44 protein-coding genes and 5 pseudogenes (2 of these 49 cut by a window edge) are annotated in these 57,671 nt (G+C 44.2%); 12 read left to right on the top strand and 37 right to left on the bottom strand.

The genetic code is table 11. The annotated features are described in order from the left end of the window. From LFX25_RS03215 to LFX25_RS03205, 3 genes are all read right to left on the bottom strand, one after another. Positions 1–33 carry the beginning of a TIGR04388 family protein gene (locus tag LFX25_RS03215; protein ID WP_238728889.1) on the bottom strand. It extends 882 nt beyond the left edge of the window, so only the first 33 of its 915 coding nucleotides appear in the window; its start codon is at positions 31–33; its stop codon lies beyond the left edge, outside the window. Positions 34–359: 326 nt separating this feature from the next. Beyond that, a complete protein-coding gene (locus tag LFX25_RS03210; RefSeq protein ID WP_238728888.1) occupies positions 360–1,367 on the bottom strand; it encodes a DUF1016 N-terminal domain-containing protein in 1,008 nt (335 codons plus the stop codon). Between the two features lie 21 nt (positions 1,368–1,388). Then, on the bottom strand, positions 1,389–2,207 hold the full coding sequence (locus LFX25_RS03205; RefSeq protein ID WP_238728887.1) for a hypothetical protein: 819 nt from the start codon (positions 2,205–2,207) through the stop codon (positions 1,389–1,391). Positions 2,208–2,476: 269 nt separating this feature from the next. Here LFX25_RS03205 and LFX25_RS03200 point away from each other — a divergent pair, with 269 nt between their 5' ends. After that, a complete protein-coding gene (locus tag LFX25_RS03200) occupies positions 2,477–3,739 on the top strand; it encodes a DDE-type integrase/transposase/recombinase (protein WP_238728886.1) in 1,263 nt (420 codons plus the stop codon). Between the two features lie 60 nt (positions 3,740–3,799). On the opposite strand, the pseudogene LFX25_RS21025 reads toward LFX25_RS03200, so the two are convergent. The 15 genes and pseudogenes from LFX25_RS21025 to LFX25_RS03130 form a co-directional block, all read right to left on the bottom strand. Then, a pseudogene (locus LFX25_RS21025) lies at positions 3,800–3,964 on the bottom strand (TIGR04388 family protein); the annotation flags it as partial. 416 nt (positions 3,965–4,380) lie between these two features. Then, positions 4,381–4,590 carry a hypothetical protein gene (locus LFX25_RS03195; protein ID WP_238728885.1) on the bottom strand — a complete coding sequence of 70 codons (210 nt, stop codon included), beginning with the start codon at positions 4,588–4,590 and terminating at the stop codon, positions 4,381–4,383. 32 nt (positions 4,591–4,622) lie between these two features. Next, positions 4,623–5,048, bottom strand: a complete 426-nt coding sequence (locus tag LFX25_RS03190; protein ID WP_238728884.1) for a hypothetical protein — start codon at positions 5,046–5,048, stop codon at positions 4,623–4,625. Between the two features lie 6 nt (positions 5,049–5,054). Continuing rightward, positions 5,055–5,903, bottom strand: coding sequence for an NADase-type glycan-binding domain-containing protein (locus LFX25_RS03185; protein ID WP_238728883.1), 849 nt, complete (start codon positions 5,901–5,903; stop codon positions 5,055–5,057). A gap of 6 nt (positions 5,904–5,909) precedes the next feature. Continuing rightward, positions 5,910–8,729, bottom strand: a pseudogene (locus LFX25_RS03180) (TIGR04388 family protein); the annotation flags it as partial. 417 nt (positions 8,730–9,146) lie between these two features. Beyond that, positions 9,147–9,356 carry a hypothetical protein gene (locus LFX25_RS03175; protein WP_238728882.1) on the bottom strand — a complete coding sequence of 70 codons (210 nt, stop codon included), beginning with the start codon at positions 9,354–9,356 and terminating at the stop codon, positions 9,147–9,149. Between the two features lie 48 nt (positions 9,357–9,404). Next, on the bottom strand, positions 9,405–10,082 hold the full coding sequence (gene lsa27, locus LFX25_RS03170; protein ID WP_238728881.1) for a laminin-binding protein Lsa27: 678 nt from the start codon (positions 10,080–10,082) through the stop codon (positions 9,405–9,407). 17 nt (positions 10,083–10,099) lie between these two features. Next, positions 10,100–19,588 (bottom strand): TIGR04388 family protein, encoded by a 9,489-nt coding sequence (locus LFX25_RS03165; protein ID WP_238728880.1) that lies wholly within the window; start codon positions 19,586–19,588, stop codon positions 10,100–10,102. A gap of 320 nt (positions 19,589–19,908) precedes the next feature. Continuing rightward, entirely contained in the window at positions 19,909–20,154 is a 246-nt protein-coding gene (locus LFX25_RS03160) for a hypothetical protein (RefSeq protein WP_238728879.1), read from the bottom strand. A 583-nt stretch (positions 20,155–20,737) separates the two neighbouring features. After that, on the bottom strand, positions 20,738–22,330 hold the full coding sequence (locus tag LFX25_RS03155; protein WP_238728878.1) for a hypothetical protein: 1,593 nt from the start codon (positions 22,328–22,330) through the stop codon (positions 20,738–20,740). Beyond that, positions 22,320–24,647, bottom strand: a pseudogene (locus LFX25_RS03150) (transglycosylase domain-containing protein); the annotation flags it as partial. The pseudogene LFX25_RS03150 and the gene LFX25_RS03155, both read right to left, overlap by 11 nt. Positions 24,648–25,216: 569 nt before the next feature. Further along, a complete protein-coding gene (locus LFX25_RS03145; protein WP_319936819.1) occupies positions 25,217–26,113 on the bottom strand; it encodes a ChaN family lipoprotein in 897 nt (298 codons plus the stop codon). Positions 26,114–26,320: 207 nt separating this feature from the next. Beyond that, entirely contained in the window at positions 26,321–26,869 is a 549-nt protein-coding gene (locus LFX25_RS03140; protein ID WP_238728876.1) for a glutathione peroxidase, read from the bottom strand. 133 nt (positions 26,870–27,002) lie between these two features. After that, positions 27,003–27,620, bottom strand: a complete 618-nt coding sequence (locus LFX25_RS03135) for a hypothetical protein (RefSeq protein ID WP_238728875.1) — start codon at positions 27,618–27,620, stop codon at positions 27,003–27,005. A gap of 178 nt (positions 27,621–27,798) precedes the next feature. Beyond that, a complete protein-coding gene (locus tag LFX25_RS03130) occupies positions 27,799–28,410 on the bottom strand; it encodes a hypothetical protein (RefSeq protein ID WP_238731489.1) in 612 nt (203 codons plus the stop codon). A 205-nt stretch (positions 28,411–28,615) separates the two neighbouring features. Here LFX25_RS03130 and LFX25_RS03125 point away from each other — a divergent pair, with 205 nt between their 5' ends. Further along, positions 28,616–28,837: a hypothetical protein gene (locus tag LFX25_RS03125; protein ID WP_238728874.1), complete on the top strand. Its 222-nt coding sequence runs from the start codon at positions 28,616–28,618 to the stop codon at positions 28,835–28,837. A gap of 198 nt (positions 28,838–29,035) precedes the next feature. Here LFX25_RS03125 and LFX25_RS03120 read toward each other — a convergent pair whose 3' ends face one another. From LFX25_RS03120 to leuC, 4 genes are all read right to left on the bottom strand, one after another. Further along, the gene (locus LFX25_RS03120) at positions 29,036–29,944 is read right to left on the bottom strand and encodes a DMT family transporter (protein WP_238728873.1); all 909 of its coding nucleotides are present in this window, start codon (positions 29,942–29,944) and stop codon (positions 29,036–29,038) included. A gap of 84 nt (positions 29,945–30,028) precedes the next feature. Continuing rightward, complete coding sequence (gene lpxD / locus LFX25_RS03115; RefSeq protein WP_238728872.1) at positions 30,029–31,042, bottom strand: UDP-3-O-(3-hydroxymyristoyl)glucosamine N-acyltransferase; 1,014 nt, start codon at positions 31,040–31,042, stop codon at positions 30,029–30,031. Between the two features lie 246 nt (positions 31,043–31,288). Then, entirely contained in the window at positions 31,289–31,882 is a 594-nt protein-coding gene (gene leuD / locus LFX25_RS03110; protein WP_238728871.1) for a 3-isopropylmalate dehydratase small subunit, read from the bottom strand. Beyond that, positions 31,879–33,291 (bottom strand): 3-isopropylmalate dehydratase large subunit, encoded by a 1,413-nt coding sequence (gene leuC / locus LFX25_RS03105; RefSeq protein WP_238728870.1) that lies wholly within the window; start codon positions 33,289–33,291, stop codon positions 31,879–31,881. The genes leuD and leuC overlap by 4 nt, the downstream gene beginning before the upstream one ends. Before the next feature lie 97 nt (positions 33,292–33,388). Here leuC and LFX25_RS03100 point away from each other — a divergent pair, with 97 nt between their 5' ends. Next, positions 33,389–34,279, top strand: a complete 891-nt coding sequence (locus LFX25_RS03100; protein ID WP_238728869.1) for a LysR family transcriptional regulator — start codon at positions 33,389–33,391, stop codon at positions 34,277–34,279. A gap of 108 nt (positions 34,280–34,387) precedes the next feature. Here LFX25_RS03100 and LFX25_RS03095 read toward each other — a convergent pair whose 3' ends face one another. Both LFX25_RS03095 and LFX25_RS03090 read right to left on the bottom strand, forming a co-directional pair. Then, a complete protein-coding gene (locus tag LFX25_RS03095) occupies positions 34,388–35,239 on the bottom strand; it encodes an LIC13305 family lipoprotein (RefSeq protein ID WP_238728862.1) in 852 nt (283 codons plus the stop codon). 32 nt (positions 35,240–35,271) lie between these two features. Then, on the bottom strand, positions 35,272–36,099 hold the full coding sequence (locus LFX25_RS03090; protein ID WP_238728860.1) for an LIC13305 family lipoprotein: 828 nt from the start codon (positions 36,097–36,099) through the stop codon (positions 35,272–35,274). A gap of 205 nt (positions 36,100–36,304) precedes the next feature. Here LFX25_RS03090 and LFX25_RS03085 point away from each other — a divergent pair, with 205 nt between their 5' ends. After that, entirely contained in the window at positions 36,305–36,931 is a 627-nt protein-coding gene (locus LFX25_RS03085) for a zinc finger Ran-binding domain-containing protein (RefSeq protein WP_238728858.1), read from the top strand. Here the strand turns inward: LFX25_RS03085 and LFX25_RS03080 are convergent. Together LFX25_RS03080 and LFX25_RS03075 are read right to left on the bottom strand one after the other, a co-directional pair. Next, positions 36,892–37,443, bottom strand: a complete 552-nt coding sequence (locus LFX25_RS03080) for a GNAT family N-acetyltransferase (RefSeq protein WP_238728856.1) — start codon at positions 37,441–37,443, stop codon at positions 36,892–36,894. The two genes, LFX25_RS03085 and LFX25_RS03080, sit on opposite strands and share 40 nt — an antisense overlap. Before the next feature lie 82 nt (positions 37,444–37,525). After that, positions 37,526–37,963, bottom strand: a complete 438-nt coding sequence (locus tag LFX25_RS03075) for an acyl-CoA thioesterase (RefSeq protein WP_238728854.1) — start codon at positions 37,961–37,963, stop codon at positions 37,526–37,528. A 161-nt stretch (positions 37,964–38,124) separates the two neighbouring features. Here LFX25_RS03075 and LFX25_RS03070 point away from each other — a divergent pair, with 161 nt between their 5' ends. Then, entirely contained in the window at positions 38,125–38,718 is a 594-nt protein-coding gene (locus LFX25_RS03070; RefSeq protein ID WP_238728852.1) for a TetR/AcrR family transcriptional regulator, read from the top strand. A 181-nt stretch (positions 38,719–38,899) separates the two neighbouring features. After that, a complete protein-coding gene (locus LFX25_RS03065; protein WP_238728851.1) occupies positions 38,900–39,364 on the top strand; it encodes a DUF1801 domain-containing protein in 465 nt (154 codons plus the stop codon). 29 nt (positions 39,365–39,393) lie between these two features. On the opposite strand, the gene LFX25_RS03060 is transcribed toward LFX25_RS03065, so the two are convergent. Further along, positions 39,394–40,503 (bottom strand): fatty acid desaturase, encoded by a 1,110-nt coding sequence (locus LFX25_RS03060; protein WP_238728849.1) that lies wholly within the window; start codon positions 40,501–40,503, stop codon positions 39,394–39,396. A 188-nt stretch (positions 40,504–40,691) separates the two neighbouring features. After that, the gene (locus LFX25_RS03055) at positions 40,692–41,243 is read right to left on the bottom strand and encodes a GNAT family N-acetyltransferase (protein ID WP_238728847.1); all 552 of its coding nucleotides are present in this window, start codon (positions 41,241–41,243) and stop codon (positions 40,692–40,694) included. On the opposite strand from LFX25_RS03055, the pseudogene LFX25_RS03050 reads away from it, so the two are divergent. The 4 genes and pseudogenes from LFX25_RS03050 to LFX25_RS03035 form a co-directional block, all read left to right on the top strand. Continuing rightward, positions 41,244–41,443, top strand: a pseudogene (locus LFX25_RS03050) (hypothetical protein); the annotation flags it as partial. 32 nt (positions 41,444–41,475) lie between these two features. Further along, positions 41,476–41,736, top strand: a complete 261-nt coding sequence (locus LFX25_RS03045) for an RNA recognition motif domain-containing protein (RefSeq protein WP_238728845.1) — start codon at positions 41,476–41,478, stop codon at positions 41,734–41,736. A 745-nt stretch (positions 41,737–42,481) separates the two neighbouring features. Beyond that, on the top strand, positions 42,482–43,240 hold the full coding sequence (locus LFX25_RS03040) for a hypothetical protein (RefSeq protein WP_238728843.1): 759 nt from the start codon (positions 42,482–42,484) through the stop codon (positions 43,238–43,240). Further along, positions 43,225–44,220, top strand: a complete 996-nt coding sequence (locus LFX25_RS03035) for a hypothetical protein (protein WP_238731488.1) — start codon at positions 43,225–43,227, stop codon at positions 44,218–44,220. The genes LFX25_RS03040 and LFX25_RS03035 overlap by 16 nt, the downstream gene beginning before the upstream one ends. A 118-nt stretch (positions 44,221–44,338) precedes the next feature. Here the strand turns inward: LFX25_RS03035 and LFX25_RS03030 are convergent, their stop codons facing one another. Together LFX25_RS03030 and LFX25_RS03025 are read right to left on the bottom strand one after the other, a co-directional pair. Further along, positions 44,339–45,127, bottom strand: a complete 789-nt coding sequence (locus tag LFX25_RS03030) for a hypothetical protein (RefSeq protein ID WP_238728841.1) — start codon at positions 45,125–45,127, stop codon at positions 44,339–44,341. Then, entirely contained in the window at positions 45,120–45,623 is a 504-nt protein-coding gene (locus LFX25_RS03025) for a hypothetical protein (protein WP_238728839.1), read from the bottom strand. The genes LFX25_RS03030 and LFX25_RS03025 overlap by 8 nt, the downstream gene beginning before the upstream one ends. Here LFX25_RS03025 and LFX25_RS03020 point away from each other — a divergent pair. Beyond that, a pseudogene (locus LFX25_RS03020) lies at positions 45,613–46,146 on the top strand (integrase core domain-containing protein); the annotation flags it as partial. The gene LFX25_RS03025 and the pseudogene LFX25_RS03020 sit on opposite strands and share 11 nt — an antisense overlap. A gap of 236 nt (positions 46,147–46,382) precedes the next feature. Here the strand turns inward: LFX25_RS03020 and LFX25_RS03015 are convergent. The 7 genes from LFX25_RS03015 to LFX25_RS02985 all read right to left on the bottom strand — a co-directional run bounded on the left by LFX25_RS03015 (position 46,383) and on the right by LFX25_RS02985 (position 57,001). Next, a complete protein-coding gene (locus tag LFX25_RS03015) occupies positions 46,383–46,832 on the bottom strand; it encodes a hypothetical protein (protein WP_238728837.1) in 450 nt (149 codons plus the stop codon). Positions 46,833–46,848: 16 nt separating this feature from the next. After that, entirely contained in the window at positions 46,849–48,705 is a 1,857-nt protein-coding gene (locus LFX25_RS03010) for a hypothetical protein (RefSeq protein ID WP_238728836.1), read from the bottom strand. A 44-nt stretch (positions 48,706–48,749) separates the two neighbouring features. After that, complete coding sequence (locus LFX25_RS03005) at positions 48,750–49,277, bottom strand: leucine-rich repeat domain-containing protein (protein WP_238728834.1); 528 nt, start codon at positions 49,275–49,277, stop codon at positions 48,750–48,752. Then, a complete protein-coding gene (locus LFX25_RS03000; RefSeq protein WP_406600514.1) occupies positions 49,274–54,163 on the bottom strand; it encodes a peptidase M23 in 4,890 nt (1,629 codons plus the stop codon). Before LFX25_RS03000 ends, LFX25_RS03005 begins: the two co-directional genes overlap by 4 nt. A 170-nt stretch (positions 54,164–54,333) precedes the next feature. Beyond that, complete coding sequence (locus LFX25_RS02995) at positions 54,334–55,920, bottom strand: TIGR04388 family protein (protein ID WP_238728833.1); 1,587 nt, start codon at positions 55,918–55,920, stop codon at positions 54,334–54,336. Beyond that, positions 55,917–56,549 (bottom strand): hypothetical protein, encoded by a 633-nt coding sequence (locus tag LFX25_RS02990; RefSeq protein WP_238728831.1) that lies wholly within the window; start codon positions 56,547–56,549, stop codon positions 55,917–55,919. The genes LFX25_RS02995 and LFX25_RS02990 overlap by 4 nt, the downstream gene beginning before the upstream one ends. Before the next feature lie 89 nt (positions 56,550–56,638). Next, positions 56,639–57,001: an LIC_10907 family protein gene (locus LFX25_RS02985; RefSeq protein ID WP_238728829.1), complete on the bottom strand. Its 363-nt coding sequence runs from the start codon at positions 56,999–57,001 to the stop codon at positions 56,639–56,641. Between the two features lie 244 nt (positions 57,002–57,245). Here LFX25_RS02985 and LFX25_RS02980 point away from each other — a divergent pair, with 244 nt between their 5' ends. Next, positions 57,246–57,671 carry the 5' portion of an XRE family transcriptional regulator gene (locus LFX25_RS02980; RefSeq protein WP_238728823.1) on the top strand. Its footprint extends 27 nt past the window's final position, so only the first 426 of its 453 coding nucleotides appear in the window; it begins with the start codon at positions 57,246–57,248; its stop codon lies beyond the right edge, outside the window.

Below are 57,671 nucleotides of genomic sequence, written 5' to 3'. Positions count from 1 at the left end.
TACGCGAAACGCGCTCTCCGCTTCAATCAGCACTGCACCATTCGGTTTTGATAAAAACAAAGAACAACGTAGTGCACGATGGTGCAATGCCGGATTTCCGCTGCGATCGCTCTCGCGGGATAGCTTGTTCTTCTTTCAGCAGTTGATTGCTTCGCACAGCCTGTGCAGTCGGAATGTCTTTAGCGTTAGCCGTTGAAAGTTTGAAGAAAAAATGAAAGGAAAGTTACTGAGTCAGGAACCGACTCTTTGATACATCAAAGAGTCGCCTACAGAGTGCTTTTGTCAATGGGAAAGGAGAAATTGAAGGATATTTTTGTTCGCCTGATTCACATGTAAAATAATATATCGTTTCACTAAGATCATTCTTTTGTGCCAACGACGGACAATTCTTCGTTCAAATAAATTCCATCCGTTAAGATTTCTTCAGGACTCACTACCTTTTTATTCGAATATAAAACATCCCCCACATAGCGTCCGTAGATATCTTTCGATCTACTCCTTACAATAATCTTCGTTTTAGAGGGTAATTTCTTTTTCAGAAGTTCAAAGTCATTTTCTCCTTCATTTGTATCCAACTCAGCCGCCCAAACGTTGTGCAATCGGATTCTCTGCCTTGTAATTAAATTAAAACCTAACTGTAGCTTTACGAGAATTGTATCACCGTCAATGACTCGCTCGATTTCTCCGGAGTAGAAATAAAGATCCGAGGATTGGGAAAGTTTTGTTTTTTCAAGAGACCAGGATTTACCTTGCTTTTGAAATCTTAAAACATCACCGGCTTTATATTTGTTATTAGCCCTACTCTTCGGTGTTTCATAGTAACAGTAGAACCCTAAATCAAGCAGGTAGACTGTATTGTTTTTTAAAGTTTCTTTGATTTTGTAATGCCAAAGCAAACCTTCAGGACGTCTCCATTTTAAGATCGGAGATTTTCTTTGTTGTCCTACCTCTTTGATTTTAAAGGAAAGCGTTTCTTCACTCCAACCTTCTTTAATAGCTATCTTTGTCAGCTTGTCTCTCAACTTTTCATCGGATACGGATGCTAATTTACGATAATGGCTCCAACTCAGCCTGTGATCTAACTCCGATTTACCATAGACTTCGTAAAATTTTTGAGCATAAAAGAGGTTCCTTTCAAAAAAACCTTTCTTTAAATACCTTTGCAACTGCATCGAAATCGTTTTCATCCAACTGCCACTCGTTTGTTCCTCCGCAGTCGCATTCTTTTCTGCGTTCTTTAGAATCTTACCGATTTCTCGATTTGCTTCTAATGTAACGGTGTTTTTATTCAAATTACTCTGATTACGTATTTCGACGTATATTTTTAAAATGCCTTTCAAAGCTTTATCAATATCGTCCTGGTTCATGGAAAATGATAAGCTCTTTGGCTATTTCCTACGTTTGCGTTTTTTAGAATTTCTTTGAGTATTAAGATGAACGATGCTGTTGCCTATTTGGTTAGGAGTATTTTTCGCTAACTGTCCGATTTCTTTGAGAACAGGCTGCATCGATTTTACTAAGTAACGAAGATAAAGACGATAAAACCATCCCATATCTTTGTAATGAGCATATTCGGATCGATTCTCGTACAGCTGTGATAAAAGGTTTGCTATCGTGAATGAATCAAATAGAAGACTCTCTTCCAGCCTTTCAATCAATTCATTCGCTTCCTTTGGAGCAAAACTCATGAAAGTCTCGCGAAAAAAGTCAATTTCTTTGGTCTGCCCTCCCAAAAGAAACAATGATCTTGCAACGCTCAATCGGAATAGCTTTTTATAATCTTTGCGTAATTGTTTTTCTTCGATCTTTTCTTTAATTTTAAGATGATAGGAAAGAATTTGAATCATTAAATCATAGTCAGGGAGAGATTCAATCGACCAATCCAGACGATCGATCAAAAAGTATAAAACGGACGCATCTTGATAGCCCGCTTCTTTAATGAACGGCTCGGCACCGCTTTCCGTCTCTAAATAAGAATACGTAATTTCAATATACTTGGAAATAGGAGAATTTTTGTATTTAGAACGCAACTGCTTTAAATCAGGTTCCAACCCCCCAACTTGATAGTAAAGAATCTCTCCTAAATATTGCACGACTTCATCTTCGCGAAGATTAAGGCTTCTCAATTTCTCCTTATATCCATTACTTAGCGATTTCAATTCTTCGATAATAACCTTATTTTCTTCCGCAATCCGACTTTCTAACACAGAACACCTCGTTCATATTATACATCAATCATACATTCAACAAAACAATCCGACTTGCTTAATAAAAATACTCTCCGCTGGATTATAAAAGTAATTTATATATTTATAATATTCTTCGCAACTGCGGTGCGCCAATTTTAAAAAAATAAAAACAAGTCCCTTCTAAAACGAAGTCTTCGTTTTTAAAAAATTAAATATCCTCTCTTTTACGGTCTCTTTCTTGTTTTTTAATTCAGATTTCGTTCCTCCGAGACGATTTCATCTTACAAATGAAATCCATTCAACTCAAAACCAAAAACTCATATCACACTGCTCTTCTTTTCAAAGCTCAGTTGAATCTTCTTTCTCCGTCAGAAAAAGATGTTATTCCAAAATCCACTCGATGCGATTGGAAAAATCGAAATCTTTCTACCTTAGTGGGATATGATTCCCAAGATCCGATTTTTAAAGATTTGGATTTGTACAAAAAAGCTCTCGATAGCAAAACGTTTATGAAAACTCTCAAATCACTTTTCTCCATTTATTCTTTTTATTATTCCCTGTCTGAATCCATTCGAGGAAAAAGAAGAATCTGGAACGATCGTAAGAAAGAAATCGTTTCTATCATTCAACGAATAGCTCCTAACCTCGGCCTAAAACGTTCTTGTCGTTTCATGAAAGTGTCCGTTCAAAGATATTACAAATGGAAAAACGAAATCCTTTGTAACTCTTCCGTATTTGGCCTTTGCAGAAAGATCCATCCAAAACAACTCACAATCCAAGAACAAAAAATCATTGCGCGGTATCTCAAAAAGCCTGAATTTTTCAATTGGCCTCTTCGTTCCATCTTCTACAAAATCATAAAAGACGGCGTTGCTTTCTTGAGTTTGGCCACATTCTACAAATACGCAAGAGTTCTTGCTCCCAAAAGAGAAATCATTCGAAAGGCGAGAAGAAAGATCGGAATTCGTTCCACAGCTCCCTTACTTCTTCTTCACATGGATACAACCATATTACGAGTACAAGATGGTTCTAAAGTATATATCCATTTCATTATGGACAATTTTTCCAGGACAATTTTAGGTTGGAAAGCTTCTTTAGAATGGAATTCCAAAAATACGATGTTAAATTTAAAAGAGGTCTGTGAGAAATTCGATTTATTCCACAAACAAATACAGCTTCTTTGTGATGACGGTTCGGAAAATGCGGGAGAAGTAAATAAATTCCTTTGCTCACCGCGCTTATTCATTGAAAAATTAATCGCTCAAGTTGACATCACATTTTCAAACAGCATGATCGAAGCCGTGAACAAAAAAATAAAATATGAATTTCTATTTCCGAAAAAGCTTTACTCGTTTCAAGATGTGATCAAAACATTAAAGCTTGCAGTTACGGAATACAATGATCGTCCAAGCGGAGTTCTATTTGGCTATTCTCCGAACGAAGTTTTAGAAGGTGCAATACCAGATCCACTTCGTTTTGCCAAGCCGATTAAAGAGGCTGCTTCAAAAAGACCAAGCATCAACAAAAACGATCCCTGCGGCTCTTGTTGACAGTTTTTTGGAAGGTCCGGATATCCGGACCCTCCAATTTAGCTTTCACAGAGAAGGTGCACCTCTCAGTCTCTGAGGAATCGCCGTGTTTCCGTCGTGGTTGTAAGACAACGCTAAACTCGAGTGACCTTCTCTACTCGCCGATACGTTAACACTTCCGTTCGCCCAAGATTTGCCACCTGCCTTGTTCACGTCATAGCTTGCGTTCGCGGTATAGCTGCCGCTTGGGGCGAGTTCGCTTCGCGAAACGCGCTCTCCACTTCAATCAGCATCGCACCATCAAGTCCAAAGAAAGAAAAAGAACAGCGTAGTACTCGATGGTGCAATGCCGGATTTACGCTGCGATCGCTCTCGCGGGGAAATGCTTTCTCTTTCAGCAGTTGATTGTTTCGCACCGCCGGTGCAGTCGGAATGTTTTTAACGTTAGCCGTTGAAAGTTTGAAGAAAAAATGAAAGGAAAGTTGCTGAGTCAGGAACCGACTCTTTGATATATCAAAGAGTCGTCTACAGAGTGCTATTGTCAATGGGAAAGGAGAAATTGAAGGAAATTTTTGTTCGCCTGATTCACATGTAAAACTGTATGTCCTTTCAATAGAGAACCTTTCTTGTTGTTCCTTACCATTCGCGGATTTGAAAGTTCTTCACTTCGGTAAATACGGCAACATCTCCTTGATCCTCTCTAGATCCTCAGGCAACAGATCCACCTTCACAAGACTTTCCGTCTTCGGATCAAAGTAAATGCAAGGTACAGTCGGACTCCAAGCCTTCTCCACATACATCGTTTGCCCCGTCGTTTTGTCGCGAACCGCTTCGCCGAGGACGAAGCCCTTTGGTGTTCCGTTAGATTTCATACTTTGTATCTTCTCTCAACTCGGTTTTACCCTCACCCGCGACCTCTTTTGCAAGACTTCAAGGATTTCTCATCTACTTCCTTCGATTCCAGATCAAAGATCGTAAACTTTTTGTAGTTCAAAGTCTCTCCGGTTCTTAATGTGATCACATATGTATCGTTTCCACATTCCGTAAAGTCTTCGATCTTCTCAAATTTGTCATTCGCCGAATCCAGGATCGGTGAATATTTTCTCACAAACGGAGCTTCTCCCTTCGGAAGTTTCGCTCCAAAATAATACCGAAAACCCCCAAACACGTGCTTCGGTTGTTTGAAAATCAAGAGCGTTAAACTCTTACTTGGATTTAACTTCTCGTATTCAACGCTTTCAGTCAGCTTCGTGCTCTGGAAAAGAAAATAACCGAATACACAAGCAATTGCTAATACGACTATATTTAAGATTAAAAGAAATAGTTTCATATTGATTTACCTAGGAATATATTGGTATTCCTTCTCCTCCCCGCCACCGCTCCGAATATCTGTAATACAAGTAATATCTTTCTCCTTGCTTCCGTCCCAGACACTGTTTATCTCAATGGCAACCATCACGATTTTATCAATTCCGCCAGACACATCAGTATCCTCAAAAATATTATCAAAATTTGGGATTTGAATTTTTTGATATCCAACTGTATCTTTGAGAGTCACTTTTTGTTTTTGATACAACCAAGGATTGGAAAAAGACAATTCCCCGGCCTGAATCGGACTTGGAGGATATTCTGTGACCAGATAATAGATCGTAATGTCCTTGGGTCGGTTGCGTTCCAAAAATCCTTTCTTGTTGTTTTGTTTGCCGGGGAGGATATAAAAGGAATTCACTTTTTTTTCATCTAACATTATATATATGTAACTTAGTAAGATTTCTCCAACACCGCGATTCGTATCTGTACAATACGCCTTTCCTTCTTTCAAGCCATAACGATGCACATAATAAGGAATGTTGTCACAAGACTTCTTGGTCCAATCCCGAAATGCCTTTTTGTCTTTTTCCTTCGGTTTGGATTTCAAGAAATCGGAAAGCTCCTTTCCTTTGGGGCGTAAATGAGAAGTCGCCCAAGAAAGCCCCCAAGACCAACGACCATCATCAAAAAACGCGGTTCCGTAAAAAGTCTGCTTTAACACATCATCGTCTTTCATCGTCTTCAATGCCTTCAAAGACGGATTGTCTTTTGAAGTTATACAATCCGGACCGGGAAGAATTTCTTCCTGGCTCCAAAGATTCATAGAGAAGAAAAGAAAGAGCAAAAGTAGAATTTGCAATTTGATATTTTTCATTTTGGTTTAGTCCTTTTTAAAGAAGTCAAATTTGAAAATATTAGAGAACTTGTTCCAAAAGCCACCCGAAGAACTCCGTCTTCTTGATCCCGATGAGGAACTACCAGAAGGAGTATTCGCTCCCGTATCTTCGACAATTGTATATGCGTAGTTAAATTGTGCCACATTCAATTTGTCAATTGGATAAAAGACGGCACGTCCATCTTGTCCACCGGCTCCACTTGTGTATCCCTTGTTTGCATCACCATATGAGTCATTGATCATGAATCCACGTTCTCCATGTGGTCCTTCCACATATCCAACAATTCGAGTTACGTGACCAATGCTATTCGCGTATTTCCCTCCGACGTTCACAGCCATTCCTTGATCGAGTTGTCGTTTCGCAAATTCAAAGAATTTATCATTAAATTGGGCTCTAGTTTGACTCTCCTTCATGTAAATATCTGCCCCAACTTTCAGACCGTCTTTCTTCAAAGCTTGAGATATTTCCGAAACTTCCAACTGAGAAGGTCTCTTTCCAAGAGCAACGGCAAAGTCTCCCATGTGTTTTGCGACTTCACCCACAGTTTTTCCGTTGTTGTGACGATCTTCTGCAATCACGGTCGATTGGCAAACCGCGCTGTCACGCAGATCGCCACCCTTACCATCTCCATATTTGTCGTTCTGCCAATCCCAAGCCTTGTATTCATTCGGGTTGCTCCTGTCATATGCTCGAACAAGACCACGCTCTCCAGGATAACTACTCTGAGCTTCTCTCTGCGTTCTTCCTACTTCTTCCACAACCATTTTTCCCTTGTGGCCGTTTCTCTCGATCTCAACCGTATGCGTGCCATTCTTTGTCTCGTGCAATATCGGCTGACCAGTCACGTCCTTACGCAAACTCACCTTCGGAGTTCCGTCATCGTATTTCGTTCCGCTTCCTCCGCGCTCTCCCAATACATTGGTCAGATGGTTTAAATATTCGTTTGTGCTTTTAAAATTCACTCCGATTACGGTTTGTTTTAATACATCCAAACTGCTGCTTTTAGTCAAATAGTCCTTACCGTTTAAATGCTGAATTTGCTCGATTTCAACTTTGCCGTTCTTGTTTTTAAAGAACAAATCTTCCTTTAGCCCGTATTTATTGCTTTCAGACTGAAAGTGAACTACGCCGTTTTCATCAGATCCAACATTCTTCCATTTCGATCCAGCATAATCAAATTCTTTGATTTCGCCTAATGCACGGATTTTGTCTTTTGAATTCGCTGATTTTACAATTTTCGTATTGTCTTCAGACAATATTCCATTTCCGTCTAAAACACGTTGAACTTGTTCAGTGTAGTTGTGCACAACGTAGCCCGCGCCGGAATTGGATTCTCTTCCGCCCACAACGTAAGTATGATTCTCCTCTACTTCTAAGTTGTAAACCTTAGTCGGTTCCGTGTTGTAGTAGTAAATCCCCGTTACAGTTCCCCAACTTCCGTCTGCTTTGAGAACTTGGTCTCGCAAGCGGAGGTCTTCCACCTTCACCCATTCCGAGGTTTGGGTTGTGGTGTTAGAAGAGAACCTTTCCGTCTTACTCAACGTTACATCCGAGGCTGAATGGTTAGAATCTGTAGAATGGGGAAGCTCCTCTATTACACTCGCTGTCTTTGTTTCGCTCTCGCTTCCCGAGCCCAAAAGGCTCGTCACGATTCTTGCTTCTCGCGGATGAAGCAGATGTTCATGAGTTTTGAAATCTCTTTGGATTCCCTTTAGATCAAACGGTGATACTCTGTTTTGGTTTGTGTTCTGACTTCCGTTTGCACTCACCCTCCGTCTAAACGGGTGGTTCCAAGTCGTATGAATCTCGTCTTCCCCGTCTAACTCAAGAAAGAAAAGCTGCGGAACTTCGTGGACAAAAGTTTCCGTGACTCTCTTGTTCTCGAGTTTTCCGGTTCTTTCGTTCCAGGACTGGACTACGTCCCCGATCTTTACTTCTTCGATCGCTACATATTCGTAGTCCTCGGAACTAAACTCGGTTGATTTAACATTCCCGTATATTCCGTTTTCTTTGTGTTTCAAACGCAATACCGGGACGTCTCCGCGAAAACACGTGTCTAAGTGGAACACGCCCGCCTTGTCCACCATCTTGCTTCCGTCGTTCGCAATACCGAAGCTCTGGGCAATATCTCCGAACATTCCCGTTACAAACTTACCGAAAGTGCTCGTTGCACTCTTACCGTCGTTGAAGCGGATCTCAATCCCCGATCTTTCTCCGGCTCTCGTTACATCGTCCTTCCATTTCTGCAAGCCCTCAGGCGTTTGGGACATCGCTTCCTTGTGCGCATTCCATTTCTCTAACAACTTCTCAGGCTGTGCATTCTCTACGTCGATGCTGCCGTCCTTGTTTTTAGGTAAATACTTGTCCACATCTGCTTGCGTAAACAACGGTTTCTCCATCTTCGTCGCAATACTCAGCTCCGTACGCAAGATCTCCATCTGAGACTTCTCGTGATTGTAAGAGCTGTTCTCAGCTGTCACACCTTGAAGATATTCGTTCTGGAAATTCTGGTTCAAAGTCGCCTGTTCCCAACCGTGACTGTTCGTGTTGTAGCTCACAGTACCGATCGTAGCCCCTTTCAGTCCCTGGATGCTAAAACCCAATACCCCGTCATTCCCTAAGTCAAGCGTCGCTCCCCCTCCTCTCAGTCTCTGAGGAATCGCCGTGTTTCCGTCGTGGTTGTAAGACAACGCTAAACTCGAGTGACCTTCTCTACTCGCAGATACGTTAACACTTCCGTTCGCCCAAGACTTTCCACCTGCCTTGTTCACGTCATAGCTCGCGTTCGCGGTATAGCTGCCGCTTGGGGCGAGTTCGCTTCGCGAAACGCGCTCTCCGCTTCAATCAGCATCGCACCATCAAGTGCAAAGAAAGAAAAAGAACAGCGTATTACTCGATGGTGCAATGCCGGATTTACGCTGCGATCGCTCTCGCGGGGAAATACTTTCTCTTTCAGCAGTTGATTGCTTCGCACAGCCTGTGCAGTCGGAATGTTTTTAACGTTAGCCGTTGAAAGTTTGGAGAAAAAAATGAAAGGAAAATTACTGAGTCAGGAACCGACTCTTTGATACATCAAAGAGTCGCCTACAGAGTGCTTTTGTCAATGGGAAAGGAGAAGTTGAAGGAAATTTTTGTTCGCCTGATTCACATGTAAAACTGTATGTCCTTTCAATAGAGAACCTTTCTTGTTGTTCCTTGCCATTCGCGGGCTTGCAAGTTCATCACTTCGGTAAATACGGCAATATCTCCTTGATCCTCTCCAAGTTTTCAGGCAACAGATCCACCTTCACAAGACTTTCCGTCTTCGGATCAAAGTAAATGCAAGGTACTGTCGGACTCCAAGCCTTCTCCACATACATCGTTTGGCCCGTCGTTGTGTCGCGAACCGCTTCGCCAAGCACGAAGCCTTTTGGTGTTCCGTTTGTTGTCATATCTGCGTCTTCTCTCTAAAAAATCAAAACTCTCTGACCTTAATCCCTTTAGCGGCTCTCTTCCGGGTGGCTACTTTCAAAATCCTTCAGTCGTTCTTCTTCCTCGGGACTCAAGATCGGGCAGTGGTTTGCAAACGTACTAATTGAAAAACGAGTCCAGGCATCATTTCTGAGATGATGACCTTCAAATACCAACACATGACTGTTTTCAAATGTTAACTTTCCGGTCTGGCCTTCTTTGCGAAGATATACTCGGTAAGCCATTTGTTTAGCGGACTTACCATCAAATGAATTGTATTCACTTGCTTGTGAAGGCTCAATTTCATACGATACGATCTTGTCTTTAAACAAAAGATCGTATTCGCACCAAGCCTTGCCGGTTTTGAAACTTTTTCTCCAACCATCCAGAGCTTCTGTAAAACTCATGTTAAACGTTCTTTGTATGTTGTGTACAAGCTCAGGGGAAGACAAACCGACAGCCGCACCAAAATCTTTTTCTTCAAGCCCTGTTTTTAATTCCAACAGTTCCTTCACCAATCTTTCCTTCGCAATGTCTCTTGCATTCAAACCGATCTTCTTGAACTCTTCTTCTCCTTTCGGATTGGAACCGCCTAGATACTTGATCCCTTCCGCGAATTGTTCTTCCTTCGGAGAACAAGAAAAAACAAAGCCAAATGTAAGGGCCAAAACGAACATTAGAAATGGATGTTTGAATTTACTTTTCATCTTCATAGATTACCAACCTACTTCTTCACTCCCGAAGGAGCCATCACTTTAATGAAATACTGTGGGTTGACAAGGTAATGGGTAATATCCCCTTTCTTGTTCCTCACCTCTTGATAAAAGGCTGGGCTGACGCCTTTGGGTTCCGAATACGAGATCACGGAAATATGCAAGTGCGCTCCCGTCGATCTTCCGGTCGTTCCCAAATCTCCGATCTTTTGTCCCGCTTTGATGGAATCTCCAGCTTTCAATGGACTTCCATCTGCATTTCTTGGAATCGAATCAAAGTGTTTGTATTGAACCTCATACTTTCCCGCAAAAGGTCCCGTTAGTGTCGTCTCGATCGCCACGCTGTTTCCGGAAGAACTCACCGATCCCGGATTCCTGCGGATGTCTTCCGGAACCAATGCGAGCTGTTCCGGCGTCAATTCCACAGGGGTCTTTGCATCCGCCATCGTGTAGAATTTGCCATTCTCTGTGATCACTCCCACAGATCTCGTTGCCTCAAACGGTTTCGTAGTCTTGGCAAGTTCAGGATTTGCCTTTCTGTATTTTGTATCCATCACACTCAGTTGATCCGCAGAATACGAGTTTCCAGAAGAATCGTAATATCCCGCAACCCGCAGCTTGTTTCCGTTCCCGTCATACAACGGTTCCGAATACGAAATTCCCTTTTCCTTCAAGTGATTCGGAATCTCGCCTGGGATCGTAATCGACAATCCTTTCGTTGGCGGGGACTTTACCTTCCCTTCCAGGATCGAATTGATCTTCTCTCCTCTCGCCCCGCCCACATCCAAGCCGATATGATCGTTCGAATGCAAATACGTTCCCGCCACTTCTTTGTTGCTGTATCCCCCACGACCAAAGTGAGAATTCACAGAGATCGTCTTCCCTTCCGGATCGCCTGCCGGATTCTTCAGATATGCAGAAATCGGGATCTCTCTTTCTCTTTGTTTACTGTCTCTGTTGTCAGCGTGTGTCAGATATTCTTCGATATCGCGCAGCGCTTGTTTTCGCTTTTCTCCTCCGGCGCGAAGAGCAGCGGTGAGGACGTCGTCTTCTGAGCGTTTGACTGATTCTTCAGAGCGAGTCTTAAAGTCTCTAATCTTGTCATTCAGCTCCGCGACTTTCTTCGTATCACCCAAAGCCTTGTAATGTTCTTTCTGTTCTTTCAAACCATCCACGATTCTTTCGATCGCCTTCGGTTCTCCGGCAAAGGTGTCTTTTTCTCGGAGCAAGAAATCCGGTAAACTTTCATCCGCCTTTCTCACTGGCTTGTAGTTCAAAAAGTTTTTGTCCAGTTGAGCGGTTCTGTCCTGGATCGTTTGGATCTCTTTGTTCAACTTGTCGTATTCTGCCTTGTCCTTCTTCGGATCTAAGCTCCTCAGTTTGTCTTCTTTGGATAACAAGTTTTGTGTAAGATCTACTCGGTCATTGGCAATAGAGATTCTCTCTTTACCAAAAACCGTCTCCACGTTGTGATGCAGAGTCGCGTTGTCTTTGTCCAACAACGCTGCCACTTGGGTCTCATGCGTCTTCTTTTCGTTGCGAAGGTTCATCAACTCAGTCTTCTGTTTGTCGTTCAGAGAATTTGCATCCGATAATTTTTCAAGTCGATGCAACTCATTCTCTTTCGGATATGGCGCCACTTCCCGGTTGATGATCATCGCCCTTTCCTTCTCCAAAGTCTTCTGCATTGTCACCATGTCGTTTCTGCGTTTCTCCATCTCTGGAGTTCGCTTGTAGGGCTCGTTCGGATGATCCTTGTTCCATTTCGCGTAGCTCTCCGCTTCCTGTTTGTTTTGGCTCACGCGAAGGTCTGTGATCTTGCGGTCAAACTCGGCAAGTTGTTTTCTCGTTTCCGGCTTGATCTTGTCTCCCAGTGCCTTCAACTTCTCCTCATACGTTACCTTGTGTTCCGCCGGATTGAATGTGTCTTTCTTCACAAAACCGTGTTCTACGAGAACTTCAGCATACCTCGGATCGTTGTGGTGTTTCTCTTGGATCAGCTTTACAATGTCGCTCTTCACCTTTTCCGATCGCTCGATCATCTGCCGACCGATATTGTCTTCTTTAATCTTGTGTTCTGCTAACTTCTGATTCGTTTCTTTAATCGTGTTTGTCAGCTTTCCGCGTTCTTCCGCACTCGATATACTCAGTGCAGCAGACATGATATATCCTTTCATCGGAAGCGCATTACCCCCAGGAAGATTACCAAGGCCAACTCCAGGTTTCAAGAATCCGCTCGTGCCCACTCCGTTAGAACCCAACCAAGCTGAAACCGCTTTCATGTGTTCTTGCGTAAAACCCTTACTTGGATCGCTTCCCTTCAGTTGTTTGCGAAGGTCTGCTATTCCCGGTATCGAATCGCTCTTCGGATCATGGATCGCTTTCAAAAATTCATTGTTGCGGATCACTCCCAGTTGCATACTCGCTTCCGCTGCTTTTTGTTTCGTTACAAGGATGTTCGATTCCTTGTTTAACGTTTCTCGTAACGCATTTGTCGATTTCACTTCCTGTTGAAACTCTACAGCTTTCTGATATACCTCGTTACCGGTCCCGCCTTCAAGTCCCGCGAACTTCTTCGCTACGTCATACACATCGTTCGAAAGTCGTTTGAATCCTCCGAACATCGCCTCTTGCGCGTTGTTGTAATTGTGCACAACGTAGCCCGCGCCGGAATTGGAATCTCTTCCGCCCACAACGTAAGTATGATTCTCCTCTACTTCTAAGTTGTAAACCTTAGTCGGTTCCGTGTTGTAGTAGTAAATCCCCGTTACAGTTCCCCAACTTCCGTCTGCTTTGAGAACTTGGTCTCGCAAGCGGAGGTCTTCCACCTTCACCCATTCCGAGGTTTGGGTTGTGGTGTTAGAAGAGAACCTTTCCGTCTTCGTCAATGGTACATCCGAGGCTGAATGGTTAGAATCTGTAGAATGGGGAAGCTCCTCTATTACACTCGCTGTCTTTGTTTCGCGCTCGCTTCCCGAGCCCAAAAGGCTCGTCACGATTCTTGCTTCTCGCGGATGAAGCAGATGTTCATGAGTTTTGTATGTTCTTTGAATCCCGCTCGGGTCAAACGGTGATACTCTGTTTTGGTTTGTGTTCTGACTTCCGTTTGCACTCACCCTCCGTCTAAACGGGTGGTTCCAAGTCGTATGAATCTCGTCTTCCCCGTCTAACTCAAGAAAGAAAAGCTGCGGAACTTCGTGGACAAACGTTTCCGTGACTCTCTTGTTCTCGAGTTTTCCGGTTCTTTCGTTCCAGGACTGGACTACGTCCCCGATCTTTACTTCTTCGATCGCAATTAGCTCGTAGTCCTCGGAACTAAACTCGGGTGATTTAACATTCCCGTATATTCCGTTTTCTTTGTGTTTCAAACGCAATACGGGCTGTCTCCCCTCGAAACACGTGTCTAAGTGAAATACGCCTTGTTTGTCCACCATCTTGCTTCCGTCGTTCGCAATACCGAAACTCTGGGCAATGTCTCCGAACATTCCCGTTACAAACTTACCGAAAGTGCTCGTTGCACTCTTACCGTCGTTGAAGCGGATCTCAATCCCCGATCTTTCTCCGGCTCTCGTTACATCGTCCTTCCATTTCTGCAAGCCCTCAGGCGTTTGGGACATCGCTTCCTTGTGCGCGTTCCATTTCTCTAACAACTTCTCAGGCTGTGCATTCTCTACGTCGATGCTGCCGTCCTTGTTTTTAGGTAAATACTTGTCCACATCTGCTTGCGTAAACAACGGTTTCTCCATCTTCGTCGCAATACTCAGCTCCGTACGCAAGATCTCCATCTGAGACTTCTCGTGATTGTAAGAGCTGTTCTCAGCTGTCACACCTTGAAGATATTCGTTCTGGAAATTCTGGTTCAAAGTCGCCTGTTCCCAACCATGACTGTTCGTGTTGTAGCTCACAGTACCGATCGTAGCCCCTTTCAGTCCCTGGATGCTAAAACCCAATACACCGTCATTCCCTAAGTCAAGCGTCGCTCCCCCTCCTCTCAGTCTCTGAGGAATCGCCGTGTTTCCGTCGTGGTTGTAAGACAACGCTAAACTCGAGTGACCTTCTCTACTCGCAGATACGTTAACACTTCCGTTCGCCCAAGATTTGCCACCTGCCTTGTTCACGTCATAGCTCGCGTTCGCGGTATAGCTGCCGCTTTTAAAGTTGTAGTCTAACCCTAAGCCTACGTTGTTCGTAAAGTTCGTGTTCACGTTCATTCCAAGACCTTGATCAGCATTGTAGCTCAGTCCCAAGGTTAGATTGCTCATTTTCATTCCTTCCAACGCGGTCTTTAATATTTCTCCCCCAGGTAACCCTTTGACACCGGACACGTTCAAGCTAACTCCACCGCCCCAACCGCCTTTCACTTCGTGTTGACCCGTCAAAAGGTTCGCGTTCTGATGTTTGGTATACGTTACGTAGCCCGTAAGAGGAGTTTTTACTCCTAAGGTCGCCGTCGAGATGAGGCCGTTTACAAGGGCTGCAGCCGAGCCATTTGCCCCGTTGATTCTGTTTTCGATCGCCATCGTCGCCGCTGTACTCGCCGCAAGCATGGCCACCTGCGCATTGTTAAGCGAAAGCCCAACCGTCGCCAATGTTGTGTTAATCGCCGTCGCACCCGTTCCGATCACCGAATTTAACATCTGAATTCCCGCGGGACCGCCGAAATAGGTCACTGCTGCCGCTGCTGCTAACTGGACCAATACCTCAGCATCCTTCAGTCTTTGTTCTCTCGCTGCCTTTCTCGCCTCTTGTTTGTCGATTTGGTATTTGAGCAATAACCCCAGATTGTGACCCATTGCAGGATCTCCCGTCAATGCCTCGCCGATCTTGTCAAAAAGGACGTTACGCATCTCCGTTTCTACATACGCTTTGTTGATAATCCCTTGTCCCGTTCTGCCTTTCACGTCTTCCAGCGTTATCTTGTTGTGCCACTCTTTACTTTGGTCATATATCGAAGATCTTAAGTCCGAAGGTACGACCGATTCTCCCAGCATGTTCCCTAAATCCGCTACCGAAGTCAGAATTCCTTTGAATCCCTTCGATATGAGAGACGTGATTCCTCCGTTGAACAACTTGTTGTCAAGGATAAAAAGGGAGCTGTATCCCAGTGTAAGCGGCAGTCCGTTGGTCAGCATCCCGTCCCGTCTGTGTAAATCCCGCTCCGCTTGTTTGCGCACCACAAAGTCGCTCGCCTGCTTTGACCAAAGCTCGATTTGAGCAGGATCCATATGCGTAACTCTGCCGTATTCCTTCACAGAAGCGCTCGCAAGCACCTGTTGCGTCGTATCCCAGTTTTTAATATCTTCTTTCAGATCCCTCAGTTTCAGTTCGTTCAGGATCGATCTGGTTTCTTGATTGATATGTTTTTCGTATTTCTCCGACGTTAATCCAAGATCTCCCGTGATATGAGCGCTCGATTTAATTCCCGCTCCCACAACCTCGCCGATATTACCAGATATCCCCGCTACGACTCGCTTAAACTCACCGCCAAGAGATTGTAAAGAAAACGCTCCGCTACGCATTCCAAGCTCTTCTTTTGCCTGGCGCATCTCCATATATCCGATCGCAACTTGGCCTAAGGCGGCCGCATATTCGGGTGACGCCCCGTTTGCGATTGCAATTTTCTGAACTCCAAAACCGTACATGCTGTTTTTGAAATCCTTCCATTTTTCAATCGCGCTAAGATTGTTTTCATACTTATCTAAAGTTGATAGAGAAAAAGCTATCGCACCATAACCGACAATCGGCGCAAGGATCTCTGTAGCCAAAGGAGCAACCCTGAGCAGAGTTTTTTCCATTCCTCCAAAACCTGAATGATGGATCGCCGAATGGATTCCTTTCCCAATTCCCAAATTATGACTGCCCATATCGTGCTTGGCCTTCGACATCTCTATGTGCGCCATGAGACCGCCCGACAAAAACGACGCAACATCCGGCGGCAAATCAAAAGCCTTCGTAAGCGCGGTCGCAACGACGTCCTGTACCGCTTGGTTCGCCTGTTTGCTCACCCAAGCGCCGGTCGACATCCCTCCCAGCAAGACTGCTTCCACGTAATCCTTGACAATACTCGCAATCTTCACCTTGTTATTGACGTCTTGCGAAGCCAAAGACGCGTTCTTGTCGTGAACGTTCTGCGTAATATTAACTTCCGTAAAAAGGGCGGCCGTATGTTTGTTCGAGGAAAGATAACCGTTTACGTTTTGGAATGTGGCGTTTACGAGATCGCTAAAACCCTTCTCCCTCTCGTTGAACATATCGCCCAATCGGGAAGCGCCTCTCCCCAAAAGAAACGAATCCTTGGAAGGAGCCGAAATCGTTACAACCGCATCATCCGTGTTGTAACAATACGAATCCGAATTCGTCATGTCGCTACCGCAATACGAAGAAGTTCCGTTATACACCCTTCTGTGAGCCGTGATCTTCCCGTCGGCCCCCACATCCACACTGCTGTATTTGTTTTCCACAAACCGACTGCACTCCGCATTGCCCAAGTCCTTACCGCAATGCCCTTGAACCCAATCCCCCAACGTCTTTTGTTTCACATTCCCGTCCTCGTCCGTGAATGTATCGATCGAACCGTCATCCTTCAAAACATACGTGGTCGTGATCGTCTCTCCCGAATACTTATCCTTACTTTTAACCTCTCTTGTCTTGATGCCGGAAGCTTCTACCAGATCCCCGTAACCGTTCTGGGTGAACTGCTTCTCGTTGCGCATACTCTCCGCAACACCTTTCATATATCCCAAGATCGTATCCATCGTCGCGTTGTTCGTGGAAGACAATAAAGAAAGGTTGGAAATCCCCGTCGTGATCCGGTTCATTCCCGAACCGATCGTATCCAACAGTCCGAAATTAGGAATCCCCCTGTCCGCATTGCGGTTAAGCCCGTTCAAAATGTTACCGAACGCGTCTCTAAAGGAACCGTCGTTGACGGTCAAGTCCCCGTCCAGGTTCGACTTCATTTGTCCCTTGTTCAAACCGGCTAACACCTGTTGTGTGAGTTGTATGTAATTGGATTGCCCCTGACCGTTCTGAAGAGCGTTCCCGGCCGCGTTGAAGGCGCTCGTTGCCTGTTGCTGCAACTGACCCATTTGGGCAAGCCAGGAAGACTGCTGACTTTGGATATCCGCCACCCCGGAATTGAAAGCGTTCTGCGCATCCGTCAATGCGGTCTGCATCTGAGTTTGCCAGTTCGAATACTGAGCTTGGTAAGAAGCAACCTGCGCCGTCCAGTTCGTGATCGAAGGCATCACATTCGTCTGCCAATCGTACTCGAACGCCTGAAGTTGAAGAACCAAATCCTGATACGTGGTTACGTTCGCATACGCGTTGTTATTCGTAACTTGAAAGTTCAACTCGATCCAGGCATAGTTCTGCGTATGTTGGATGTCTCCAAGAAAGGGAATTCCGTCCCAAATCATCCACTCGCGCGCAAAATAATCGTAAAAATTCTGGCCCCAGCTCCCGTTCACTCCGGCCAAACCTTGTGCTCTCATTTCGGAGTAGGTCCGATTCGCTAAATAAATCCCGGGTGTCCAATTGAATATATCCCCGGAAGCACATCCGAGCGGACTCCCGCAGTAGGGAGTGGCATTGAAAAACGGCGTAAAACCGTCTTCGTTCTGAAACGCACGCAGATCGATCTGACTAAACCCGGTAATCGTTCTGCCCGGTCCCAGCGCCCCCATCAAACCCGAAAGAGGAGACCCGCTTCCGGTTAAACCGCTCTCATACGCGTCCATGATCCAGTTCGCGAGGTCCGACTGAGTGATCTCTTGGCGAATATAAGCCATGATCTTTTTGGCAAGCCCGCCTTCCCCTTCCGTAAACGCAGTGTTCAAAATCTCCGCAATGGAAACGGAAGCCGGACCTCCGGAAGTCGCCGAAAAGTGGTTAAACGGTGTATGCGAAAAAATAGGATCCCCGTAACTCCAAATACCGTCGTTATTGTACGCACCTTGAGACTGCCCGTATTGAAAATTGTATGTTCCCCCGTTCTGAACGGCGACCGCATTTTGAAGCGCGTTCTGCGTCGAAAGAAGTTCGTTGTGCAGAAAGTTGCTCAAAAGACTCGAAGCGTACAAAAAGCCTGCTTCCATTTCCTGAACCTGACAGGTATGACCGGAAGCGCAGCTAACGCAACGCGTATCCCCCACCGGACAACTGCTCGCAAAATAGGAACCGGTGGCGGAAGCCGGAACCGTGTTGTCCACAACAGCGCTGTAACAGGTATGTCCCGCAGAACACGTGTTCGATGCCACAAAAGAACCCGAAGTCGCGTCATACAAACCCTTCACGCAAGTACTGCCGTTCAAACAGTTGTTGTTGTAGCTAAGCATCGTTCCGGAAGTATAGTCGAAGATCGCGGGCATCACATACCCTTCCTGCATCGCATTCGCCACCTTGTTGATCACGTTCTGAAACGCACGACCGTCCGCATTCAAACTAGTGCGAACCGTCAAGTTCTCCATCTCCGATCCGTTGCAGGTCGAAGGACAAACCGTGTTCTGAAGATAACTGCTCGTATTGTTGTCGTAGAGAATGTTCGCACAAGTATGACCTACCGGACAAGAACCGGCCGCGTAAAACTGGGAATTCGTAGGATCGTATTGATACGTCACACACACGTGACCGCTCGGACAACTCGCCTGCACATAACTGTTCGAATTGTTGTCATACAACACGGTAATCGTGTTCCAAAAAAGACCGTTGCTGTTTAAAAAGTTCTGATACCCTTCCAAACTCGAAAGAATCTGGCTCTTAACGCCCGCTTGACTCTGTTGAATCTGGGCAAGATGCGCCTGATACTGCATCTCCGTAGCGTTGATCTGAGAAATTAAGTTCTGATATTTGTCGGTCAAACCCTGAAGCGCTTGCTGATATGTCTGCAAACCGTTCTGCAGATTATTGTGAAAATCGTTCCACCACTGACTCTGCAAACCTTCCAACGTCTGTTGGCCGCTGTTCAAAACAGCCTGACTCAGAGCACCGCCTAAGTTCAGATTCAAACCGTTACCGGAAACAAACGAATCCCATTGGCTTTGAAACGAAGCCGTCGAACTAGCAACCGCACTCGAATTCGCTCCATACAAGGACGAAAGATATTCGCTCCTCTCCTGTAAAATCTCCGCTTCTACGGCGCTCTGCCATGTCAAAAGTTGTTCCGAGGCCTGTCCTTGCAGAGAATTATAAACGTAACTTTGATACTCCTGAACCGAAGCGAAATGATCGCTCGTCGTGATCGAGTTCACCATCATCGTGATCTGAGCTTGAACCTGCGCTTCCCACTGTGTCTGCAAAATACTCACGTTCTGAAACACGAACGCGTCCCAGTTGCCGATCGTCCGCATACCGTCCGCAACCGTAAACGTCTGATTCATGCTGTTCGTATTGAATACGGGAGTATTCAAATTCGGAACTACTACGGGCTGAGGACTGAGTGGGAAAAAGGAGAACAGGACAGCTAACGGTAAAATCCAGCGAAAACGGCGTTTCAAAAACATATTGCAAACTCTCGAAAAAAGTTTTGAATCGAAGCCAGTGGAATTCCTGACTAAAAGGTAAGCTTTTTTATCATGGATCACAATCGATTCGTGACGAAGAATTCCAAATTGTGATATTTAAGTCAATATTAAATCACTAATAAGGAATTAAAAATAAGTATCGGATTATAAAATGATGAGGGCAAAAGAACAGCCTTCCCTACGGAAACGCCGTTAAAAAAACTTTTCTGTAGCAATAATCACAAGGAGCGGAAACACGAAAAACATGCCAAAGTACATCTACGATCTGAAAAACATTGTGCTTACCGAAAAGACCACAATCAACCGATCACACCTTCCCGCTTATCCGAATGCAACGCGCTTAGACACGGCCCGCAGATATCATCGCCTTCCCTCATAAACTCGATCACCGCTTCCATCGTACCGATCGGAGAATCCGCGGTTCTCATTCGTTCGATCAAATGATCCTGCAGATGGGTATGGTTACAAAACGAATGATCCAAGCTTTTAAAAAAGATATGAACGTTCTTGATATGCTTCAACTTAACGATTCTGAATTCTTCCATGCGAAGGAATTATATCGCAAAATGAAAACTGTGGGAACTCTTACATTTAAAAAAACAGAAAGTCCGACGAACTTCCAAACTGTGGGAACTCTTACATTTGGAAAGATAGAAAACTTGGTCGGACTTTGACAAAGTAAAATCTACCACAAAATCAAAATACGGCGGTGCGATCCTAAACCGCGGGAACTCACCCTTTTAAAAAGACATAAAACAACATCGAGCCTTCGAAATTGTAGGATCTCATACAAATCAAAAATTCGACAGTGCAACCGAAACTGTAGGATCTCATACAAAATCCGGGAAGAACGGCCGATCCCGGACGGAGAACCTTCAGTGAAACCCAAAATCGTTGGAGTTCCTACATTCTCGAAGGAAACAAAAAAACATCGACCGATTCGGTCCGGTTCTGCGCGAAGGATACGCAAGGCTTGGTCGTATTTCGGAACTTCGTTCCGGTATCCAGACTCGGTGGATCGCGAAATACGACCGGAGCGAAGCGGAGCCTGGAGTAGCCTGACCCGAAGGGGCGCGCCCAGAATGATTCGAAAGAGTATTTAAAAACCCACTCGAAACGGAGAATTCTTCAGTTTCCTTTCGCGACGTTGGTCTGCATATTTTTCCAGTCGATCGAGTAGAGTTTGTATTTCCCATCCGCAGAATGACCTTCCAGAAAAAAACGATTCAAAGATCGGCGATAGATCAAACCGGAAACTTGAATCGATTCTTCGGTTCCGTCCGACGTAAACACAGCGCGGCCCGACACCGGATTGTATGCGGAATTGGAAAGTAGCAAACTCCATTCTTCCTGATCCGCGGTGAACAACGGCGTGGAAAGAATCGCGTCCGCGGAAAGCGACGTATAAGGAACGCAGTTCTGAGGTTGTATTAGATTTTTCTTAAATAGAACGGAGCGGCCGGTCTTACAGAGAAACTGAGGAGTCGACGATAACGAAAGAGTTCCTTCCTTTTTACGGTAATCCCAAAACGGGGTCGGATTTTTTTCACCGGAGAATAATTTTTCATCCAGTATCTTTCCGTATGCTGTGCCGGATTCGTTTCCGTCGTCGGGATCGGATTCTTCCGTTTTATTCCCGCCGCTTCTTCCTAAAAAATAATCAAAGACAGGATCGGGCGTATCGTTGTTTAAAATTCGGACGGCCTTTAAAAAATCCTGACTCGGATGATTGCTCTCGAAATTTTTCAGGCAAACGCGGGACAAAAGTTCTTCGGATTCGTCGCCAGGAACAAAACCTTTCTGAAGATACGAACACGCTTCCTGTTTTCTTCCGGAAACCAAAAGAGTTTTGGCGGTTTCGATTCTGCTTCGTTCCTTGTTCGCATAGGAACCGCTCATCCAAAAATACCGCGCGGAAGAATCGTATTTTCCCAGGTTCCGTAAAAACTTTCCGTAGAGATACAAAAGATCGGACTTGCCCTCTTCGCTTAACGATTTTAGTCTTCCGCCCGAATAAATCCGTTTATAGGCGCTCCCTTTTCCCGAGTGAAGCGTATAACTGATTCTCAATGCGAGGGAAGTTTCGGGAGTAAGAACGTTCTTCATCTCGCCGAAGGCGTGAATCTTTTCCCAACCGTCGAAATCCCCCGTTTTGATTTTAACCGCATAACACGCCTTATAGAGAGAAGCGTTTTCCTTTCTGGAAAGAATCCGAAACAAAAACGGTATCTCCTGCGTTTGCGACGGAGAAGAAGCGGCTTCGGAAGAAACCGACGAGGGGTTCGGATCTTCCGAATCTTCTTTGTATGAAGAAGGAGACGTTGGCGGCGTTTCTTGAAAGAACGGATCGGGATTCGGGATCGGCCTACTGCACGCGGAAATCACCGATACGAGCGCGGAAGGACTTACGTTCAATCCGCCGGCAAGCTCCGAAACGATGGAAGGATATCTCCCCTTTTTATCCGTGATTTTTCCCGAGCGGCTCATGATGAGAATCGCGGGTATGTATTTGCGGTATTTCTCATAGAGAAAAAACAAACGGGAAGATGCGGTTTTTCGAATGTCCGCCTTCTGCGAAGTTCGGAGCAATTCTTCGTAAAGAGGTATCGAAAAAAGGGGATCTTCCTTTTCCATCGCATACGCGTCTTCGTACGAAACCGGATATACGGCCATGGAAACGGTTAAGAATATCGTAATAAAGGAAAATAGATTAGAATACATTGCGAAGAACTTCCCGTTTTGCGTCCGATCCGTGGTTGAGCGGACAAACCTCGGAAGGAACCGTTCCGTTTTTGAATAATTCCTTGCGGGTGTGTTTGCAGGACGGTCCGGGAAGGTGACCGGATTCTTCGCAAACGGTCGCGGTGATCGCGTGTTCTGAAATCGGATATTTCCGTTTTGTGTCGTCCGAATCCTCGGCCGTCTCGAAAATTTTCGCGATCGTTCCCCAAAGAGGCGCGGCCACGGTTCCGCCTAACGCGGATGAGCCGAGTCCGAAACTCGGATCGTCGTAACCGAGCCAGATCGCCATCGACAAACCGGGTTTCACGCCCACGAACCAGTTGTCGCGGTTGTCGTTCGTCGTTCCCGTTTTGCCGGCTACTTCTCCCTTATATCCCGTGTTTCTGACTCCGGCCGAGTTTGCGCTTCCGTGAAGAAGATCGATCATGATTTCCGCCACTTGCGAGGACAGCACCTTCCTTTCTTCAGGAACTTTTAATCCGAACTCGTCCGTGGACTTTCTTTCGTAGATAACCTTGCCGAAGCGATCGGTGATTTTTTGAATCAGATAAGGACGTTTGATCGTTCCGTCGTTCGCGAACGCGGAATACGCAAGAGCCATTTCCAACGGAGAAATTTCCAAAGATCCCAACGCAAGAGAAAGATCTCCTCTGAATCTGGATTGCAACACTTTCGAATCGGGGAAAAAATATTTCTGAAAGAAATCCTGAATTCTCGAAATGCCGAGTTTTTCAGCGATCTGAACCGCGGCGGTGTTCTTGGACTTTGCCAAAGCTTGTCGAACGCTGATATCCCCGTCGTATTGGTTTCCGATGTTTTCCGGCATCCAGTTTCCGGTTTGATTTCTGTAAATCAGAGGTGCGTCTAAAATTCTCGAAGAAGCGTTGATCAGTCCGGTTTCGATCGCGGCAGAATACAAAATCGGTTTAATGGAAGAACCCGTTTGCCGCTTCATCGCGGTCGTCCGATCCAACTGATTGTCCGCCTTAAACTCGGAACCGCCGTGCATCAGAAGAATTTCTCCCGTTGCAGGATCAACGGCGACTAACGCAACTTGAAGACCCGATTCGTTCGCTCCACTGAACGAATCCGTATCGATGAACAGTTCGAGCGCGGGCGAAAGATCCTGAACGTATCGGCGAAACACCGCTGTTTCGCTGGAATTCTTATTGTCCGTGAGTTTCGTCTTACGAACCAATCCGTTCTTTTGAACGTTGTCCACGTAAGCCTTTACGATTTTCGGAAGTTCCGCCTGAACCGGTTCCGCAATCGTAGTATAAATCGAGAAACCGCCCGTTTCATAAATGTTCGAATCGGGATACAAGGAATTCAAAAACTTACGAACGTGTTCGGTCACATAAGGAGAATGATCTCTTCTGTTTCCGAAAACGGTTTCGCCCGGGGACCGCATGTGAAAGGACAAATAGATTTCGTCGAGTTTCGTCTTCGGATTTTCCTTGAGAATCTCGTCTTCCTGAAACGAACGGATGATCGCGTTGACCCTCTGTCTGGAAAGATCAGGATTTTTCAGCGGAGAATAACGATTCGGCGCCGAAGCGAGAGAAGCGAGCACGATCATTTCTTCCGTGGTCAATTCCGCAGGCGTCTTTTTAAAATAGAATTCCGCGGCGCTGGCGAACCCGAACGCTCCGTGTCCGAGGTATACGTTGTTTAAATAATATAATAATATTTGCTTTTTCTCATACGAATACTCGAGTGCGAACGCGAGCTGCGCTTCCTTGATTTTTCGAACTAGACTTTTTTCGCGGTCGTCGAGAAGGATTCTCGCGAGCTGCTGCGTGATCGTGGATGCTCCCTGTTTAAAACGAAAACTCGTGATGTTTACGAACACAGCGCGCAATACCGAAAAATAATTGATCCCGCTATGGGAGAAAAATTTGCGATCCTCCACGAGAAGAACGATCTTTTTCAGATTCTCGGGATAGGCGTCCCATTCGAGATTGCTCGTCTTTTTTGCGAAGATTTCGGAGACTTTTTTCCCGTCGCGATCGTAAATCACCGAAGGTTGGTGATTGTAAAAAAGAGCGATCATCTCCTTGAGTTCCGCTTCTCTTGTGATCACTCCCACCCAGAAGAGAATCAGTCCCACGAGTAAAAGAGAAACCGCCGCACCCGCGGAAAGCAAAACTACGTTCGGAAGTTTGAGTCGACGGCCCGCTACCTGCTCCCTCAATCTTTCGGCGAGAGTTTTGATCCTCGGTTGCTGTTCTTCGTGTGCGTTTTCGATTTCTCTGCGAACGGCAAAAAACGGTTTTTCTTCAAAGGCAATCGATTCTCGTTTAACAAGCGGACGATCCTGGTCGGAACGATCCCGTTCCGCTTGTCGTTCTTCCGACGAGAAAAGAGAATCCGGTCGGAGATTTCGACCGGGTCGTTTTTTTTGGAATTTTTGTGCGAGTTCCCACACTTTCTCTTTCAAAGAAACCTGCAGTTCAGAAAAAGAATCCGAAATTCTTTCGAAAAGATCGGGTCCGGTCGGTTCCGGAGTTCGGTTTTGCGGAGGCGCCGATGGCAAAGGCCGCTGTGGAACCGAAGGCGTTGGAGTTCCCACATCTTGCAATGGTTCCCGAGGACGGGGTAAAATTTCGTTGGTCGGGGCAATCGATTCAAGACGGGGAGGAATCGTCGGAGGAGAAGAAGGTTTTGGAACCTCCATTCTCACCAAAGCTTTATGACCGCACTGATAACAGGTCAACCGAAAGACGGAACCCGTGGGAACTCCCTCCGGCAACCGAGAAGTCGTCCCGCAGGTTGGACACAAAAAGCGAGAACTTCTGAGAGTCTGAATCCCGGTATCCATCATCCTCTTAATTGTCGGAGGATTTTCCAAATCCGGACAAGCACTTAATTCCCTTTTTCTTTCCTTTCCGTGATTACGGTATAATCGCAGCCCTGGAGAATCTCCGTCGGAACTTCATCTCCTTCTTTTTGGGGAAACATAGAAACCGTAAGAACCCGAAATCCGAGTTCCCGAAGACGATTGGAAACGCCGAAACCTTCGTCGCTGTGAAAACGCCCGTTGATATGAACGATCTTCCGTCCCTTTGTCAGAAGCGCATTCGCGATCGAATCCGTCATTCCCGCATCCCAGAGATACTGCGCGTCGATAAATCTCCGCTGCAAATTTTCATCCGAACTCATACCCGGATGTTCGCTTAGAATTTTTCGGATCTTGTTTTCGTAACCTTCCTGAGCAAACTTGCGGATCAGATATTTCGGAGGAAGAAATACGGAACGAACCGGAAACAAAGCTTCGATCCCGGAAGAAGAAACCAGATTCACGTATTTTCGGGGAACGTTGGATGCAAGAACCGGAATCCGATTTTCCTTTGCAAATTGAAGATACGGATGATAGTCCCGAAGATGATTCGGCCAAAGTTTCAACGCGTTTAAAAAAGCTTTCTCGCCGATCTGACCGTTCAGATATTCGTCCAAGGTTTTTTGCTGATCCCGTTCCAGCATTTCCAAGGAAAGAATCACCTGCGTGGTCGAGGCGATTTTTTGAAACCAATCCAGCCGAATTCGATGACCGGAAACGTCGTCGTGTTCCTCTCCCAATATTAAAACATCATAATTCTTGAATGAATCAAAAATCGTTTCGGGCGAGACAGCCATCTTTGTCAAACCCTTCAGGATGGAAACGGGCTTGGGAGTTTGCGCAGCCTCGGACGATAGATCCGGGTCCGCTTCCGAACGTTTTCCCGCTTTCGATGAATCGACTTCTTGTTTTTCGGTCTTCATCCGATCCGAGTCCGACGGTTTCGTTTCAGTCGGCGACGGATTTATTTCCGCTTTGGGTTCTGTCTCGGAAAAAGCGGAAACAAAACTTCCGAACAAAATAGAAAAGGATGCGACCAACGGCCAAACCCGAGCTTTCCATAAAGAAGTCTCAACTGCGGACAAACGGATTCTTCGGAAAAAAATTCTTTCTTTCAAAAAGGTTTTCCGTCACTTCAACAAGGATTCGATCTTTTGAGTCACGACGGAACTGTCCGGCTCCACCGCGGATCGGTATCGAGCTTCGATCTTTCCGTCTTTGGAGATGAGAATCTTTTCAAAGTTCCATTCCACTTCTCCCGGAGTCGGAGAATTTTCGATGAGATATAAATACAAAGGATGTTGGTCTTTTCCTTTTACGGAAATTTTGGACATCATGTCAAAGCTGGCGCCTTTTTGAATTCTGCAAAACGTTTCGATCTCTTGGTTCGATCCCGGTTCCTGACTTCCGAAATTGTTGGCCGGAAAACCGACCACGACAAAACCTTGATCCTTGTATTTCTTATATACTTTTTCGAGGTTGTCGTATTGATACGTGTAACCGCACTTGGAAGCCACGTTAACCACCATTACGACCTTACCTTTGTATTTGGAAAGAGAAACGTCGTTTCCTTTAATGTCTTTTACTTTGAAATCGTAAAAGCTTCCTTTTGCGAACGTGCCCGCGATCGGGAAAAGAATTCCGAAAACGAAAAACAGAATGAAAAGTTTTGACTGCATGGATTAAAACCTTCTTTCCAATAGTTTAAATCTCAATGCGTCCACGTTTCAATCGTTTTTCGGAAATCGAAATTCTCCCGTTCGTTCAAAGGAATTTACAAGACTTTGTCGATCTTTCGAGTCGCCGGAAATTTTACGGAAAGTATTTTCTCCAAAGAGATTCGGGAATAAAAGAACCGGCGATAAAAAATCCCAAAAGAGCGAAAAAGACCGCGATTGCGAGAGCCGGAAAAAATCCCAGAGGTTCGCTGCCTCGTTCGATAACGTAGAGACGATCGTCGAGAGTATAACCCATGTCCTTATAAATTTTTTCGGATTCGCTATCCAATGAAGTATCGTTGAATCTTCCTTCGATCGCAAACGTAGGCGAAGAAAAATACGTTCCGTTGTCCAGCTCTTCCTGAGTCACGTCGCTGTCCTTGACGATCACTTTCACTTTTTTGGAACCGGATTGATCGACGGTCGCGACCGGATACGTGATGTGCTGCAGTCTGTTCTTTTTAGTGGAAATGACGTAGTTGTTTGCTGGAACCACTCCGTCCTTGATCTTGATGTATCTCGGAATTTGGTCCGCAGGAGTGGAAACGAATTCGGAAAACGTAAATTCCGTTTTGTTTTTTTTCGCGGAGTGAAACCTCATATCCGGTACGGCAAAACCGAATACAATGAAACCGCACGCGGCGACTCCTACGATCCTATGAATGATCGAAAATCTCCCGATAAACTGAATTCCCTTAAAAACAAGATTCATTGCAAACCTCGAATGGAGTGAAATAATTTTTTGAAATTTTGAACAAGACCGCGCAAAGGTCGAATTCTTTTTTAAGAATTCTAACCTTCGGGAAGGAAAAGAAGACAGGGAGGAAGAAACAATTCGGAAAAAAGTTGTTTCTTGCTAATACGAAGTTGAATCGCCGTAAAACGTTCGTTTAAACGGCGATTTCGTTAAAAAAGGAAAGCATATCCGGTTCTTCTTCCGCTTCGAGATAATCCAGCGCCTGCTCGATGACGGAATCCAAATAATAGACATAGTTATTATAACTCTTGAGAAAGATTTTCGTTTCTTCGACTTTCTCTTCCGGAATTTTTCCTTGAACGATCAGCTGAAAAAGAGCCAAAACTCCGAACGCGGATTTCAAAGAATTCTGATGCGCGGCGATTTTCAAAATTTCATCCGCGTCCACTTCGGCAAAAGAAGGAAGAAGATCGGTAATGAGCTCGAGCGCGCCGATCGGAATCTGACGATCCAAGGATTTTACGTAATTGATGATGGCGCGATACGCACGGCTGTCGCCCACTCTGGAAAGAATCTGAACGGCTCCCGAAAGAAGTCTTTTGTGATATCCCCAGGAAAGTCTGCCCGAATCCGCGTCACGCATCACTTGATACAGAAAACTCCAAACGAATTTGTCGTTTTCGATCGCCTTATCGGCGAGTTCGGAAAGCCATTCGTCAAAAGAAGGATTCTCCATTTCTTTCGAGAGGAACTCCACAAGTTCGACGGGATTTCTTGTTTCAGGCATATGATTCTTTTTGCGCATGGTCTGGTGATTATCCTCTATAAAAGAACGTTTTTCCATTCTTTTTCTCAAGGGATCGGACGGAATATTTAAAAAAACGAATACGAAAGGTGAGTCGTAATTTTTCAAGAATCGTTCAGAAGTGCCTGTTTCGCGTCACCTCGACAAAAATTCTTTGACAAAAAACGCGGAGAACTTCGAGATTCAGGAAGGATCCGCAATCGTTATGAATTCCTTAACCGTTCAGATTTTTCAGGATATCTATCAGGCTTCTCAATCGGGAAGAATGACGACGATGGAGGATTTGGAAATCAACACCGCCAAGTCCGCGCATCAACTCAGACCGTTTCTCGAAGACCTGAAAGATTCCAGCTTTGTGGTGGAACATCCGGAAGGTTTTGAAATCGCTCCTTCCGGAAAACATTACTACAAAAGCCGTTGGGGATAATCGTGCGGCCGAAACGACCGGATCATTTTCCGTAAAACGCCGCAAGCGTTCGGGAATTCCCGCGCAACACAGAGTGTTTTAGAATATTCTAATATAGTAAAAATACAACGGTTCCGATCCGAAACGGAAACGTTTTCTCATAAAAAGGAAATCCGGTCCGCAAACCGATACGATCTCGTTTCCACCGGAACGAAGCCGTTACCGATCCGGCTTTTTCGATTCTCCGTTTTGATTGCGGTTCAGCATAAAGACCGCAAGCACCGCGAACGTTCCGCCGATCGTCGTCGTAAAACTCGGAATCTCGTTTAAAAAGATCCAACTTCCGAACAAGGCCGTGACGGGAACCAGAAAGATGAACGAACTCGCAACTCGAGAACCGAGTTTGGTCGAAGCGAAAAAATACACGGTCGTTCCGAACGTCGTCGAGATCACTGAAAGATACAGGATATGAAACCAAAAAACCGGTCCGCTTTCCAAAGCCTTCTCCACTCCGTAAGGAAGAGCCAAAAACAAATCCAAAACCGTTCCGATCGCAAAAACGTAAAAGCTATAAACAAGAGGAGAAATCGTTTGCCCCGTGCTGTGACTGTTCATACTTAGGATCGCCCAACTGAACGCGCAAAAAAGAAAGAAAATATTTCCGGATTGAAAGAGAGAATTCAAATCCAATTCCCACAATCGAAGCAGAATACAACCGCCCACGAGACCGAGAAAAAGTCCGATTCCTTCCCGAGCGGAAGGCAACTTCTTCTGAAACAGATGAACGAGAACGTATGTAAAGATCGGGTTCATCGTCGTAACGAGAACGCCGCCCGCACCCGCGAGCCCGTTCTTTAAACCCAACAGAAAAAATTGATTGTAGATCGTATAAAGAATTCCGCCGATCGCGACCTGGATCCAAACTTTTTTATTCGGAAGCCGAAAAGATTCCTTTCTCCACAACACGACGGGAAGAATCGAAATCGCCGTCGCTAAAAATCTCCAGAAGATGATTACGTTCGGTTGCTGATCACCGACGATGAGTTTTGCCGAAGGCCAGGCAAAGCCCCAGGAAATCATGGCGATCACGAGAAGGACGTAGAATTTTGCGCTAGCGTTCGTTGGCATAAAAGGAATAAACCTCTTTTACCAATCTCAAGAACGGAAAGGCAGATTCAATCCTAACTTGCAAATCCGACGATCGGGCCGTATTTAATTCTTCGTTCGGTTCCTATGTTCGCGGACAAGTTCCGGAAGTTTCGCCATGGAAGAATGAATTCGATGCATCTCCAACGCGGGCTTTGCCGGAATTCCGAAGTAAGCGACTTTTTCGGCGCTGTCTTCCGTAAGACCGGACATTCCCATCAAAATCGAACCTTTCTTCATCGTGATTCCTTCTGCAACCGCGGCTTGACCGCCCATGATGACTCCGTCTTCCAAAGTCACGGAACCGGCAAGAACCGTTCCTCCCGCGATATAAACGTAGTTACCGACTCTGCAGTTGTGAGCGATATGAACGTGATCGTCGAACTTCGTATAATTTCCCACAGTCGTCGTTTCGATCGTGGCGCGATCCACGGTGCAGCAGGCGCCCATTTCGACGTGATCGCCGATCACAGAGTTTCCGATCTGAGGAACTTTGTAACGCACTCCGCCCTTATCATAAAAGCCGAAACCGTCCGCGCCGATCACCGTGTTCGAATGAATGAGGTCGTATTTTCCGAGAACACAATCGTAACAAACCACGACGCCGGATTTAAGAACCGTTCCTTCCCCGATCTTCGCTCCGCTTTCGATCACTACGTTCGGATAAATCTGACAATTGTCTCCGATCTCGACGTTCTCTTGGATCACGGCAAAGTCCATGATCGTAACGTTCTTTCCTATCTTTGCGGATTTATGAATGCTCGCCCTATCCGAAATCGAAGCGGAGAATTTCGGTTTTCTTTCGAACAGAGAAAGCATTTCGATGAATTTCAATCTTGCCTGGGCTTCAGGAACGATCAATGCGGAAGGAAATTCTTCGGCTAACGCCGGTGTGGTGAGCGCCAGTTGAACTTGTTTCGCCTTAGGGTTGGAAGTCAGATACTTCTTCGCTTCAAAGTAATAGATTCGATCCGGTCGAACGTCGGAATGATTTTCAATATCACCGATTCCGATTACGTCCAGTTCTCCGTTACCCTTAAGTTCTACGCCGAGTGTTTTCGCTAAATCTTTGGCTTTCATGATACGCAAATTTTCTCCGCGTAAAAGAAGGACTCAACTCGTTTTTTATATTATAATTCGGTACATTATGAAAACGGACACCGTTCGTTATTTTTTAAACTTGGAGTTTTTTATATAAATTAAGAATGGAATAGGGGCGAAGTTTTTTGAAAAAGATCCAGGACGGACCGCGAATTTCCGTCCGCAGAATCTTTCTTTGAGCAAAGATCCGCGGATCGGATTCGGTATCGATTCGAGAATCGACGTTTATGCGAGAGTCGATTCAAAGGTTTCGATCCGAGACAGATGTTTCATCGTAAGATCGACATCGTCCCACCCGTTGGTGATTCGATTCAAAAGAGATTCGGAAAGGGTAAAACGGTATTTCTTTTCGCCGGCAAAGACGACTAACGCGTCCAGATCGACGGAAACTTCCGCCCCTTCCCGATTCGTTACGAATTCCAAGATCTCCTCCACTTCTTCCGTGGAAAGTTTTACCAAAGCGATTCCGTTCTTAGCGCAATTTCCGAAAAAAATATCCGCGAATGAAGGCGCAATGACGACTCGAAAACCGTAATCCGCCAAAGACCAAGGAGCGTGTTCCCTGCTCGAGCCGCATCCGAAATTCTCACCCGCAATCAAAACCGATGCGTTCTTGTATCTGCTCTGATTGAATACGAAATCCGGATTCGGCGTATTACCGTCCTCGTCCAAATATCTCCAGTTGTGAAACAGATGAACTCCGAATCCGGTCCGCTCGGTTTTTTTCATAAATTGTTTCGGAAGAATTTGATCCGTATCGATATCCTTGCGATATAAAGGAACGGCCAATCCTTTGTGTTTTGTCCAAGCGCGACTCATACTTTTTCCTCCTGTAATTCCTGAACGGTTCCGAATCGTCCCAAAACCGCTGCGACCACAGCACTTTCGGGGCTTACCAAATGCGTGCGGCCTCCTCGTCCTTGTCTTCCTTCGAAGTTCCGGTTGGAAGTGGACGCGCATCGTTCTCCCGGCAAAAGATAATCGTCGTTCATGCCGAGACACATCGAACATCCGGGCAATCTCCATTCAAAACCGGCCTCGGTAAGAATTTTATCCAGCCCCTCGTTCTCCGCTTGACGTTTCACTCTTCCCGAACCAGGAACCACGATCGCAACAACGTTAGACGAAACCTTTCTTCCTTCGGCGATCGCCGCGGCTTTGCGTATATCCTCGATTCGCGCGTTCGTGCAGGAACCGATAAAAACTTTGTCGATCTTAACGGAGCGCATTTCTTCTCCCGCTTTCAAACCCATGTATTCCAAGGATCTTCTCGCCGCGGCTCGGACTTCCGGATCGTCGAACGAATCCGGATTCGGCACCGTGGAAAGAACGGGAATCACCTGTCCCGGATTGGTTCCCCAAGTCACCATAGGAGAAACTTCCCGCGCATCCAAAACGATCGTCTTGTCAAAGACCGCATCCGGATCCGACTTTAAGGTTTTCCAATATTCCGTTTTTTTGATAAACTCTTCACCCTTGGGAGAAAAGTCCCTTCCCTTTAGATAATCGAACGCGGTTTGATCGGGAGCGATCATACCCGCTCTCGCGCCCGCTTCGATACAAAGATTACAAAGAGTCATCCGTTCTTCCATGGAGAATTTGGAGATCGTTTCTCCCGAATATTCGATCACGTATCCTTGGCCTCCATCCGTTCCGATCTTTCCGATCAGATATAAGGCCAGATCTTTCGCCGTAACGTCGGCTCCCAATTCTCCCTTGACTTGTACGGAAAAATTTTTCGATTTTTTCAAACGGATCGTCTGCGTCGCGAGAACGTGTTCGATCTCGCTCGTTCCGATTCCCAACGCAAATGCCCCGAACGCTCCATGCGTGGAAGTGTGAGAATCACCGCACGCGATCACGGTTCCGGGTAACGTAAGTCCCATTTCCGGACCGACCACGTGAACCACTCCTTGATCCGGGTGATTTATATCCAAAAGCTCGACTCCGAATTCGGCGCAGTTCTTGGAAAGAAGTTCCATCTGCTTTTTGGAGATTTCTCCCGCGCCGTCCCAATTCCGGTTTCTCGTGGAAACGTTGTGATCCATGATCGCGAGAGTTCTTTCCCTTCTGCGAACGGGTCTTCCTTTTTCCTTCAAAGCGGTAAACGCTTGGGGAGAAGTCACTTCGTGAAGAAGATGTCTATCCACGAAGAGGATATCCTCTTCTCCGTCCTTTGCGACGACCCTGGATTCCCAAATTTTATCGTATAATGTTTTTCCGGCCATATCCCCTCCGATAAAAAGAAGATAACAGAAGCAGAAGCATAATGCAAATAAATAGGATTGATTGACAGTATAACAAAAAGTTATAGGTATAGAATCTATGGAATTCAGACAGATCCGATACTTTCTGGAAATCAGGGATGCGGGAACGTTTCAAAGGGCCGCGGGAAAACTGGGCCTGACACAACCCGCGCTTTCCCGTCAGATTTTTCTTTTGGAAAAAGAATTGGGCGTTTCCTTATTGGAAAGAGGCCCCAGACAAATTCGCCTCACACACGACGGAGAAGTATTCTTTAGCTACGCGCAAAGAATGCGCGAACTCTGGGAAGAATTGAAATCCGCGATGAAAGAACCGGGTAAGGAACTTTCGGGAGAATTCTCCCTTTCTGCGGGAGGAACCGTGTCGGCTTGGATTCTTCCTGCGATCCTAAAAAAAATAAGAAAGGATCATTCGGATCTTGTCTTATCCGTACGGGAAGGCGATTCGCTGGAAACGAAAGAATCGATTTTGTTAAACGAAGTGGATCTAGGAATCCTTACGGGACCGGCGGACGAGCCCGGTCTCATTTCCCGGGAATTTCTTTCCGATAGAATCGTCCCCGTCGCATTAAAAACACATCCGATCTTTCAAAAGAAAAAACCGATTCTCAAAGACATCAAAGATGAATCGTTCGTATTCTTCCATCCGGCTTCGGCAATCCGAAAGGCGGTGGAAAAAAAGATTCGGTCCTTCGGAAAAGAATTCAAACCGAAAATCGCGATGGAACTTCGAAGTGTGGAGTCGGTTATCAAAAGCATCGAATCCGATTTAGGCATAGGATTTTTATCCTCCTACAGCTTAAACTCGAAACTCAAAGTGATTCCGATTCCCGAATTGTACGTGGAACGAAGATTTTATCTCTGTCATAAGAAAACGATCCGACCGGGATTATCAAAACTTGCGGACGCATTAATCGCAGAAGCGAAAACACGTTTTGAAACGGAAAAATAGGAACTGCAAGAATGTTCGCTTATTTCCGATTCGGAGAATTTGGAATCATAGATCATAGACGCACTCTCCATAAACAATAGAATCTTCGAGACATTCCCTATTACGTAACTAATTACAAGCAGTTGCAGTTTCCGTGATTCTCCTTTTCCAGAAAGTTTCTTCGGCTCCCGCAAACGGCCAGAATCGATTCATGTCGGCTATGATCTTTTTAGACTTTGTCGCAACGAAGGGATCATTCTTACAAAAGTTAACCAAAGTGTCGGATTGATTTTGTTGCATGCCGCCGAGAATCGCAGCGGCAAAGATTGCGCGGTCTTCTAACTTATTTGTGGTGCCGTAATAACTGAGAAAACCGGAAGTAGGATGAATGATTTGAGTCCAAACCGCGGCGGCCGCGCCCGAATTCGAAACGCTACCATAGGAAAATCCGCTCGGGTTCAAAGCATTCCACTCATCCACAGACACAGAATAAAACGGTCCGAACTGCGAGTAGTCTACGTTGTGCATCAGCTCGTGGTGAATCGTCGCGGCATAGTCTTCTTCACAATTGACGCAAGCGGCCAAACCTTCTCCCACCGCAAGATAAATGCTGTTTTCCGGTGCGAGAGAAAGTCCTCTCGCGCCGCCTCCGCTTACTCCGTTGATGTATTTTACTAAATAGATTTTTTCGGCTCTCGCTTTGATCCAATATCCTTTCGGATACTTTGTAATTTGTGCGCGGAGAAGCGAAACATACGCATCTAAATCCGCGTCGGAATAACTCAGATCAAACGTATACCATTGGTTCGAGGGCGGCATCGTACGAGTAATAATCTGAACGTCCCGATCGTAGTTTTCGGCTCGATCGAGAAAGACCGGAGCTAACAACAATACGATGGATGCATTTGTATCTTCTTTTTTATGATTACATGCGATGAGAATGTATAAGAATAAAAAACCAAGAACAATCTTTACTTTCACGAAATTCTCCTTTATTGGAAAATGATTCAGAATCAATTGCAGGAAGTTCCCGTAACCCTCTGCTTCCAAAGAGTATCGCTTCCGACCGCAAACGACCAAAACCGTTTCATATCGGAGATCATCAGATTCACCTTGGCACGAACAACCGAATCCGTTTTGCAAACGTCGATCATCTGCGTATAACTAGCCGCCGGTCCCATCAACCCCATTCCGACTTCCGCGTAATCCTCTCCCACATTGGAAGTTGCATAAGTCGTAATATACCCGGGCACCGGATTATCGATCTGAAGCAGGTTCGGCAAGGACCAATCTACATTGCTCGCGTAACCGACCGTATTGAGCGAAGCCCAATCCGAATGAACAGCCATATAAAAGCCTCGAACCGCATAATCAAAGTTATGCGTAAATTCGTGATGGATCGCGCGATTGATCCAATCGTCCATCGCCCCGTTTGCGATTCCCGGACTTACGTTCAAATAAACGCCGTTTCCCAAAACGTCGGCGTAACCGGCAGCGTTTCGACCGTTCATAGAAAGATTTGCGCACAGGATCACTCTTTCCACTTTTCCCTTGATCAGATAACCGCGGGGATATCGAGAGATTTGCGTTTGGAGCAGAGTTTGAAAATGATTTACGTCGTTTGCGGCGTAATTGATATTACAGACGTATGTCGAGCCGTCGCTCGGAGGAACGACCGAATTGTAAGTCACGATCTGAACGTCTCGATCGTAGTTTTCAGCGCGGTCCGGTAAACCCAAAAGAAGCAAAAGCGCTTCTTGTTCCGAAATTTCGTCTTTCTTATGGGAACATGCGAAGACGATCGAAGAGACCAATATCAGTAGGAAAAGCTTCCGTATCATATAAGATATCTACAATCTTCACGCTCGATATTTCCTTCGTATGATAACTTGACATTTTATTAAGGACGATTTCGAAATTATTTTTTAACCGATCGACAGAAGGACGCTGCGCAGGAGATTCCGATCAAATCGATCCCTTCGCCTTCAGAATCTCGAAAAAAAAATCTTGCAGATTGAACCGGAACGACAAAATGAATTCCACTTTATGAAATGGATCTGCCGCCACTGCCGATACGCAAACCCGCTCACCTTGGATCGCTGCATTCAATGTGGAAACACAAAAGGCGAAAACCCGGAAATCACCGGTTCGACTTCGTTTTTACAAAAAATTCTCAAATTGGGGACATTCGGGTGGGCGCTGTTGATTCTTGTCGGATTAGCATGCGTGATCCTCCTGCCGATCCTATTCATTGTCGCATTATCGAATGTGGAGGGTTTGGCGAGCGCGCTCCTGTTGATCGCGGGATTTTACGGAGCCAGATCGGCCTTACGATCCGGATTTCCCGATCCGGCAAAAGCGATCTTTCTCGTATTCTTTTCCGTCATGGGCGTCGCAATCGACCAACCTGGAAATTATTTATACAACTATCCGATGAATTTTCTCTGTCCGGAAAAAACCACGGTTACAAGAAACCTCGTAGTCACCCATCCTCTTCCCGAAAGAACGGATATGACCCAGGCCTTTCTGTGCAGGGACGAAAATGAGGACGAATTTTATCGAATCCCGATGTTCCATGTTTTAGGAATTCGATTTTTAGAATATTCTATTTTAGGAATATTTCTTTTATCGGTTCAGGGATTTTTTCGCAAAACTAAAACGACATCGTCGTAATAATCTCCGCATCCGTACAATACGGCCGCCGTTTGGCGGTCGATCTCGATTCTTCGAAAACCCGCCTTTTCGTACGCGCGGACGGCTCTTGGATTTCTTGCGGAAGGACGGATTATAAGTTCTTCCATATCCAGTTCGTTTAACAAAATAGCGCTCAGGATTCGAATCGCTTCGACTCCGTATCCGCGACCGCAAAATTCGGGCGACGACATCCAGATGTCCAGCTCGGCGACGCGGCGAGTCGGCAAATCGGACGCGTAATTGATCTGTCCGATACAAACCTCATCCATTAGAATTCTGTAACATCTTCCGAGTTCCGGATTCGAACCGGTAAAAAAATACTCCAAATAATCGGCGGAGAATTCTTCCCAAGTCGGAATATCCGCGTCCGGAAACAAAGGCGGCCCTAATAAAAACGGAACCAATTCCGGATGAACGAGCCAATCGTAGAATTTTCTACGATCCTCAAGAACGGAAGGTTCTAATCGAATGAAATGATCCCGGTTGTTCATCTTCTTCTTTTCTTAGGACGAATATGAACCGTTCCAAGAAAAGAAAAAGACCTTTTTTTAACGGGAAAAGAACCGCAATACGTCACGAAAGTTTCGCAGCTTCTTCCTCCGAAACCTTATAAGGACGCATTCTTTTTAGATCCATAAACAAACCGAAAAATTTGGAGGAACATACCAAGGCGCCATCCGACTCGCGATACAGATCTTGAATCACCAATACACGACTTCCTTTTTTCGCTTCAAAGCGAGTCACAAGGCGCGTGGTTTCCGGATATTTCAATTCCGCTTTGTATTCCAACTCCGCTTTCAAAATCACAGGACCGATATTTTTTTGGCGCAACTCCCCCAAATTCATACCCGCATCTTCGAAAGCCGCCCTTCTCGCCTCGTCGAAATAGCTCTGATACACTCCGTTGTTCACATGTCCGTTCTCGTCCAAATCCACCCAGCGAACCTTTACATAATGAGTAAACGATCTTCCTTCCGCTTGCGGTGCGGTCTCTTGTTCCAGAGTCTCCATGTTTTTCCTCCTCGGTAGAACAACCGGTCTACCCTTGGATTAAGCCTATAAAATGGTAGACAAATTTGTCTACCATTTTAAATTTCAGGTATAAGATTTTTCGAAGAGGGGAAATTTTTTCTCCCTTTAAAGAAGAAACTTTTGAACAATCGGTTCGATCGATGAAACAGACTTTTCTCAAACACGACCCGGCCAAGGACAGGATTTTGAAGGCTACGGTGAAACTCTTTTATGAGAGAGGTTATTCCAATACCGGTATCAACGAAATATTAAGCGAAGCGAACGCGTTTAAAAAGAGCTTATACCGGTATTACCCATCCAAAAAAGATCTCGGCGTAAGTTACGTTTCGTTTCAGGAAGAACAGATCATCGGCTTAGCCGAAATCATGATGAACAAATACGAAAGATATCCGGACTTTATCCGGGCCTGGATCAAATTCATACAGAGAAGATTGAGAACCAAATACAAATACGGCTGCCCTCTCGCGAACTTTTCCAATCAAACGCACGAGGAACCGGAATTGCAAAAACGAATCTTAGAATCCCTCGACCGATGGAATCGAAGTTTCGGCCAATACTTCACTCGGCCGATCTGGAAAAAGAAAAAAACGCTGAATTCAAAAACCGCTTTGGAGTTCGCGGAAAAGGCGTTGTTCCTCTATCAAGGAGCGATGCAGCTCTACGGGATCACGGGCAATAAAAAATTCATCGACCGGTTGGAAGAAGAACTTCTTAAATTGGAAGAAATCGTATAAGAATAAGATTCTTTTTTGATCGTCGAGTCGCTCTTCTTATCGTTTCGGTCGAACCGGAAAACATCCTATATATGACATCTTTTGCATAAAGGAAAATCGTTTCGGCTCCGGTCCGCAATTTCTTTCCAAAAACGGCTTGCTGGAAAAAAATACGGGAATAAATTTCCTTAGAAGAATCGGTATGCCCTCAACACGCAAAAAGACCAAGGAAAAACCGCTCCCATTCAAAAATGCCAACGTGGCCGAAGTTTTTCGCAATTATCCGGATCCTGTTCGGATTCGATTATTGGCGCTTCGGGATTTGATCTATAAAACGGCGGACTCGATCGCGGAAGTCGGAAAACTCGAAGAGACCTTGAAGTGGGGACAACCGAGTTATCTAACGTCGGAGTCTAAGAGCGGAAGTACGATTCGAATCGATCGACTTCCGGCGGAAGAAAATCGATATGCGATCTATTTTCATTGTCAGACGAATTTGGTTTCCACCTTTCGGGAACTCTTTCCCAAAAAGTTCGATTTCGAAGGGGATCGCGCGATTCGGTTGAACGTGAAAGACCCTCTTCCTTCCAAAGAACTGAGCGTCTGTATCTCTTTGGCGTTAACCTATCATCTCGCTAAAAAAAGGAAAAATCAACGGGGGACTTAGGAGTCCCCCGTTTACGGCCGTATCTAACGTTATGCGGGAATAATCTCCAACTCTTCATCGTCCGCGCCGGTCGTATCGTTCGCTACGTTTCTCGCTTCGCGATACGTCATCCACTTTCCGGTTTCGGAATCGATCACCTTACAAAGAGACGTCGATTTAAAATAATCTCCGAAGATCGTGTCTCTTTCCAGAACGTGATCCCCGTAAACCGCCTTGATCTCGTTCAAAGCGCGTTTGAGATTGTAGAAAGGAATCTTCATGTGAACGTGATGCGGCATGTGAATGAAGATATTGTGAAAGAAAAAATTCATCACAGGGTGAATATGATAGTTGATGGTTCCTTTCATTTGTCCGTAAAAAGGAGTCCATTCTTCCTTTGTCTTCCAGGGAATTTCGGAGTGGATGTGATGAACGTAAACCGTGATTCCCATAAAATAATTCCATGCGATGAACGGAACCAGACAAACTTTCGTGAACATCCACAAACCCGCACCCGCGTCGAAAACACCGTTTGCCGAACTGCCGAAATAAAAAACGAGACCGGACGAGATAAACGCAAAGGAAAGCATAATCCATTTGTCCCGGCCCGCTTCCTTAAGAGGAGCCGTAAACAAAACCATTCCTTTGAGCCAGACTTCGATCATGTAGTAAAAACCGCCTCCCCAAGCCGACCAGAAAAAACGGTGCATCATCTTTTTGAATATTCCAAATTTTGCATATTCTTCCGCGGTCGCCGGATGCCATACGAAGTCCCCTTGTCTTTTGATCGTATGACCGTGATGGATTCGGTTGTGTCCGTAAGCCCATTGATTGTAGGCGTGCAAAGAAGGAAGCATTGCGATTTGTCCGATCCAATACCGGAGAAATCTGTTCTCGAACAGGGCTTCGTGCGCGCAGTCGTGACCGACGACGAACAAAGCGGCAATCGTCATTCCCGCAAAAAACCATAAGAAAGGAAGAAGATACCAGGTGTCTATGTGCCAAAGCAGAGCGATTGCCACTCCGAAAAAAAATAGATCTCTCAAAAAGTAACCGATCCCTTTGTAAGCGGGATTGGCAAAAGTTCCTTCAGACAAGGTTTCACGGACGGATCCGAGAGTTTCCTTAGGTGAAGAACCGGAATTCATTTTCACTTCCATCGTTTTCTCCTTAGCGAACGGCGTTCACTTTACTACTGAACAACGTTAGCCAATAATTGAAGGTTTGGCAAGAAAAAAATCAGGACGTAAAAAGAAATTTTGAAGGAGTTCCCACAAATTCAGAGTTCGTTCGGAAAAATTACGAAGGAGTTCCCACACTTTCCGGGAGGAACGGGAGAATTCTCCCGTTAAAAGGTCGGAACTGCGGCGTTTCCCCATTCGGAACGGGACGCCTGATACAGAACGTGTTTGGAAAGGATATGTTCGGTCGGAAGATTCGGATGTTGAAAAACGCCGACTTCTTTCATACCGATGCGTTTCATCACGGCTTGGGACCTTACGTTTAGGATCGAAGTAAACGAAACGACCTTGGGAAATCGCAGACGGGTAAATCCGTATTCCAAACAAGCCGATGCGGCCTCGGTCGCAAAACCCCGATTCCAAAAAGAAGAATTCAATCTCCAGCCGATTTCCACGGCGGGCGTAAAGGAAGCTTGGAAGGAAACGTTTAAAAATCCGGTAAAACCGACCCATTCTCCCGTCCCTTTTGTCTCGACGATCCAAAGGCCGAATCCGAATTCTTCGAAATGGGCTCGCATCTTCTCGACAAATCGTTCCGAATCTTCGCGGGTCAAAAGCGCGGGAAAATATTCCATCACGGTCGGATCCGAACTCATTCGATAAAACGGTTCCAAATCTTTTTCTTCCCATTCTCGTAGAATCAGTCTTTCGGTTTTCATTTTAGATCGACGTATGCGATAAATTTAGTATTGCCAAAGCAAATTCAGCCGATATTCTTGACAAAGAACTCCAGTTATTCAATCGATTTTCTAACTTCTAAACGTAGTCCTATCTTAAAGTTTGCTCTTCTTTCTAAGTCCTGCATCTCTAAAATTCTTCTACTTCCTTTCGGGGAAACGCTGTTTTTAAATCAAGATAACTTGATCTAATTTATAACGACACGAGGAACATATGTCAGTTAATATTTATGTAGGAAATCTTTCTTACGATCTCAACGAAGGAACGTTAGGCGATCTTTTCAGAGCGCACGGCGCGGTAAATTCCGTAAAAATCATCACCGACCAATACTCCGGAAAATCCAAAGGTTTCGGTTTCGTCGAAATGTCGAACAGGGAAGAAGCGGACAAAGCGATCAAAGATTTGGACGGAAAAAACGTTCTTACCCGCAATCTGAAAGTAAACGTCGCAAAACCGAAAGGCGATAGATTCTAATTTAAGAATTCATCAGTTTCGATCGATGCGATCGTATCGGCCGTCTTTGGAAGGGAAACCTTCAAAGGCGGCTTTTTTGTTTTTGGGGGGAATTGGTGTTCCATAGGAAGAACTCAAAGCAATCGAGTCTCGTAAAAAATAGGGGCATCGATTCAACTTTCGAATGCGATTTTGTAGCCGATTGATCGGTTTCATAATTTGAACATTGAAGGTAACTCCCAGTTAGAAAGAGGAAACTGTAAACATAAAATAAAGGGGCTTCAATCGTAACGCACGATTCACTTAAATGGCATTATTCTCGCAAAAGGATTCATATTGTCTGGCTTTAATAAATAAACTTCTCAAATTCTTTCAAAGAAATTTTAATGCTAAAACATAGGCGTTCAAAAAAAATAGTATAATTAGTCTGACGGGATGATTAGCAACTTTTTACCAACAAGTCATTATGCAAAACTTAATTTCTATATTCAATAAAACTAAGATACTGTTAAACTCCAGGGCGAATCCTTTTATATTTAGCCCAGTTCTTTCAGCGATTTCATTATTAGCAATATTCTTTTGTTTCAGTCAATCTTTTCTTCAATCGATCGGATACACGCAAAACGTTACATTGTCTTTATTATCTCCTAATCCTTGTTATTCCAATGTTCATGAATATAAACGTTGCATTTCGAATATTTTCAATCCCGTAGAATATTCTAATCATCTTGCTCAGTTAACGAATTCCTCTTTATCCAAAGTCAGCGTGGATAAAGAAATTTTGAGCCTGATTGGAGACAACACTGTGGACACTTACCCATGGGAACTCTCGGAAATCGAAAAACATCATCTAAATTGGAAATCGAGACCCACATTTCAGTCTTATATTTCCTATACACCTTGGATCGATTTACAGAATAACGCTTTTTGGAATTCTGTAGACAAACCGAAGTTTATCCTTTGGAACACCGAATTCGGAATTGAAAGCATTGATAATAGGTATATCTTTAACGATGAGCCAATTTCCATATTCGGAATCTTAGCCAGTTACAAACCGGTAATTCAAAAAAATCCGCATATACTTTTACGGCTAAGAAATAATCCGCTCACTTTGAATCGAACTCCAAAACCTGCTTTTGAAGAAAAATTGGAAATTTCTTCGGGTAAATTCAACGAGGAAATTCCCGTGCCGATTGTTGATAAGGATTGTATATTGAGAGTCAAGATCGATTTTAAATACTCTATAAAAGGTCATCTAAAGAATTTCTTATATAAATCGGACGCACAAGGAATTTTATTTAATATAAACGGATCAGAAAAGAAATTCTTTAGATTGGTGCCTAAAAACTCAATATCCGGAATATGGATTAACCCGCTAATCACTAAGTTAGATGTCGATACCTTAGATATCGAAAATATACTTAAGATGGAACACAAAGTAAAATCCTTTATGCTAATGACGGAAGATAAAAAGATGTTTAAGGGATTTCGATATCAATGGGAACAAATATGCAAAAAATTATAGAACGACACGATCTTAAAAAAAAGATTCGATATACGTTGATCTTTCTGTTGTCTGTCATTATTTATTTGTTCTCAATACATCGAATCGGCGCTCCAATACAGTCCGGATTGGATGAATCTTATGTAATTGCAATAAATAAATATTTCGCAAATTTAGAGTATGCACGAACGCAGATATTTTTCTCCTATGGCCCATTAGGGTTCTTAGTTGTCCCCTTGCCAATCGGTTCTAACATAATGATCTCAACTTTATTTTGGAACAGCTTTCTTTTCTTTTTTATCCTTTCTTCTTTCAGTATTGTTCTGTTAAGGATCAATAAACCTAATTTATTGATCGCTTTGATGCAAATTTTGTTATGCACTTGGATAGTGAATGCAAGCGAAATAAGGTTCATCCCCTTTCTTTTGGTGAGTAATCTATTAATTCTCGACAAATTTGTATTCAAAGATGAAAAGTATTTTTTTATTTTGTCAGCCTTGTTTATCGGAGTCCTTGGATATTTTATAGGAAGTTATTTCGTGGCAATGTTCGGCTATTTTTTTCCTTTATTTATATCAAGCCTCTTGAAAAAGCAATGGAAAAAAATAATGATTTTTGCTCTATTCCTGCTTCTAAATTTATTTCTTTTTCGATTTCTTATTTATCGAGATTTTAATATAATAAATAATTTAATTTCAATTCTCGAATTTTCAATGGGTAATAGTTATAGCATGACGATAGGGGCGGATACGTTTTCTTGGGGATTACTACTTTTATGTATAATTCCCTTTTTTCTATTTCTTTTATTTAGAAAACCTGAAGTCTCTTATTATATCTTAATTTCCCTTGTTCCACTTTTTCTTATTTTTAAATATGCCTTTACAAGAATCGATCATCTATCTCAATTCTTTAATTTTTTTGCAGCTGTCCTTGTGAATATGATGATTCTTGCATTGAGTAAATTGTCGGAACAGGCGAATACTGAACAGACTGCGACTTAATAAGCGAACGTCCTAAATGTAGTTACCCCACTTAAAAGAAAGTGTCTTAAAAGTTTCATGTCGGTTAACTATAGTGAACCGGATGCCTATTTTTCACTTGGAATGTGCTCCTCACATACTATAATAAGAGCGATGCTGATATAATTAAACAAAATGTTCCATATGCTATGGCGATAATTAATTTCTTTTTTCTTGGGATATTTCTAGTACGATCAGGTAACATTAAAAGAATTAGCATTGAACCGACACCACCGAAAAATGCAAAACTAATAAATAATAAACGCCAATGAAGGTCCGGGTATTTGTCTGAATGAATGTTTTCGAGATCTTGATATTCTTTAAAGATTTCGAATAGCGATATATTCCGTTTTAGAGCCTTGTCTCCTTGAATTAGTTGGATATATCCTTGATATCCATTTTTATCTTGATAACACCCCTCGTTTTCATATTCAACATAATTCACTCCTTTTGAATGTATTTTAGTTCTGCGTATGAACACGACTTTTGATTCTAAATTTTGTAAACCGATCAAAAAAGTATAACGAGAATGATCAATTGGATTTTCGACTAACATAACAACCAACGGAGCATCGTTTAATGAAAAATCTCCTCTATTCCTTGGGATAAGCCCAAACGCACATTCAGAAAATTCCGTAAGTGATTTTTCAAAATTAGGAGAGTTTCCTTTTTCAATTTCATACAATGTAATGTTAGATACGGATAAGTTTTTCTGAAAAGAGTAATCTAACGTAAGATCAAACAATTCTGGCGTCTCTTTGTCCCAAATTACATAGGAAATCACTTTAGAATTCTTAGGTAATATTACCTTTGAACAATTAAAAAGAGAGTAATGCCCTGCTACTATGATAATTAAAAATGCAAAATATTGAATGTATTTTTTATTCATTTTCATTCTGAATTTTCTTGTCCCATTTACTTATTGTCCATTGTGGATATCCTTGGCCTGATCCTGGAGTTACTGTTACTCCTATCTTACCAGGTATAGTAGGAAGCGCTTTTGCCCCCCCTAAAGATGCAGAAACCTTAGAACGATTATAAAAATTAAAATCTACCGAAGCTACGCCTAAACCAACATTCATTCCTAAATCGAACGAAAAATCTTTCGATTTAATATTTTGTGCTAGTCCATCTACCTTACCCTCAGAATATGAAATACCACCACCTAAGCCAAAAGAAATTCCGGCGTCCCAAGAAACAGTGGTTCTACCAGTATGATCTGTTATTTCCGTTTTAGTCAAATTCGGGCCAACACCCAAGACGGCAGAAAAATTCAAAATTGAATAACCGATTTCACCAGGTTTGATAGCTACGTGTCCCGGGCTTTTAGAATCATTGGAAACCTTAGCTACTTGATTATTTTCTTTTGTCCCTATGACAGCCAATTTTAAAGAGATCTTTCGTGTCGTTTTCTTTTTACATGTTGGAACAAGAGAAATCCTTCACTTTGATATTCATACAAAGCCGACTACAAATTGGATGAAACGAGTCTTGAAGTGTGCGATTCGAAAACAAACAAGATCGGGGAAGAGGATTCAATATTTCTTGTCTGACAACGATTCTCTGTTTGGAAAGAAATTTTCCGATTATTTAGAACGGATCGGTATCAAACACAAAAAGACTTCGATTCGATCTCCTTGGCAAAACTGCTATGCAGAACGTTGGGTAAAGACTTGTAGAAATGAGTTCTTGAATTTCTTTATTCCGATCAATCAATATCATTTGGAAAAGAAATTGGAAGAGTTTATCCACTTTTACAATCATCATCGCACACATCTTGCGTTGAACAAGGATTCACCGGTTCCTTCTCCGATTTTAAAACCGCCGAAAGACGGAAAAGGAAAACTCATTTCCACTCCCGTTCTCGGCGGGCTTTACCATACTTATCATTACGAAAACGTTGCCTAACGTTTCCGTTGTGAGCGTTTTGAAAACTCGTCTTGAAAACGAGTTCGCTGGCTCACGTCCTGACTTTTCTTTCGTTTCCGAAAATTGATTCAAAGATCGTGAAATTCGACTTTTGGAATGCGATTTCAGAATCCAAAACCCCGATTTGAGATTAAAACTAAGTCAATATCAAATCAGAGTTTCGTTATATTAGAAAAATATCCGCAAGGTTAGTTTTTGCGAGGCTCAATATAGTTTCACGGATTTAGAGACTCGCATTTTTCTACGAAATCTTTTTTTCCATATTTATTTTCAGGATCGTAATAAAATCGAAAACAATCAGAATTCATATTTCCTTTTTGATTAACATACATTTTGTATTTTTTTCCATTGATTAATGCTAAAGGTCCAATGTGAGTTTTATGTTGATAATCATTAGGATGCAATTCTCCATATTTTATATTATAGCCTGTATATCGATTCAACGAAAGAAAAATCTCCCAATAAGTTTTTTCATCCCCATAAAGAATTATTCCATCAATACCTGTCTCTTTCCCTTTTGATGGATGAAAATGAAAGATCAAATCTTTACCCTGATATTCTAATGTTAAATCGATTTCCGGTGCATAATTTCCATCCGAAATACCAAAGAAGCACGACAAATTTAAAAGGCAAAAAATAAGAATCGAAAGCTTTAATCGTTTCATATCTATTACACCTTATTCAATGGCTATATTTTTTAAAAATATTTTCCTTAAACTGATTTGAAAATTGATCTGCATTCTGCTCATTGTAGACTCGTTCCTCATTGTAATATTTCATGTTGGGATTTCCTAATAAATCCGATACTCCTAATTTTTCATAAGTTTTATAATTTTCAGTGCTCAAAGTTCCGTTATAGGTTGTATTATGATCAAAACCGGCATGGACCCAATCGCTAATCCCTCTCAAAGTATGAGTACTACTATTCTGGTCCTGATACACATGAAAATACTCATGACTCAAGACTTGAGCCCTTTTTTCAAAACCGTATCTAATTTCGCTAGCCGGCTTATAATCAACCTTTGTTAAACCATTAGCATAAATAGAATTGCCAACTTGAAGTGCATTCTCACCGGGTATACCCATGATTCGATTTTTCAAATCATTCACTAATCCTAATAATACTCCTGGTTTTTGATGCACCGATACTTCATCTACCATGGAGCCAAAGGTTTGTCTTAACGTCTCCTTTTCATACGCTGTTACATGGAAGGATTCTCTACCCAATTTCTGATTTTCAAAGGAGTTCAAACCGTCTTTGTATAAAGTTTTCATGTGTTCATCGTATTGTGACTTTGACAATGACAAACCTCCTAAATTATGCAATTGTATTTGCATTTCAGCATCTTGAGCTTTGGAAATCTTACCAACGTTTGCATTTAGCCATTCACCAGCCGCCTGTCTTGCATCTGCACTACCACTTCGCATTAATGTAAGCGCTGAATCAAAATCTTGCGGTTTGTTACCCAATACAGTCGTTTTAAACCAATCGGAAGCAGTACTTAGCATGGATTTATTTTCTGGACCATCAATTCCATATCGAGGCGCGTCCCCATTTGGTCCATAGGATTCAGAAATTGTTCGAGTCTGAACATAACTGTTGTCTCCAGTCGCCCCATATCCACCCATTGCCGGCATCATCACAACCTTGTCTGGGCCAAAACCAAGAGCATTCTTAGCACCATCCCAAGCATCACCCAACGCACCTTTCGCTGAGTTCAAAACGTGGTCAAGGATGCTTTCATTCTCTCTTCTCACCCCTGCACCAGCAATCGTCGCTGCACCTTGTTCAGCGTTATTTTTGTTTTGAGCGGCCTTCGATTCTGCTTTCGCTTCTGCATCCAGAATCGCTGTCGCCTGTTCCTTACTCAAACCTTGCGATTGAAGTTCTTCAATCTCACCTTGTTTGGAAACAAAGTCGGCCTTCCATTTGTCATTTAGAAAGTTCGTGTTTGCTTGAAAGCCTCCGGATTGACTCCAGCTTCCTGCGGTCACTCCACCGGATGCAGTAACCGACGCCGATACTCCGTCTCTTTGATTCCAGCTTAAACTTCCACCGGCTCCTTGCATTTTGTTAGCAAGTGAATCTTTCGGTTTGTCTTTGTCTCCCGGCGCTTCGTATCCGATGCTTCCTCCGACTCCTGCTTTTTCACTCCAACTCAGTCCTGCGTTGACTCCATTGCTGAAACTTTTGCTTAAGCTCGCCCCGAATCCGTCTCCTTCATTGTAGCTGAGCGCCAATCCCGTTCCGCTCTTGGAAGTAAATCCAGCGTTGACACTCGTACTTCCTGTCTTGCTGTTGTAGCTGAGTCCTGCGTTAAACCCGCCTTTGGTTAAGCCTAAGTCTACCGTCGTTCCGCCTCGTTCCGAGATTCCTACACTTACAGTCGCAGGGCCGTATCCCACTCCGACGGATGCTCTTGGCGAATTTCTCTCCGCTTTCGCTCCGAGAAACCGCGCTCTCCGCTTCAATCTGCAATGCAACATTTCAGTCTTTCCGTATATTCCAAAGTAAGAATGTTTAAAAACATATTGCATTGCAGTATTTCCGCTACGATCGCTTTCGCAGTTGTAAAACAAAATCACTCACTGGTCGACACATTGGCCTTTAATCCTTTTCTCAGTTTTTTCAGTCCTTGTGCGGAAAAATGCGTACCGGACAGCTCTAACGTTTTCAGTTGTTTCATTTTCAACAAATGAGGAATGCATCCATCATCGATCGCTTCAATTTCATATAAGTAAAGGGTTTTTATTGATGTACTTTTAGAAATGTATTCAATTCCTTTGTTCGTAATTTTAGTTCGTCCCAAAGTTAAATCATCCAACTTTGGTAGTGCAGAAATCTGTTTCAATCCTTCATCTGTAACTTTAGAATCTTCTAAATTCAATGTTTGCAAATTTGGAAACACAATAAGATATTGCATTCCTTCATCTGTCATTTCCTTCATTCCTAAGTTATCAAACTTCTCAGGCTCTAATTTTGCTTCATACTTTTTAAAGTCAGGACTGATGGAACTGTAATACTCGTATGCTTTTTCTTTCAGACTTTTTTCTGCAAAAACTCCCATAGCCCCCGCCAAACATATAATTAAAATCAAACTCGTTTTCATTTTTTCCCTCCAGTTAATAAATCTATTACTTTACCCTTGTAATAGCTTGTATAGTCAAAAGCAGGTAATCCCTGGGATTGTCTCACTTCTGGACCAAACGTCACACCTTTGATAAAACCGGTATGTGTTTCAGCGTTATCGACTTTTGTGTGCTTATGGTATGCCGGTGCAGACAACATTCCGTATCTCGGACTATTCTTGTCATTGTCGATCGACACTGCCATATTCCCAGTAATCCCAGTGTATGCGATCGGAGTTCCATACGGCAATGGAGTTTTGTTTTTGAAAGCATTGTAAGCCACATCCGGCATTTCATTCATTACATGTCTGTGATATTCGATAATTTCTTTTCCGTTAATCACAGTTCGCGTTTTAATTTCATTACCGCCTAAGTCCATTTTCGACACTTTCAAGATATTAAATGTTCCGCCATCCGGACCCCAAACCGATTGAGCTGATCCCCTCGCAGCGTGATAATCACCGGACATGATTCCGTTGAGGTTATCCGTATGCATTTCAACCTTAGTCCAAGGAGACTTCACTCTTTCATTTGGATTCGTTGGAATCAATTTACTATCAGCTCCTTTTGCTTCTGTTCTGTAATACAATTTTCCAGTTTCTTTATTCAAGATCAAATTACCGCCACTAACACCTGCTTCTATCTCCATGTTAATCAGCTTTTTATGATACTTTGAATTCATGCTTACATCAACTTCATTGAATTTGACTCCGTCAATTACGCCCTTCCTCAAATACGGATTCTCACTTCTTTGTTTGTCTAAGTAACTGGATATTGCATCTTCACCAATTCTCAAGTGTCGATCTGATGCACTTTCATTTCCTGACGCTCCATATGCTGCGCCATCTCCTACGTTCTCATGGTGCAGGGGTTTCATGCTCAAATTCCCGCCACCAGCTCCAATCGGCATCATCACAACCTTGTCCGGACCAAACGCATCCTTGACCCCATTCCAAGCACTCGATGCCGCTCCGGCAATGCTGTCGATCGCTCCGTCAATCTTGTTTCCAACCCAATTCAATCCACCTTCTAACGCGTCACTCGCTTTGTTCAAGATGTGATCCAGGATTCCATCCTCTCGTTTCTGAGTCGCCACTCCTGCACCGGCGATAGCTGCGGCTCCAGATTCCGCGTTGTTTTTGTTTTGAGCCCCTCTGGAAGCAGCCTGCGCATCTGCGTCTTCTTTTGCCTTTCCGGAAACAAAGTCGGCCTTCCATTTGTCATTTAGAAAGTTCGTGTTTGCTTGAAAGCCTCCGGATTGACTCCAGCTTCCTGCGGTCACTCCACCGGATGCAGTAACCGACGCCGATACTCCGTCTCTTTGATTCCAGCTTAAACTTCCACCGGCTCCTTGCATTTTGTTAGCAAGTGAATCTTTCGGTTTGTCTTTGTCTCCCGGTGCTTCGTATCCGATGCTTCCTCCGACTCCTGCTTTTTCACTCCAGCTCAGTCCTGCGTTGACTCCATTGCTGAAGCTTTTGCTTAAGCTCGCCCCGAATCCGTCTCCTTCGTTGTAGCTGAGCGCCAATCCCGTTCCGCTCTTGGAAGTAAATCCAGCGTTGACACTCGTACTTCCTGTCTTGCTGTTGTAGCTGAGTCCTGCGTTAAACCCGCCTTTGGTTAAGCCTAAGTCTACCGTCGTTCCGCCTCGTTCCGAGATTCCTACACTCACAGTCGCAGGGCCGTATCCCACTCCGACCGAAGCTCCGAATCCATTCTCTGCCGAGTAGCTAAGACCGACCGTCACAGCTCCTCCTGTAAAGCTTCGGACCGCTGCTCCTGCCGCTCCACCGACAGCTCCGACTAATGCGCCTTTCAGTCCTCCGCTGGCCGCTCCGGTCGCCGCCCCAAGCCCCGCGTTCACCGCCATAGCGATGGCAAGACTTGCTCCTCCGGTAAACGGAGCGGCTGCAACCGCTGCGACCGTCGTCACCATCTGAAACGTTTGGCTTTGATACCATTGTTCCTTAGGCTTGTTCATCTTGTCCATCTGGCCTGAAATCAGCCATTCAGGAAGTCCGGTCGCTTTGGAGATCGCGCTGTTGATCGTAGCTTTCTCAAACGCTTTCACCGCGTCCTTCATGCTTCCACCGCCGACAAGCGCCCCTACGAAAGAAGCGGGAAGTCCAGTCGCTTCCGCAACCGCTCCCGTGATGCGGCTTTGTGCTTCGCTCCTTACGGCCTGTGTGAATCGTTGGCCCATACTTCCGCTTCCGCCGTTCATTCCGTTTAGGATGGTAAAGATAAAGCCTTTGCTTTCTTTCTCCGCGTCATTTGCCTTCGCTTTCGCGGCAATGCGTGCTTCGATATCTTCTTGGTATTGGGAATATTTGTTGTTTACGTTCGAGAGTTCTTGTCCCGCGTATTTAGTCCCCGTTCCTTTCAGCTTGAAGTTGTAACCCAAGTTCTCAATTTGAAATCCCGATACTACGATCAAGTCTTGAGAACCGTAGCTGATCTCCACGGGAATCCCTTTGATGTTCACCGTACCTTTGAGTTCGCGGCTTCCCGTATATGCTCCGTTGCCGGTAAGAATCCCTCCGAACATCTCCCCGCTCAATCTCTGAAAAACGTTTCCTCTTGCGGAGATTGTTCCTTCCTCAAAACTGTATTTAGAAGCTTCCTGATGATAGTCTTTCAAACCGGTCATCGTCGGTTGGAACGTTTGTTTAAAATTCGGCTCCAAACCTTGGAACATCGACAATATGCTGTCCCGATTTTCAGCGTATTGTTTCTCTTGTTCGGTTTGAATCTCCTGATTCTGTGTATATTCTCCTTTTACTTCCTGCGTTTTGTCGCTGAATTGTGCGAACATGGTTTCGACGTTCTTTTGAAGATCGTCGATATATGCTTTGAGGTTGGCTACCGCCTGCGCGTTGAAGGATCCGTTCGGATCCAACATATCCACGCTTAGGTTCCCCGGATTAAACTTCGTTTGAATTCGAATATATTGATATTCTAATTCGGGAGAATAACTTCCCTTCGTCATCGCGTTTCCGTCGATCACGATCTCTCCGCTGTAAATCTGGCGATACGCGCTGATGCCGTCGCCGTCTACTCGGAACTCATACCCGGAATCTCTCAGATATTTGTAGGATTCTCCGTTCTGCAAAGCATCAAGCAATGTCTTCTGCAGGTTTGCGCTACGTTCCTCGTTATCTTTTTGAAGCTTTTTGGAATAATCGTCCAAATATTTCGAGACGGCGCTATTGGCCGCGAGATTCATCGCCTGACCGCCGCCTTGCAGCAGCGTTTGCAATGCCGCCAAATCGTTGTTATTCGTCACAAGCGAATTCATGTGAGAAAGTAGCTCGTCCGCTTTTTCTTGTTTTTCCGCGAGTTCCTTCTCTTGTGCGAGAATCGCCTGCGTGACCGCGTTCGAGCTGATCGTTTGCGGAAGATTCCCTTGAATTGCCGCAATCATCTCTTGCAGCCCATCCAAAAGCCCGCCGGATATATCACGATTTGCTAATTCTTGAGATTCCTCTAAAAGTTTTTCAATCTTTTCTCTGCTTTCGCTACCTTGTTGATTCAGACTCTGCGCTGTTTGCAACATTCCTTGGATTTGATTGTAACTCGCTCCCTCGGAAAGAATACCCTCGACCGTGTTTTTACCGTCTTGGATCTGTTTGGTGAGTTGTGCGCTCGACTGAAAGTTCTTGTTAAGCAGGCTGTCCCTGTAATTCAGAAAGGATTCTCTCGTATGATTCAATCCTCGTTCGCTCACGGAATCGGTGATCTCGTCTCCGAGTGTATGGTATTTTTTCTTTAAAAATCCGAGAGCGTTGTTCTTTTCGCGCAAAGCCGCGGTCATGTAATACGAGGATTCGTCGAATTTCCCTTCACTCTTTGCTTTTTCCGAAAGTTCCTGAAACCGTTCCGATTTCTCGAAATATTCGCCCGCTTGTTTCAAAAAATCGCGTTCTTCATCCACGACTTCCGTCTGTAAGGTTGTAGCTAAAGCGATGTCGTCTCTAAATTCTGTAAACTGCGTGATCTTCGTCTGACTTAGATTCGTTCTGCCGTTAAAGTTAAAACCGCCGTTGGTTCCGTTGATTTCATCCTGCCAAAACGTTTGGTTTTGTGAATAACCGCTCGCTTGATTCGCAATTGAATTGATTTCGGTATTGTCTACGATGTAGGCGCCGCTTCCATAGATTGTTTGTGCAAGCGCGTTGATCCGGTTGCTCGCATTCAATTCTGCGGTTTTGTAAGCTTCGCTTCTACCGAAAGAATCCGCGATGCTCTGCGAAAGATTGGCCCCTTGTTGGTTCCAAGTCGTTTGGTTTTGCTGATTGACAAGCGCTTGCTGTATGAGATTTCCCGCAGCGGAATATTGATACGAATCCACTAAGGAATTCGCAGCGTTGTAAAGATTGGTGGTATTTGTTTCCGAACTCGTGATTTGGTTCTGAAGCTGGCCCGCAAGAACGATCGCATTGGATTGGAACTGAGCCTCTCCGTTCGACCCGGAAATCGCCGAGCTCATGCTGTCTTTTGCCGCGAGATACCAGTTCAATTCCGCTTGTTGAAAAATCGAAATCGTGTCGGCCCAAGTTTCTTGTCCGCTTCTGAATTGGCTGCTTGCATTATCCGCGCTTCCCTCAATGCCCGCGATCTGAAATCCGTAAACGTCGGTGACCCAGTTCCCGCGTGCCGCCTTCATCTGTGCGATTTGCTGATCGTAATTCTGAATCGTACTTTGTTTTGTTTGTTCCAGCTCCACGAGCTTCGCTTCGTATTCGGTTTCGTATTGAGCCGATCGCGCTTCCCAATCTTTCAGAGGATTTACAAGGCTTAAAAATGTGGTGGAAATGTTCGTGAATTGAGAGGAAAGATTCGCCCAAAAATTCTGATTCGCTTGCATCGCACTATCGATGTATTTGTATTTCGTCTGAATCTGAACCTGATTGTTCGTTCCGAGTGCGCTATACCAATTGGAGGAATCGAGAGCCGTTCCTCCCAAATATACCTTTGTTTCCAAAACGGAATTCGATCCGCTTACCGCGTTCCCTGCCTGCGAAGACTGAGCAAAATCTACATTAAAACTTCCGAATATGGAATTGCGGATCGCGTTGTTGTTCGCAATCTGTTGTAGGTTAAACGATTCTCCGACGGAAAGGGAATATGTATTGTCGACCTGCCATCTTTTATTGTATCCACAAAAAAGCGGCGCATTTCCACAGTATTCGCCGGTATTTGTATAGCCCTGTGCCCAGTACAAGTATTCCCTGCTATTTCTATACCATTACACTCTATAACATCATGACCCTCGCTACGAGACGCGCTGCTGTTGTTCGAAACCGCGGGATTGCTGACTAACACGCTCTGAAATCCCCCGCTTGTCGCCGCCCAACCGTAAACGTTCCCGTCGACTCCGTACGTCACAGCTTGAGAACCTGCAGGTTGTCCGAAACACCAGTTTGATCCGCTTCCGGATGTATGATCGCAACTCAAATTCGCCGTTCCCACTTCTTTAGAAAAATCGAACGTTTGTGTCGCGTATGTTTCCTGCCACTTCTGAATGTTCCAATAGTCGGCTTTCGCGCTTGCGTTCGAAATCTGATTTTGGAAAAAAGTGCCGAGCGCCTCGGCGAGAGTTCCGAGAGATGCGTTCGAATCTAAAGCGTTTTGAAGAGTATCCAGCAGAGAGTCCATCTCTTCAAACACTGCATTCAAACTTGGATCGCTCGAGGCGCTCGACTTCAACAGGTTTTCCTGAGCGCGAATGGAAAGGATTGTATTATGAAGACCGGTTCGAACTCCGTTCTGAGCGTCCTGAATCAGCTGCTTGTTTGCAAGCCACTGCGTCTTGGTTTGTTCGATTCCATTCAAATACGCTAATTTATCGTTTTCTAAACCGGAAATCGCGGTATCCCACTGAAGAATTCCCTCCTGAATTCCATTCAAAGAATTCTGCTCCCAAGCCGATTGTTGTGCGAGTAAATTCTGCCACTTCGTATCCCAAGCCTGAACTCCTTGATAGTAACTCTGAGCCGCTTGAGCGGGCGAAACTTCCTGAGCCGCGGGAGCCGCCGTCGTCGATTGAACCGTAGGGTCCACCGTATTCACGGCGGTCGTATTCGAAGAAGTGACGTTGTTCGAAGTATTCTGCGAAAGAACATTCAAAAACGATTGTAGTTCCGTTTGCACAAAGGCGGCCGCATCCGCAAGCCATTGACTCTTTGCTTGTTGTTTTTGAAGTTCCAACTGAGCACGGACCGCTTGTTGGTAAACCGAAACGTCGTTCACCGCATCGCTCGTCGTAACGGAATTGACGATCGCGTCGATCTCCGCGTTCACTTGCGCTTCCCAAGCGGCTTCCACCGTTTGTTCTCCACCGTTTAGAATGTTCATAAAGGAAGATTGATCCGTTTGCAACCGCGCTGAATCCACATACGGTTGAAGATCCGCGCCGCTGAACGCTCGTGTCGAGTTCAGTTGAGGAGTCGATTGCGCACCGAGCGAGGAAAACTCGGAAAACGTAACTAAGAAGGTGAGGATTAAAACCGCCGAAGAGAATCGTTCCCAAAAGCGGAAGCGTCGATTGGCAATGTAAAGAGACGAATTAAGCTGAAAAGAATCGGAGACGACTCTGGAACGAGAAGAAGAAATGAACTTCATACAAACACCTGCTTAAAAGAATGATGAGGCGGACCATCCGAACGAATCGCATAGTAACGCATCAGTTTTCGATTGATTGATTGAGAAAAAGAAAAACGGAGGATGGGTAATTCCGACCCCAACAAGAATGAGAGCGGATCACTTAGATATGCTACTTGAAATGAAAGATAATTTCGCTTTGATTTGGAGATTACAAATTTGAAAATCAAGTCCTTATCTTCTTCCGGTAGTAAAACATCGAAAAACAAAAATCGTTTTAACCAAGAAGATTGATAGGGCTCCCAATATGGGAGATTCGTTCGAAACAATTCATGCGAAAGAATGTTGAAAATGGAAGATCGAACAAATGCAATCGATCTTAAATCATCCTCGAATCTAAAATCCAAGACAGAAAGAGCGGACTGTTCCCGATACTGAATATTCCGAAAATGTTCTTCCTGCCAGCCTTTTCGAGCGATCCGGGCTTCCATCGCCACATTGTGCTCAAAAGTAGTTGATTTTTGAGCAGAAAGATTCTGTTGATCATAAGATTCAAATGACGCTTCGGTAATGACGGAAGTTGCCCTCAACTCATGAAATGAAATTCCGCCAAAGAGCAATAATACGCATATTACCGAATAATACTTCAAAATTCTTTGCCTTTAATTACAATTACAACTTACGTAACGAACTTAAATCGCCTTTTTTGACAACGTATTTAAGAAATTCAACAATTTATTCAATGTCTTCCGTTTTCTTTAAAATTATTATCCACCTGACCACGCAACCGCTCCAACTCATCTTTGATATATAAATTTTCGCGTTCGACGATCCCTAACCGCATTTCTTTTTCTAAAAGCTTTGCTTGTAGATTCATTTTTTCGGAAAATACGAGCTTTAGCTCTCGTCGAGTCCAATCATATTTACGTTGCAAAATTCGTTTTTTAAGAATCAATCTGCGTAGGAAAATTTCTAATCTAAGCTCTTTCGGAGGTTTTTTATTATGACTTCTCCAGGAAATTGCTTGTTGAATGCTATTTGCAAGAGCGGGCAAAGTCCCTAAAGCATGTTCAAGTTCATAATAATCATACCATTTCAACATTTTGAATTTGTGCTTCCGCGATATAATGCTCTTCCAATTATCTAATGAATCCCTCGGTTACAGATTGATAAAAACCGGAGAATCAATTTCAAAATTCTTAATATTTTGTTTGATTTAAAAATTACTGTTATTTTTTTATAACTTCTTTTTAAATTGCAAATTTAAAGTATATTTATAAAAATCATATTTCTGAATTCCGAAATAAAAATACTTACCATGGAGATCCTGTTTCATTTTGTGATATATGTCAAATAAAATAATCACAATTCCATTAGAAAGCATCGATTTTTCCACGCCCGGAAAAAGGCTTCGCTATGCGATCAAAAACATCTTAGCGATGAATGATGAAGATTTTGCGATTTCGATTGGAAAATCGCAAAACTACATCAGCTATATCTGCAACGATAAACGGCCGCTTTTGGATAAAATCGCCGCCGAAATAGAGTCGATTCATCATATCTCCGGGCTTTGGCTTACCAAAGGCAAAGGTTATCCCGAAGTAAAAAATGCCACCGAAGATAGCTCTGAAACGGTGGAAAAAATGAAAAAACGGGATTTCCTTTGGAATAAAATATCGAACGATAAGGCGGAAGAAATCCTCATTGCTTTCTTTAAACACGTTCCGCCCGATACAAGAAATTTAATTTATCAGATGATCCAAGCCGTCGCC

The organism is Leptospira sanjuanensis, assembly GCF_022267325.1.
In the GTDB taxonomy this organism is placed as follows: Bacteria; Spirochaetota; Leptospiria; order Leptospirales; family Leptospiraceae; genus Leptospira; species Leptospira sanjuanensis.
This window is presented reverse-complemented; position numbering and strand designations above follow the sequence as displayed.

Coding starts and splice junctions, on each gene's coding strand:
- LFX25_RS03030 (WP_238728841.1), bottom strand. CDS start 45,127: ATGAATAAAAAATACATTCAATATTTTGCATTTTTAATTATCATAGTA.
- LFX25_RS03065 (WP_238728851.1), top strand. CDS start 38,900: ATGCCCTCAACACGCAAAAAGACCAAGGAAAAACCGCTCCCATTCAAA.
- LFX25_RS03160 (WP_238728879.1), bottom strand. CDS start 20,154: ATGGAAGAATTCAGAATCGTTAAGTTGAAGCATATCAAGAACGTTCAT.
- LFX25_RS03200 (WP_238728886.1), top strand. CDS start 2,477: ATGAAATCCATTCAACTCAAAACCAAAAACTCATATCACACTGCTCTT.
- lsa27 (WP_238728881.1), bottom strand. CDS start 10,082: ATGAAAAGTAAATTCAAACATCCATTTCTAATGTTCGTTTTGGCCCTT.
- LFX25_RS03000 (WP_406600514.1), bottom strand. CDS start 54,163: ATGCAAGCGAATCAGAATTTTTGGGCGAATCTTTCCTCTCAATTCACG.
- LFX25_RS03035 (WP_238731488.1), top strand. CDS start 43,225: ATGCAAAAAATTATAGAACGACACGATCTTAAAAAAAAGATTCGATAT.
- LFX25_RS02995 (WP_238728833.1), bottom strand. CDS start 55,920: ATGAAGTTCATTTCTTCTTCTCGTTCCAGAGTCGTCTCCGATTCTTTT.
- LFX25_RS03060 (WP_238728849.1), bottom strand. CDS start 40,503: ATGGAAGTGAAAATGAATTCCGGTTCTTCACCTAAGGAAACTCTCGGA.
- leuC (WP_238728870.1), bottom strand. CDS start 33,291: ATGGCCGGAAAAACATTATACGATAAAATTTGGGAATCCAGGGTCGTC.
- LFX25_RS03135 (WP_238728875.1), bottom strand. CDS start 27,620: ATGAATCTTGTTTTTAAGGGAATTCAGTTTATCGGGAGATTTTCGATC.
- LFX25_RS03055 (WP_238728847.1), bottom strand. CDS start 41,243: ATGAAAACCGAAAGACTGATTCTACGAGAATGGGAAGAAAAAGATTTG.
- LFX25_RS03120 (WP_238728873.1), bottom strand. CDS start 29,944: ATGCCAACGAACGCTAGCGCAAAATTCTACGTCCTTCTCGTGATCGCC.
- LFX25_RS03085 (WP_238728858.1), top strand. CDS start 36,305: ATGAAATGGATCTGCCGCCACTGCCGATACGCAAACCCGCTCACCTTG.
- LFX25_RS03190 (WP_238728884.1), bottom strand. CDS start 5,048: ATGAAACTATTTCTTTTAATCTTAAATATAGTCGTATTAGCAATTGCT.
- leuD (WP_238728871.1), bottom strand. CDS start 31,882: ATGAGTCGCGCTTGGACAAAACACAAAGGATTGGCCGTTCCTTTATAT.
- LFX25_RS03210 (WP_238728888.1), bottom strand. CDS start 1,367: ATGAACCAGGACGATATTGATAAAGCTTTGAAAGGCATTTTAAAAATA.
- LFX25_RS03165 (WP_238728880.1), bottom strand. CDS start 19,588: ATGTTTTTGAAACGCCGTTTTCGCTGGATTTTACCGTTAGCTGTCCTG.
- LFX25_RS03155 (WP_238728878.1), bottom strand. CDS start 22,330: ATGTATTCTAATCTATTTTCCTTTATTACGATATTCTTAACCGTTTCC.
- LFX25_RS03080 (WP_238728856.1), bottom strand. CDS start 37,443: ATGAACAACCGGGATCATTTCATTCGATTAGAACCTTCCGTTCTTGAG.
- LFX25_RS03195 (WP_238728885.1), bottom strand. CDS start 4,590: ATGAAATCTAACGGAACACCAAAGGGCTTCGTCCTCGGCGAAGCGGTT.
- LFX25_RS03005 (WP_238728834.1), bottom strand. CDS start 49,277: ATGAAAACGAGTTTGATTTTAATTATATGTTTGGCGGGGGCTATGGGA.
- LFX25_RS03075 (WP_238728854.1), bottom strand. CDS start 37,963: ATGGAGACTCTGGAACAAGAGACCGCACCGCAAGCGGAAGGAAGATCG.
- LFX25_RS03185 (WP_238728883.1), bottom strand. CDS start 5,903: ATGAAAAATATCAAATTGCAAATTCTACTTTTGCTCTTTCTTTTCTTC.
- LFX25_RS03130 (WP_238731489.1), bottom strand. CDS start 28,410: ATGCGCAAAAAGAATCATATGCCTGAAACAAGAAATCCCGTCGAACTT.
- LFX25_RS03010 (WP_238728836.1), bottom strand. CDS start 48,705: ATGCAATATGTTTTTAAACATTCTTACTTTGGAATATACGGAAAGACT.
- lpxD (WP_238728872.1), bottom strand. CDS start 31,042: ATGAAAGCCAAAGATTTAGCGAAAACACTCGGCGTAGAACTTAAGGGT.
- LFX25_RS03015 (WP_238728837.1), bottom strand. CDS start 46,832: ATGAAACGATTAAAGCTTTCGATTCTTATTTTTTGCCTTTTAAATTTG.
- LFX25_RS03125 (WP_238728874.1), top strand. CDS start 28,616: ATGAATTCCTTAACCGTTCAGATTTTTCAGGATATCTATCAGGCTTCT.
- LFX25_RS03140 (WP_238728876.1), bottom strand. CDS start 26,869: ATGCAGTCAAAACTTTTCATTCTGTTTTTCGTTTTCGGAATTCTTTTC.
- LFX25_RS03100 (WP_238728869.1), top strand. CDS start 33,389: ATGGAATTCAGACAGATCCGATACTTTCTGGAAATCAGGGATGCGGGA.
- LFX25_RS03090 (WP_238728860.1), bottom strand. CDS start 36,099: ATGATACGGAAGCTTTTCCTACTGATATTGGTCTCTTCGATCGTCTTC.
- LFX25_RS03175 (WP_238728882.1), bottom strand. CDS start 9,356: ATGACAACAAACGGAACACCAAAAGGCTTCGTGCTTGGCGAAGCGGTT.
- LFX25_RS03045 (WP_238728845.1), top strand. CDS start 41,476: ATGTCAGTTAATATTTATGTAGGAAATCTTTCTTACGATCTCAACGAA.
- LFX25_RS03070 (WP_238728852.1), top strand. CDS start 38,125: ATGAAACAGACTTTTCTCAAACACGACCCGGCCAAGGACAGGATTTTG.
- LFX25_RS02985 (WP_238728829.1), bottom strand. CDS start 57,001: ATGTTGAAATGGTATGATTATTATGAACTTGAACATGCTTTAGGGACT.
- LFX25_RS03145 (WP_319936819.1), bottom strand. CDS start 26,113: ATGAAGACCGAAAAACAAGAAGTCGATTCATCGAAAGCGGGAAAACGT.